Below are 57,671 nucleotides of genomic sequence, written 5' to 3'. Positions count from 1 at the left end.
CTGGTGTCGCCGGAGGAATCCTTGAAGCACACCACCGTCTCGACGTCGGCGAGCGTGGCGAGAATATCCGGCGTCACGTCGTTCTTGTAGATCGGCGGGTTGTTGTAGAGCATGACAGGCAGATCGGTCGCCGTTGCGACCGATCTGAAGTGCGCGGCGGTCTCGTGAGGCTTGGACGAATAGACCAGCGCCGGCATCACCATGATGCCGTCGATCCCGACCCGCGCGGCTTCCCTGGCGGTTTCCACCGCAAAGGCCGTCGTGAACTCGGCGATGCCGCACAACACAGGAACGCGGCCGGCCGCGACCGACTTAGCCGTCTCCATGATGGCGATCTTTTCCTTGCGCTCGAGCGAGGTGTTCTCGCCGACCGAACCGCAGATGATCAGTCCGGATACGCCGTCGCGGATCAAGCCGTCCATCACTTTGGCGGTGGCGTTGATGTCGAGCGACAGGTCGTCATGGAATTGCGTGGTAACGGCCGGGAAGACGCCTTCCCAGGAAATGCGTGGGCTCATTGTTTCGCTCCGATGGGATTTTTCCGGCGGATTCTTTGAATCCGCCGGGATTTGACTGGAAGAACGATGGAGAAGGTCAGAGCGTCGCGCCGACCTTGCGCAGCTCGGCGAGGACGGGGGCTTTGGGCAGCCAGATCTTGTCGAACTCGGCAATGACAGCCTCGGTATCCGCCGTCGCGACCTGCCGGATCGGGATCGGCGCGTTGCGGAAGTTTTCGATCAGCTTCGGCTCGTTGCCCGCGAGTTCGTCGATCTGCGCGTCGAGCGTCGACTTGACGGTCTTGGCGATCAGCTCCTTGTCGGCTGCCGGCAGCGACTGCCACACGCGGCCGGAGACGACGGCTGCCATCGGCATGAAGACGGCGTTCATCTGCAGGATGACCTTGGCGACCTTGTCAAAGCGCTGGTTCCAGGAGAATTCGAGGTCGGCCTCGAGCCCGTCGACCTGGCCGTTCGACATCGCGTCGAACACCTGCGGCGTCGGGATCGGCGTCGGCGCCGCGCCGAGCGACGAATAGAAGTCGCGATAGACCGGCGTCGGATTGATGCGCAGCTTCATGCCTTTGATATCGGCGAGACCAGTCAGGTCCTTGGCCGAGAAGATCGCGCGCATGCCGGTGATGCCCCAGCCCAGACCGATCGTTCCAGTTTCCTGCGGCAGCACGTCGAACAGTTTGACCGCCGCGGGATGGCGGACGAACTTGGCGACCGACGGCGTCGAACGCACGATGTAGGGCGCGTTGATCGCGGCGATGTGCGGCACGCGCGAGCCGAGTTCGGCGGCCTGGATGAAGCCCATGTCGAGCGCGCCGGATTGCAGCTGCTGCATCATGGCGGGCTCGTTGCCGAGCTGCCCGGAGTGAAACACGGTCATGGTCAGGCGGCCGCTGGTGGCGGCCTTCAGGTCCTCGCCGAGCTTGAGGGCGGCCTTGTTCCAGGAGTGCCCGTTGGGCGTGATGAGGCCGAGCCGAAACTCCTTGGCCTGGGCCAGCGCGAGCGAGGGCGCGAACAACGGCACGGCCGCGCCGGCGGCAAGAAATCGGCCAAGAAATCGACGACGTGAAATGGACATGGCAAGGCTCCTTTGAGTTGGGCGATTCACTTGATGAGGACGAGGGACAGGGAGGGATAGAGCGAGAGCAGCACCAGCAGGACGCAGGAGATCCCGAAAAAAGGCAGCGTCACGATGAACATCTTTCCCGGCTTGGCGCCGGTAACGGCGGCGGCGACGAAGAAGCAAAGGCCCACTGGAGGTGACAGCAGGCCGAGCACCAGATTGATCACCACCACCACGCCGAAATGCCGGGGATCGATGTGATAGATTTCGGTGGCGACCGGCAGCAGGATCGGCACCGTCATGATCAGGCCGGGAATTCCGTCAATCACCGTGCCGATCACCAGCAGGATGACGTTGCAAAGCAGCATGAAGCTGACCGGATCCTTGGCCACCGACTGGATCCACGCCGCGGTTTCCTGCGGCACCTTGCCGAAGATCAGCACCCAGGAGAACACGGCGGCGGCCGCCACCAGAAACAGCACGATGGCCGAATAGATGCCGGAGCGCAGCATCATCTGCGGCAGCTGCGAGAATTCGAACTCCCTGGTCCAGTATTTTCCGATCAGGGCCGCCGCGACCGCGCCGACGGCCGCCGACTCCGTCGCGTTGGCAAGCCCGCCAAGGATCGAGCCGACGATGACGATCGGAATCAGCAGTGTCGGACAGGTGCGCAGGATCGTCGCCACGCGCTGGCGCGGCGTCTGATATTCGGCGCGCGGGTAGTTGTAGACGTAGCCCATCAGCGCAATGACGAGACAGAACATCACCGTGAGGATCACGCCGGGCACGATGCCGGCGATCAGCATGTCGCTGACCGAGACCTGCGCCAGCACGCTGTAGACGACGAACATCACGGATGGCGGAATGATCGGCCCGAGCATGCCGCCATAGGCGGTCAGGCCCGCCGCAAAGGTCCTGTCGTAACCCTTCTTCTCCATTTCCGGGACCATGATCTGCGCCATGATCGCGACCTGCGCGGTCGCCGAACCGAGGATGGAGGAGATGAACATGTTGGCGAGGATGTTGACGTAGGCCAGCCCGCCCTTCAGCGAGCCGACAAACGCCATCGCCATGTCGACGATGCGCCGGGTAATGCCGCCGCCATTCATGATCTCGCCGATCAGGATGAACAGCGGTATCGCGATCAGTCCGTAACTGTCGACGCCGCCGAACAATTGCAGCGGATAGGATTGAAACAGCACCGGATTGCCCGACGCGATGATGTAAACAAAGCCGGCAAGGCAGAGACAAAGACCGATCGGCACGCCGACCAGCATGATCACCATGAAGGCGGCCGAGGTGATCATCAGTTGACCCCGTCGAGCTCGGAGAGCTGGAAGCCCTTCAAGGCCGTTCGTGGCATGAGATCGAGGTCCTCGAGCAGATTGGCGATGCCGTGGATCGTGATCGACACGGCAAAGATCGGCAGCGTCAGATACACCACCCAGGTCGGCCAATTGAGCGTCTGGGTGCGCTCGGTGTAGAGGAAGTTGAAGGTCTCGCCGGCAAATTTGCGGGCGTCGAAGCCGGCGCGGGCGAGGCCAACCGGGTCCATCCAGAGCCAGCAGGTGGCGATCAGCGACACGCCGAACACCACGACCATGCCGGTTGCGATCACCTTGGCAAGCTTCTGGGCTCGCGCCGAAAGCCGTTCGGTCAGCATGGTGACGGCGAAATCGAGTCTCAGCCGGGTCATCGCGGAGGCGCCGATAAACGTCAGCCAGACCACGCAATAGACGGCCGATTCATCGATCCAGTAGATCGGAAAATGCGAATAGCGGGTGACGACGTTCACCAGGATCAGGGCCGTCAGCAGATACATCAAGCCCATCAGGGCAAGGCGCTCGCATGCGAGCAGGGCGCCGGAGGCCCTGACCACGAAGCTGCGGGCGCTGAACGCCGGCGCATCGGAAGCCGTTTGTTCGATCATGGGGAGCCCCGCAGCCCGCGAAATTTGCCGTGCATTCGCAAAATGTATAATTTATACATTATTGCTGTCAATGGAGATTGCGGGGCCAATCGTGGGCCTCCCACCGGCTTTGTGCTGGGGCGGACCACTTCAACGTGCGAAACAAGACCGCCTCGACTGGAGGGGCCGGCGATGAAGACGGAAGATCAAATGAAAGTCCCGCTAAAGCACCGGACCTTATCGGCCGCGATCGTCGACCAGCTCAGGCAATCGATTCTCGACGGGACCTATCCGGCGGGATCCCAACTGCGGCAGGACGCGCTGGGCGATGCTTATGGCGTGAGCCGCATTCCGGTTCGTGAAGCGCTGTTTCAGCTCGAGGCCGAAGGCCTGGTACGGATCGTCCCGCAAAAGGGGGCGATCGTTTCGGAACTGTCGCTCGACGAAATCAACGACGTGTTTGATCTGCGCCGGATCCTGGAGCCGCGGCTGCTGGCGCAATCCGCACCTTGCTTTGCCGCCAGGGACCTCGACGGATTGGACGATATCCAGAAGCGCTTCGAGAAGGCGATCAAGGCGCGCAACGTCAGCGAATGGGGTCAGCTCAACGCCGAATTTCACATGGCGCTCTACGCGCAGGCACGCCAGCCCCGGACCAAGGCGATCGTCGTGGCGCTGCTGCAAACCAGCGACCGCTACACGCGCCTGCAACTATCCAACACCAAGGCGATGGGGATCGCTGAAAAGGAGCACGCCCATCTGATCGCGCTGTGCCGGGCACAGCAAATCGACGAGGCGTGCCGGTTTCTGGAGCAGCATATCGAATCCGTCAGAGCGGATCTGTTGCACGTCGTCGGTGGCGGCTCGATCGCAGTTCGTTCCAAGCGCGGAACGCGGGCAGGCGAGTAGTGCGAACGCATCAGGCGGCGACGTCGCTTGCAAGCTTCAGCAGATTGGCCGACGTCGCCGTCGCGGCACTGTAGTCTTTCCACGCGGTATCGCGCGCGATGTCGCGCCACTTGGCGACGGTTGCCGCATCGAGCGCGCTGACTTTGGCGCCGGCCTTCTCATAGACCTTGGCGACTTCGATATCGTCGTCCTGTGCACCCTTCTTGGCGAAGGCTTCGAGGTCGGCGCCGACCGCGCGAATGATGTCCTGCTGGTTCTTCGGCAGCTTGTCGAAGCTCGGCTTCGACATCAACAATGGCTCCAGCATGAACCAGTAGGATGCGCCCGCGCCCGAGGTCAGCGATTTTGCGACCTCCTCCAGACGGAACGAGATCAGGCTGGTGGAGGAGGTAATTCCGGCATCGCAGGCGCCGCTCTGCATCGCCGCATAGAGTTCGTTGGACGGTACCGAGAGCACCGCTGCGCCCGCGGTCAGCAGCACCATGTCCATCTCGCGCGAACCGCCGCGAACCTTGAGGCCCTTGGCGTCTTCCGGAGCGACGATCGGCCTGGAACGGCTGGCGACGCCGCCGGCCTGCCAGACCCAGCTCAGCAAGATGATGCCCTTGTCGGCCAGGAAATCGGTCAGCGCCTTGCCGACGGGGTGCGTTTTCCAGCGCAAGCCCTGATCGTAGGTCGAAACCAGTCCGGGCATCAGGCCGATATTGGTTTCCGGCAATTCGCCGCCGGCATAGGGAAGGGGATAGAGGCTTAGATCGAGCTCACCTTTGCGCATCGCCGAGAATTGCGCGTTGGTCTTGATCAGCGAGGAGTTCGGATAGACCTCGGCCGCGATCTCGCCGCCGCTGCGCTTGGCGACTTCCTGCGCGAACGTACGGCACAGGCGGTCGCGGAAATCGCCCTTGTCGATGGTGCCGCCCGGAAACTGATGCGAAATCTTCAGCCTCGTTGCGGCGTGTGCGGTGCCCGTGCCGAAGCGAAGGATAGCAGGCGCGGCGAGCGCGGATCCGAGAACATGGCGGCGTGTGAGCATGGTTCTCCCCTGAATTCCATTCCCGATTGGCGTGTCCAAGCCGGCGCTGAGCGCAGTTTAACCGGCTGCGTGCGAAGATTCTCTGTTCTGATCGTTCGAGCCAGCCTGTCGCTCAAGGCAGCAGTGGCTGATTCCAGAGCCAGACTTCAAGGTCTGCCGCAGTGCACACGTAGGGAGGGGAGGGTTTTAGCGGAAGACTCGTCAAACATGCGTCCGCCTCCGTTTCTCGGGGCGCGTGCGCTGGCCTGCTTCAATTATCCGCTATGGCCGGTAATGACGCGTATCCTTGTGACGTCGCGCTGCCGCCATCCAGGACAATAGGCGCAGGGACGACCCAGGAAGAACGACTCGCTGTTCAACACGTCCAGGAGTGCCACGAGGAAGGACAGGGCATGATGAAGACGGACGCCATGAAACGACGGCGGGATGGTGAAAGACGGCATGAACAATAGCCAAGCCGTCGTTTGTTTTTTCAATCGGGCTCGCCCGAGCGGAGTCTTGCGATTTCCGGCGCGGATGCCCGCGCCCGAACGAGCGCGTTACTTCTTCTTGCCTTTGCCGCCGCTCTTGCGGGCCGCGTAGCGTGCATCGCGCTTGGCCTTCGCTTCGGCCTCGAGGGCTGCCTGTCTGGCGGCCTCTTCTTCCTTTTCGCGGGCGAGCTGGGCGGCAGCCGCGGCCGCAGCTTCTTCCTCGCGCGCCTTGGCTTCGGCCTTGGCAGCTTCGCGGGCTTCCTTGGCCTTGGCGCGGGCGGCCGCCTGCGCTTCGCGCTCGACCTGACGCTGCTTCACCTCCGGATCGTCAGGGCCGGGCTGGGCCTTGAACTTGTTCAGGATGTTCTGTCTCGCTTGCTGGGCGGCCTTCTGGCGGTCGGCGAAGCTGGGTTCCTTGAATCCACTCATAAAAGGGGCCTTGTCGTTTTCTTGATTGGTTGTGAAACGCAGGGGATTGGCGGTTTGCGCTTCAGTAGGTGAACCGGCGACAAAATGCCAGCGCCGAAGGGGGCAAACAGGGAGATTTCCGTGAACTGCCCGGTTGGTCGTCCGATGCCGGTGAGCGCGCTGGCGGCGGCCCTGGCCGGATCGCCGATGGCGTGCGCCTCGACACAAGCAACAGCAAGCGCCGGCTGAAACCGGTTCCGAGCAGCCAGGCAGTGGCTGTTCTAATCGACCCTGAATTGGTCGCGGCGGCCGCCCGGGCCGAGAATTTTCGCAACTGTCACGGCCGTCATCGCCACGCGATCGGATGTCCGCTGGGCTTCCAGCCTGTCGCGGGCTCCCTCCTTGATCATGAGATCGATGAGTTCGAGCCGCTTGGCATCGTCGGTCGCTTCGGCCAGTAGTTTTCGATAGCGATCGTAGTCGTAGCCCGTTTCCTGCTTACTAATGGCACGCCCCCCGCACACGCACTTTCCCCGAACCAACAGTGTTGATCAACCTCCGCACGCGCGCAACGGATTTGCGGGACTTATGCCCCTGCCGCGCATCTTGGCGTGCGAGTGTTGCAGAATTGATCCGGCAGGTAGCGCACAGGTTGTGGCGCGGTCGGATGTCAGGAGAGGGAACCCGATACGATCGGTAGCGCCGCCCTGTTTGGGCACGGAACTGCAATCGGTCGCACCCTGAAAGCCGAAACACTGTGAATTCGATCACATAAGGACGGCCGGCGCGAGCCTATGTTGCGGCAGTTCCTGAAAGGAGCGACCGCCATGATCCCGAATTGGTGCACCCCTAAAAATGTCGTTCTCGCCGCAGCGATCGTTTTGTTCGCCTGCGTCGCGGGCGGCGTCGCGACCGGACTGGCGTATCCGGAGCCGGTGTCCAGCGCCGCGCTCGGGCCGGATTGGCAGTGCAGCCGGATGGCGTTTGTCTGGACCACCTGCAGGAGGCTGACGCACGCCAAATCTGCATCGATTCGTGTAGCGAGGGAACCGGTCTGCACGCGAATCCGAACGTAGGCGCGAGCCTACGCTAAGCTACCTTCGATGCCGGTCTAGACGATGGTCGTGAGCACAAACGCGTGCCACGCGCTCCAGTCGATTCCATCGAAACTGCGTGCATACATGGTTTCCGTGCCGGTGCCAGCGCCACCACGAAGCCAGACATCGTCGAGATCGGCGACGCTAACGTCGATTGCGATACCGGCGGCCCAGTGGGAATTCGCAGGCGTCCAGAAGTAACTGCTGCTGGCGCCTGCGCCACCATCCCAGAACTGGTAGGCGGTTGCGGTATGTCCGTCGGCGTCGGAATAGGACAGCAGTTGCCGATCTCACTCCATTCATTGATATGCAAGGATTGATTGCTGATCGTGGTCACCGGCGCATGGTTCGGCAGCGTGGTCAGGGTGAACGAGTCCCAATTGTCCCACGCGGTTCCATCGAAAGCCCGTATGTACATGGTGTCGGTACCGCCCGCCGTACCGCCTTATCACTACGGCGCTGGTAGCACCTATGTCGCCACGGGAAACATCTGATGACGAACCGCCGGCTGCGGGTGCGTCATATGCGCCTCTGAACGTGGTGTAACCGCGATATCGATCGTGGCGCCACAGGGTCTCGATCGGCTCGAACCAGCGTTGCGCTGACTTTGGATTACAACTCGCATCGGAAATAAGGTCGCGAACCGGAGGTGCTTCACGCGTCAATAGCCGCCGGAGACGCAATCGGTTTGCCACTCAAGTGGTATCAGCGAACATACTACGCACCGGCTAGGCCGCTGAGTCGCGAGCCTGTCGGGTGGGCCGCGGGGCGTGCATGGCGCTATTAAAGCGCGGCCCGAACGGATAGGCAAATCGTCCTGCAGCTTGGGCTGGGAACAGCAACGAGCCACCGCACATCGCGAGGCGCCTGAGTTCGCTGGAGCCGCAGCCTGTCTGGCGGGCTGAACTCTCTCCACGACGGCTGCAACGGTCGTTGGTTGTGGCGTATCGCATGCGCAACCTGACTCCATATTCTGCTGCAAATCAGGTATTGAAGACCGACCACCAAAGGGTTGATTTATCAATTACGGATCTGGAGGGCACAATGGTTTCCGAAGATAAGCACTACGAATTTCTCACCAAACAAATAGCGGATCGTAGTCAGAAAATATACGAATCATTCAATCAATTTATACGGCTCTTCTCGGCCGTTGTGGGAGGGACGATCTGGATCAGTCTTCAAGCGGATGCCAGCAAAAGAGGCGGCAATTCCCAGATCTACGAAACGTTCTCCAACTTTCTTGTCATCGCCATCGCCGTGATGAGTGCCCTAATCATCATCGAGAACGTAAGATCGTGGAAAGGCTACCGCCAAGCGCTGGTAAAGATGGGTGCAAACGACGTAGCGAGCCCCGTGTATATTCCGGCGCCGTTGCGATATCGATCGTCGATCATCGAGATCGGGATGATTTGCAGCATGTTCCTCGCCACGATCCTGTTCTGCATATTCAATCCACTCGCTCTGATCCCGTCAACTCCTTAACAATTTGCCGACCGCGGATAGCCACGCTTAGCCTTGACCCGGCAACCTTGACTGAACCGCTATCGTGCCGACCTGAACATCACCGTAATAGATGCGCCAGCAGTCGGAGCTTTCCGAGTGTGAGCGGCTGGTGAGGGCGCGCGTACCGCTATTGAGGCGCGCCCGTTCTGCGCGCTTCGGCAACCAGTGTCGTCCATCCTCCGGCGTCCTTTACTGAAGCATCATCGGCGACGCGCCCGGACAGTCTGAATTGAAATGATTGAAGTCCCGGTCTATGAGATGGCCATGGCCGAGCCTCGCAAGATCTCACCCAAATTGCTTGAATTGTTGGTATGTCCCCTGACCAAGGGGCCGCTGGAGTTTGACGAGGTAAAACAGGAACTGATCTCCCGTTCGGCACACCTCGCATACTCGATCCGGGACGGCATCCCGATCATGCTGCCGGCAGAAGCGCGAAAGCTGGATTGAAGTCTTTCGTCTACCAAAGAACCCGTCTCACACAGCGTCCGTTTGATTCATCAGCTCCATATTGCTAGACGAGCGGCCATGGAAAAGTCGCGTCTCAGATTGTCCCGCTTTGACCTGGTACTCGCCATGCTGGCGGTTGTGGTCATCCTCTACGTCCTGAGCCTTGGCGCTGCGGTACGGCTCTAATCGGACCTCCTGCAATCAATGACCGATCTCATCCGCTACCGCTACAATACGATGGCCGCTGAATCGCCCAACGGCGAGTGGACTTGGCGGGTGATTTTAGAGGAGCCGGATGGGTTCAAAGAGGTTCTGGTAAAGCGACTTGTGGTGAACGTGTCGTCGTTCAGCAAGGAAGATGAGATGCCAGTTGTAGGGCGAAAATATCATATGGCTTGCCGAGGTACGTTCCGCCTTGAAGACGATGGCACCGGGATTATCGATCCGTAGGTCATCTCAGTTGGCGGCCTCTTTCTTATGGTGCCACGCGAAGCCATCTTTGCGCTCGCCGGACCAGCGAATGTCGAGCCGCGACTGCTCGGTCCGTTACCGGGCGAGCGACAACCATGAAAGCCAAGAGTTCTCTTCAATACAGAATGCGACACGGCTTTTTCGAGAAAAAACCAGCTATCCGATTGAAAATATTGGCGATCCCAGCAGGATTCGAACCTGCAACCCACGGAGTAGAAATCCGTTACTCTATCCAGTTGAGCTATGGGACCGTCGGAGTCTTTCTAACACTGCCAATATGAAAAATCCGCTTCGGAGCCAAGTCCGTTCCGAACCGATTTCCTTCAGGCTGCGACAAAGCCAGACGGCGAACCATTGCCATCGGTCCGCCCGTCAATCAATGCTGCGCCGGCAACCCCTGTCGGTGCGGTCCGGGACCTTGGACTGTCAGAGCCATGCCGCATGCGACTTTTTCGCAAGCCTCTTCCATCGCCATCAGTCCGTCACCTTTTCGCGCACTTTTCGTCCGTTACGAGGCGGTCGTCCGCCCAAGGAGCTCCATCATGATCGGTTTGGTTCGCGCCACAGTCGTTTGCGCCACGCTGGCGCTTGGCCTGGTCGCAGCGCAGGCAGCAGACAAAGCCTTCAAACGCGACGATCTCGCCGATTCCGCGATCAAGCTGGAGGCCCAGATCAAGAGCGAGGCGGGGCCGGTCGCCAAATCCAGCGCGACGCTGCGGACCGATGCGGATAGCGCCTTCAAGCGTTCCGACTTCCGCACCGGCCTACAAATCCTCGGACAGATCGCGGGCACCACGCCCGAAGACAGTGCCAACTGGCTCAAACTCGCCAAGACCATCTTCCAGATCCGTTCCGCAAGCTCGAGCGAACAGACCTTCCTGCTCGAGCGCGCCTCGACCGCGGCCTACATCGCCTATCAGCGCGCCGGCAACGCCGCCGAGGAAGCCGATGCGCTGGCTGTGCTGGGCCGGGCGATGTCCGACCGCAAGCTCTGGCGCCCGGCGCTGGATGCGCTGCGGCTGTCGCTGGACATGCGCGAGGTCGCCGAGGTGCGCGGCCAATATGAGAAGATGCGCGACCAACACGGTTTTCGTCTTTTGGATTACACCGTGGACTCCGACGGCGCGTCACCGCGGGCGTGCTTCCAGTTCTCTGAAGATCTGGCAAAACGGGTCGATTTTGCGCCGTTTCTGGCGCTGGCCGGCACCGACAAGCCGGCGCTGTCGGCCGAAGGCAAGCAGCTTTGCGTCGACGGCCTGAAGCACGGCGAGCGCTACAACATCAATCTGCGTGCCGGCCTGCCGTCCACGGTCAAGGAAACCCTGCCGAAATCGGCCGAATTCAACATCTATGTCCGCGACCGCAAGCCGTTCGTGCGCTTTACCGGCCGCGCCTATGTGCTGCCGCGTACCGGCCAGCGCGGCATCCCGCTGGTCAGCGTCAATACGCCTGCGGTGAACGTCAACGTGTTCCGGATCGGCGACCGCAATTTGATCAACACGGTGATCGACAGCGACTTCCAGAAGACGCTGTCGACCTACCAGCTCGGCGATCTCGGCGACGAGAAGGGCGTCAAGGTCTGGACCGGCGAACTCGCCACCGCCACCACGCTCAACCAGGACGTCATTACCGCTTTCCCGGTTGACCAGGCGCTCGGCGACCTGCAGCCGGGGGTCTATGTGATGACGGCGTCAGCCAAAGGCCCCGGCAGCGATGATGACGGCCGGCTGGCGACGCAGTGGTTCATCGTCTCCGACATGGGCCTGTCGGCGTTTTCAGGCAATGACGGTATCCACGTCTTCGTCAATTCGCTGGCATCCACCGAGGCGGTCGGCAAGGCCGAGGTGCGGCTGATCGCGCGCAACAACGAGATCCTGGCGACCCGCAAGACCGACGATTCCGGCCACGTGCTGTTCGAGGCTGGATTGGCGCGCGGCGAGGGCGGGCTGTCGCCGGCCTTGTTGACGGTCATGAGCGAAAAGTCGGACTACGCTTTCCTCAGCCTCAAAACCAACGCGTTCGACCTCACCGACCGCGGCGTGTCCGGTCGGGTGGTGCCGGCGGGCGCCGATGCCTTCGTCTATGCCGAGCGCGGCGTCTACCGCTCCACCGAAACCGTCTACTTGACCGCGCTGCTGCGCGACGGGCAGGGCAACGCCATGGCCGGCGGGCCGCTCACCCTCGTCATCGAGCGTCCGGATGGCGTCGAATTCCGCCGTGCCGTGCTACCCGATCAGGGCGCGGGCGGCCGCAGCATGGTGGTGCCGCTCAATTCCGCGGTCCCGACCGGGACCTGGCGGGTACGCGCCTTCACGGACCCCAAGGGATCGGCGGTCGGCGAGACCACCTTCATGGTCGAGGACTACATCCCCGAGCGGATCGAATTCAACATCTCCAGCAAGGAGAAAATGATCAAAGCTGAAGTTCCAGTTGAACTTAAGGTCGATGGCCGTTTCCTTTACGGTGCGCCGGCTTCCGGCCTGCAGCTCGAAGGCGACATGCTGGTCACCTCGGCAGCCTCCGGGCGGCCGGGCTATCCCGGCTACCAGTTCGGCGTCGCCGACGAGGAAACCGCCAGCAACGAGCGCACCCCGATCGAGAACCTGCCGGAGGCCGATGCCAATGGCGTGGCGACGTTCCCGGTGTCGCTGGCCAAGGCGCCAACTTCGACCCGCCCGCAGGAGGCGCAAATCTTCGTCCGGATGGCGGAGGCCGGTGGCCGCGCCGTCGAGCGCAAGCTGGTACTCCCCGTGGCGCCTGCCACGCCCCTGATCGGCATCAAGCCGCTGTTTGGCGACAAGAGCGTCGCCGAGGGCGACAAGGCCGAATTCGACGTGGTGTTCGTCGCTCCCGATGGCAAGCAATTGCCGCGCGATGGCTTGCGTTACGAGCTCCTGAAGATGGAATCCCGCTACCAGTGGTACCGGCAGAATTCGTCCTGGGAATATGAGCCGGTCAAATCGACCTCGCGCGTCGCCGATGGCGACCTGACGCTCACGGCCGACAAGGCGGCGCGGGTGTCGCTGGCGCCGCAGCCTGGCCGCTATCGCCTCGACGTCAAATCGACCGAGGCGGACGGGCCGGTCACCTCGGTCCAGTTCGACGTCGGCTGGTATTCGGACGGCAGCGCCGACACCCCCGATCTCCTCGAAACCTCGATCGACAAGCCGGAATATGCGTCCGGCGATACCATGGTGGTGTCGGTCAACGCCCGCACGGCCGGCAAGCTGACCATCAACGTCCTGGGCGACCGCCTGCTCACCACCCAGACCGTGGACGTCAAGGAAGGCACCCAGCAGGTCAAGCTATCAGTCGGCAAGGATTGGGGTACCGGCGCCTATGTGCTGGCGACGTTGCGCCGTCCGCTCGACGCCGCGGCGCTGCGGATGCCCGGACGGGCAATCGGCCTGAAATGGTTCGGCATCGACAAGAAGGCCCGCACGCTGCAGGTGGCGCTCTCGCCGCCGCCGCTGGTCCGCCCCGGCACCGCGCTGAAGATTCCGGTCAAACTCGGCGGGCTCAACCCCGGCGAAGACGCCAAGATCGTGGTCGCCGCGGTGGATGTCGGCATTCTGAACCTGACCAATTACAAGCCGCCGGCGCCGGATGATTTCTATCTCGGCCAACGCCGCCTCACGTCCGAGATCCGCGACCTCTATGGGCAATTGATCGACGGCATGCAGGGTACCCGCGGCCAGCTCAAGACCGGCGGTGACGGTGCCGGCGCCGAGCTGCAGGGCAGCCCGCCCACCCAGAAACCGCTCGCGCTTTATTCCGGCATCGTCACGGTCGGCCCTGACGGGTCCGCCGAGATCAGCTTCGACATTCCGGAGTTCGCCGGCACCGCGCGTGTCATGGCGGTGGCCTGGAGTGCGACAAGGCTTGGCCGCGCCACCATCGACGTCACCGTGCGCGATCCCGTGGTGCTGACGGCAACATTGCCGCGCTTCCTGCTCAATGGCGACCGCGGCACCATGAGCTTTGATCTCGACAACGTTGAAGGTGCACCCGGCGACTATACGATTAACGTCAAAACGACGGGGCCCGTAAAGGTAACCGGCAATGCCGCGACGACTGTGAAACTCGCCGCCAAGCAGCGGACCTCGATGTCGTTGGCGATCGACGCCGGCGGCGCCGGCACCGCCAATCTCGACGTCGATATCAAGGGGCCGAACGGCCTGGCGCTGGCGCGGCACTATGCGCTCGACGTCAAGGCGGCGACGCAGGTCCTGGCGCGCCGCTCGATCCGCACCCTGGCCAAGGGCGAGAGCCTGACGCTGACCTCGGACATGTTTACCGACCTGGTGTCGGGAACGGGCAGCGTGTCGCTCTCCGTCAGCCTGTCCACCGCACTCGATGCGGCGACCATCCTGAAGGCGCTGGATCGCTATCCGCACGGCTGTTCCGAACAGATCACCAGCCGCGCGATGCCGCTGCTCTACGTCAACGACCTTGCGGCAGGCGCCCATCTGGCGATGGACACCGCGGTCGATCAGCGCATCAAGGACGCGATCGAGCGGCTGCTGGCACGTCAGGGCTCGAACGGCTCGTTCGGCCTTTGGTCGGCGGGCGGCGACGATGCCTGGCTCGACGCCTATGTGACTGACTTCCTGACCCGCGCCCGTGAAAAGGGCTTTGCGGTGCCGGATGTGCTGTTCAAGAGCGCGCTCGACCGCATCCGCAACTCGGTGGTCAACGCCAACGAGCCCGAAAAGGACGGCGGCCGCGATCTGGCCTACGGCCTCTACGTGCTGGCACGCAATGGCGCCGCCCCGATCGGCGACCTGCGCTACCTCGCCGACACCAAGCTGAGCAATCTGGCGACGCCGATTGCGAAGTCGCAATTGGCGGCGGCGCTGGCGTTGGTCGGCGACAAGGCGAGGGCGGAACGCGTCTACGGCGCTGCGCTCGATGCACTGGCGCCGAAGCCCGTGATCGAGTTCGGCCGGGTCGACTATGGCAGCGCTTTACGCGATGCCGCAGCTTTGGTGTCGCTCGCCAGCGAAGGCAATGCCCCGCGGGCGACGCTGACGCAGGCGGTGCAGCGGGTCGAAGTGGCGCGGGGACTGACGCCCTACACCTCGACGCAGGAAAACGCCTGGCTGGTGTTGGCCTCGCGCGCGCTGTCGAAGGAGACGATGGCGCTCGATATCGATGGTTCGCCGATCAAGACGGCGGCTTATCGCAGCTACAAGGCGGAGCAGATGGCAGGCAGGCCGGTCAAGATCACCAACACCGGCGATGCACCGGTGCAGGCGGTGGTGTCGGTCTCGGGTTCGCCGGTCACGCCGGAGCCGGCCGCCTCGAACGGCTTCAAGATCGAGCGCAATTACTTCACGCTCGACGGCAAGCCCGCCGATATCAGCAAGGCCAAGCAGAACGATCGTTTCGCCGTGGTGCTGAAGATCACCGAGGCCAAGCCGGAATACGGGCACATCATGGTATCCGACTATCTCCCGGCCGGCCTTGAGATCGACAACCCGCGGCTGGTGTCTTCCGGCGACAAAAACACACTGGACTGGATCGAGGACGGCGAGGAGCCGGAGAATACCGAGTTCCGCGATGACCGCTTCACCGCGGCCATCGATCGCGCGAGCGACGATACGGCGGTGTTCACCGTCGCCTATGTCGTGCGCGCGGTTTCCCCCGGCAAATACGTGCTGCCGCAGGCCTATGTCGAGGACATGTACAATCCCTCGCGCTATGGCCGCACCGGCACCGGCACCGTGGAGGTGCGTCCGGCCAAATGAGTGCGCCCGCGAACCAGCAGAAGTCGTCATGCCCGGGCAAAGGCGCGAAGCGCGTCTTCGCGCAGATGTCCCGGGCATCCACGACTTTTGTTGATACAAAGCAAGACGTGGATGGCCGGGACCATGACGGTGCTGGAAAGCGACGCATCGTTCGCTTCGCGGCAGCAATGGCTGTCGTACTTCTCGCCATCTCCGGCGCGTTCGCCGGCTGGGTTGCCTCGCTCGGCCCGCTGCCGCTGGAGCAGGCGCGCAAGGTCTCGACCTCGATCGTCGACCGCAACGGCAAATTGCTGCGGGCCTATGCGATGGCCGACGGCCGCTGGCGGCTGCCGGTCGATGCCAAAACCGGCGTCGATCCTGGCTACCTCAAGCTGCTGCTGGCGTACGAAGATCGCCGCTTCCACTCGCATCGCGGCGTCGATCCGCTGGCGCTCGGCCGTGCCGCACTTCAGCTGATGACGCGCGGCCACATCGTCTCCGGTGGTTCGACGATTACGATGCAATTGGCGCGGCTGATGGAGCCGCGGCGGGAGCGCTCGGTCTACGCCAAGCTGCGCCAGATGGTGCGCGCGATCCAGATCGAGCGGCAATTGAACAAGGATCAGATCCTCGATCTCTATCTGGCGCTGGCGCCGTTCGGCGGCAATCTGGAGGGCGTGCGCGCCGCTTCGATCGCCTATTTCGGCAAGGAGCCGAAGCGGCTCTCGCTGGCGGAAGCGGCGCTCTTGGTGGCGCTGCCGCAATCGCCGGAGACCCGCCGCCTCGACCGCCATCCCGAGGTCGCCCGCGCCGCGCGCGATCGCGTGCTCGAACGCATGGTGAATGAGCAGCGCGTAACCGAAGAGGATTCGGTTCAGGCCAAGGCCGTCTCCGTGCCGCGGCTGCGCAAGCCGATGCCGATATTGGCGCCGCATTCCTCCGACCAGTCGATGGCGACGGTGAAGGATACGCCGGTCATCAAGCTGACGCTGGATGCAGGCCTGCAGAAGACCCTTGAAGCGCTGGCGCGCGACCGCGCGATTGCGCAGGGGCCGAACATTTCGGTAGCGATGATCGCGGTCGACAATGAAAGCGGCGACGTGCTGGCGCGGGTCGGCTCGTCGGATTATTTCGACGAGCGGCGCGCCGGGCAGGTCGACATGACCCGCGCGGTGCGCTCGCCAGGATCGACGCTAAAGCCCTTCATCTACGGTCTCGCCTTCGAAGACGGCTTTGTGCATCCGGAGAGCCTGATCGACGATCGTCCGATCCGGTTCGGCTCCTACGCGCCTGAAAACTTCGACATGACGTTTCAGGGCACGGTGCCCGTGCGCAAGGCGCTGCAACTGTCCCTGAACGTGCCGGCGATCGCGCTGCTCGACCGCGTCGGCTCAAGCCGGCTGTCGTCGCGGCTGAAGCAGGCCGGCGGCAATCTGGTGCTGCCGAAAGACGAAGCGCCGGGCCTTGCCATGGGCCTCGGCGGCGTCGGCGTTACCCTGCAGGATCTGGCGCAACTCTATGCGGGGCTGGCGCGGCTCGGCACCACAAAGCCCTTGCGCGAAATAATGATCGCCAAGGACGAGCGCGACCCGATGCGGCTGATGGATCAGGCCGCGGCCTGGCAGGTCGGCAACGTCCTGATCGGCACGCCGCCGCCGGAAAACGGCGTGCACAACCGGATCGCCTTCAAGACCGGCACCAGCTACGGCTATCGCGATGCCTGGTCGGTCGGTTTCGACGGCCGCATCACTATCGGCGTATGGGTCGGGCGTCCCGACGGCGCGCCGGTGGCCGGGCTGGTCGGCCGTACCGCCGCCGCGCCGATCCTGTTCGACGCCTTCGCGCGCACCGGAAAAACCTTTGCGCCATTGCCGAAACCGCCCAAGGGCGCGCTGATCGCTGGTAACGCCAAGCTTCCGGTGCCGCTGCGGCGCTTCCGCCCCATTGGCGAACTGGTCCGCACCGGCAGCGATCAGGCGCCGCGCATCCAGTTTCCGCTGAACGGTTCACGGATCGACGTCGACCGTTCCAACGACGGGCAATTCTCGGCGATGCCGGTCAAGGTCGCTGGCGGCGTGCTGCCGCTGACCATGCTGGTGAACGGTATCGCGGTCGGCGAGATCGGCAGCCGGCGTCAACGTCTGGTCGAGCCGCCCGGACCGGGCTTTGCACGCCTCACGGTCATCGACGCGACCGGCGCCGCCGACACCGTGGTGATCCGGGTGCAATAAACAGGTACAATTTGACCGATCAGGGGGCCGGGAACACCGCCGGATAGCGGGAACTGCGGTGTTGTTTGCAGTGCGGTTTCATCGTATGCGAACAAGATGGTTGAAACCGTGCAACCCCGGCGATTTGGAGCAGGCCAACAGTCTGTGAAACCTGCGAATTCCAGCCGCAGGCTGCTCGCCGCGTTTGACTTCGCCACAGCCAGCCATTTCCGCGCGATCATCTTCCTGACGCTGTGCGCCATCGTGCTTTTCGTGCCCGGTTTCTTCTCGATTCCGGCCATCGACCGCGACGAGGCGCGGTTTGCGCAGGCGACCAAGCAGATGGTCGAAAGCGACGAATACGTTGACATCCGCTTTCAGGATGACGTCCGCTACAAGAAGCCCGTCGGCATTTACTGGATGCAGGCCGCCGTGGTCGAAACCGCCTCGAAGCTCGGCCTGCCGCGGGCGGAATTGCGCATCTGGCTCTATCGCCTTCCCTCGCTTATTGGCGCGATCGGCGCGGTCCTGCTGACCTATTGGACGGCGCTCGCCTTCGTGACCCGGAGCGGCGCCGCGCTGGCGGCGTTGATGATGTGCAGCTGTGTCTTGCTTGGCGCCGAAGCGCGGCTCGCCAAGACCGATGCGATGCTGCTGCTGTCAGTCACCGCCGCGATGGGGGCGATGGCGCGGGTCTACCTGTCCTGGCAGCGCGGCGAGGATCCGGCGCGGCCGCCGTGGAGTTCGCCCGCGATTTTCTGGACCGCGCTGGCCGGCGGCATCCTGCTCAAGGGCCCGCTGATCCTGATGTTCGTGGGATTGACCATCGCGGCGCTGGCGATCCTCGACCGCTCGGCGGTCTGGCTGTGGCGCATGCGCCCGGTCTGGGGCCTGATGTGGACGCTGGTGCTGGTGCTGCCGTGGTTCGTCGCGATTTTCTGGCGCGCGGGCGATGCGTTCTTCACCAATTCGCTCGGCGGCGACATGCTGAGCAAGCTCGCCGCACAGGAGTCCCATGGCGCGCCGCCCGGCCTGTATCTGCTGCTGTTCTGGGTCACGTTCTGGCCCGGAGCGCCGCTGGCGGGGATGGCGGCTCCGGCGGTATGGCGGGCCCGGCGCGAGCCCGGCGCGCAGTATCTGCTGGCCTGGCTGGTGCCGTCGTGGATCGTGTTCGAGCTGGTGATGACCAAGCTTCCGCACTACGTGCTGCCGCTCTATCCGGCCATCGCCATCCTGACCGTCGGCGCTCTCGAGCGCCGAGTGCTGTCGCGCTCCTGGCTGAGGCGCGGCGCGGCCTGGTGGTTTGCGATCCCCGCGATTACGGCCGTGATCGCGATCGTCGCGGCGATCAAGCTGACGCATCAGCCGGTGTTTCCGGCCTGGCCGGTGCTGGCGGCGGCGATGATCTTCGGCCTGATCGCCTGGTGGCTGTTCGAGGAAAGCCGCGCCGAGCGCTCGCTGTTGCATGCCGTGATTGCAGCGATGTGCCTGGCAATCGCCGTCTATGGCATCGTGTTACCGTCGCTGACGACGCTGTTTCCAAGCGCAGGCATCGCGCGCGCGCTGCGCAACGTCGTCTGCGTCGGGCCGAAGGCCGCGGCTGCCGGCTTCCATGAGCCCAGTCTCGTCTTCATGACCGGAACCAGTACGCTGTTGACCGACGGATCAGGCGCTGCCGATTTCCTGGGGCAGGGCACCTGCCGCTTTGCGTTGGTGGAATCGCGCTCGGAGCGCGGTTTTGTCCAGCGCGCCGAAGCAATCGGGCTGCGCTATAACGTGGCGACGCGTGTCGAGGGTTATAACATCTCGCAGGGCAAGGCGGTTTCAATCGCAATCTTCCGCTCCGAAGGCACAGAATAAGATGCCAGCGCCGACCGTCATCGCCGAATCCCAAAACTATCTTTCGCGCTTTGTGGTGCTGGGGTGGCGCTCGCTGACCCAGCTCGCGCGGACGCCGTCGCACTCGCGGCGGGCCGAGGCGGGCCGCCGGGCGGCGCGTCACGCGTTGCTGCTGTCGGCCGGCCTTGGCGCCGCCATCATCGCGTTGATGTTCGTGCTCGATGCCTGGGAGATCGGCCAGATGCCGAAGCGGGGTACGCCCTCGCTGTGGTGGATGCGCATTGTCACCGATTTCGGCAAGGATGAATATGTGCTGGCGGCGCTGGGCGCGCTGTTGATCTTGGTTGCGATAGCAGCACCCGCGTTCAGTGGTATTCAGCGCTCCCTGTTGCTCGGTCTCGGCACGCGTTTACAGTTTTTGTTCTGCGCGGTGATGGTGTCCGCGCTGATTACCGAAGTAATAAAATGGAGCGTCGGACGCGGCCGGCCGTTTGTCGGCGGCGAAGGCAATGTGTTCCATTTCTCGCACTTTGCGGGAACGGGGGCCTATTCGAGCTTCCCCTCGGGCCATGCGACCTGCGCTTTCGCGCTGGCCTTTGCCGTGTCGGCGTTGTGGCCGCAGGCGCGGACCACGATGCTCGTCTATGCCCTCGTCATCTGTGCAACCCGTCTGGTGTTGCTGGCCCATCATCCCAGCGACGTGGTCGCAGGCGCGCTGGTTGGCACGATCGGCGCGATGTTCGTGCGCTACTGGTTCGCAGCGCGGCGGCTCGGCTTTGCGATCCACCGCGACGGCACAATTCTGCCGCTGGTAGGGCCTTCCTCGGGACGCCTCAAAAGGGTTGCCCGGGGCGCATTCGCCCCATAAAAGCGGACGCCGCGCAGGCCTGACGGAACCGGTTCCGGTCCGTGCAAGCCGATCCAACCCCAGCCCAACCGATGAGTGCCGATTTGCCTTCTTCCGACCAAGCCGCGGTCGCCGTTTCCATCGTTGTGCCCGTGCGCAACGAGGCCGACAACGTCGCGCCGCTGATTACGGAAATCACGGCCGCGCTGGATGGCCGCCGCTGGGCCTATGAGATCATCTATGTCAATGACGGCTCGACCGACTCCACCGCCGAGCGGCTCAAAGCGCTGATGAAGGTGCACGGCAATCTCCGGCAGCTCCGGCATGAAAAATCCTCCGGACAATCGGCGGCGGTGCGCAGCGGCGTTCGTGCGGCGCGCGGCGCCATTGTGGCGACGCTGGACGGCGACGGACAGAACAATCCGGCGTTTCTGCCGGATCTGATTTCGGCGGTCGAGAGCGGCGGCGGCCGCATCGGCCTTGCCGCGGGCCAGCGGGTCGGACGCAAGGACACCGGTTTCAAGAAAATGCAATCGCGGATCGCTAATGCCGTGCGCAACGGGATTTTGCGCGACGGCACCCGCGACACCGGGTGTGGGCTGAAGGCCTTTCCGCGCGAGGTATTCCTGTCGATGCCTTATTTCGACGGGCTGCATCGTTTCCTGCCGGCGCTGGTGCGCCGTGAAGGTTTTGGCATTGCTTACGTCGATGTGATCGACCGCCCGCGCCATTCCGGCGTATCAAATTACGGCTTCTTTGACCGGCTATGGATCGGGATCATGGATCTGGCCGGCGTCTGGTGGTTGATCCGCCGCAAGAAGTCGACGCCCATTGCGACCGAGGTGATCTGATGCTGATTCAATACGGGCAGGCGCTCGGCGATTACCTTTACGACGTCTTCGTCGCCAAGTTCGATTTCTGGCTGGCGTTCGGCCTGGTCGCGCAATTGTTCTTCACCGCGCGCTTCCTGGTGCAGTGGATCTCGAGCGAGCGCGTCGGGCAAAGCGTGGTGCCGATGGCGTTCTGGTTCTTCTCGATGGGCGGCGGGATGATGACGCTGGTCTACGGCATCGCCAAGCGCGAACCCGTCATCATCCTCGGCCAGTCATTGGCCACCATCATCTACATCCGGAACATCATGCTGATCGTGAAGAACCGCGCCAGCGCGTCGAGGACGCTGGATCGCTAACCGCTGCGTCCCGCGGCCGGTGCGGGCAGCGCCGCCATATCGCTTTCGGAAGAACGATAGGCCGCCAGTTCGCCGGCGGCGTCGAGCACGGGGTAGGCGACCGAGCAGATATGGGAGTGGATCCGCCGGAGATCGCGCAGCACGTCGAGATGAAGCGAGGTGGTCTCGATGGTCTCGGGCCGGCCCTCGCGCAGCCGGTCGAGATGCCGCTCGGTGGCGGCAAGCTCGGCGTTGCGCAGCGCGGCCTTCTCCGCCAGCAACTTGCGGGCTTCATTGACGTCGCCGGACATGAAGACGCCGAACGCGATCCGCAGCGAATCCATCGTGCGCTTGTGGAAGGCCGAGAGCTCTTCGGCGCCCTCGGCTGAGAACTGGAACCGGCGCTTGATCTTCTTGGTCGCAAGCTCGCTCAAATTCTTGTCGATAATGTCGCCGATATGTTCGAGGTTGATGGCGAAGGAGACGATCTCCATCGCCCGCTGTCCCTCGCGTTCGTCGAGGCTGCCGCGGGTGAGCTTGGTGACATAGAGCTTGATCGCCTCGTCGAGGCTGTCGACGCTGTTGTCCATCTGCGAGACTTGGTCGACCAGCGCCCGGTCGTTGGTCATCATCGCCGCCATCACCTTGCGCAGCATGACCTCGACATGGTCGCCCATATGCAGCGTTTCACGCGCGGCGTCCGCCAGCGCCAAAGAAGGGGTCTCCAGCGCGCTCTCGTCGAGATAGCGCGGCCGCAGCGGATCGGTCTCCCGGACGCGCGTCGGCAGCAGTTTTTTCAGCAGCCGCGCGATGCCGTCGAGCAGGCCGATAAAAAGCAGCGCCATCACGACGTTGAACGCGATGTGGAATTGCGCCGTGGCCTTGGCGGGGTCCGGCTGCCACGATTGCAGCAGATCCGCGATCGGGTTCAGGAACGGCGCCACCAGTGCGATGCCGATCACCCGGTTGGCGAGATTCCCCAGCGGCAGGCGGTAGCTGGCGGGGTTGTCGCGGCGGGCGCCTTCGACAATCGGATTGATCGCGCTGCCGAGGTTGGCACCGAGCACCAGCGCCAATGCCGCCACCGGCGTAATGAAATGCGCAAATGCCAGCGACATCACCAGCAGCACGCTGGCGACGCTGGAATGCACCACCCAGGTCACGACCGCACCGACGACGATGCAGAGCACGGGGTCGCCGGTGATGGCGTTCATGAACACGCGCATGCCCGGCGCGTTTTCGGCCGGCGCTAGCGTGTCGAGCAGGATGTGCAGCGCCAGCAGCATCAGTCCAAGCCCGATCGAGACGCGGCCGATATCCTTGATGCGCGAGCGCGGTCCGGTGCGGAACGCCACCAGACCGATGATGAACAGGACGGGGGCGACGGCGGCGATTTTGAACGACAGGATCTGCACGATCAGCGTGGTGCCGACATTGGCGCCGAGCATGATGGCAAGCGCCGGCACCAGGCTGACCAGGCCTTCCGACGTGAACGAGCTTGTGATCAGCGCCGTCGCGGTGCTGCTCTGGAGCAGCGCCGTCAGGCCGAGGCCGGCCGCGAAGGCGGTGAAGCGATTGTTGAGCCCCTTCGCCAGCAATTGACGCAGGTCAGGGCCGAACGCGCGAAGGATTCCGCTGTGGACCATATGCAGGCCCCACAGCAGCAGCGCAACGCCACCCATCAGGTCGAGAAGAACGACGGTTCCCATGCGAATAGCTTCCGGCAGCGCGAGTCGAAAGTTCAGGCTATCGCCAAAAGGGCGCGGATCAACCCTTTAATTTGCCGAAAATTGCGTGGGTGGCTGCAGGAGAGCATGTGCCGGCAGGAGCCAAAGGCAGCTATCGATGGCGCGATCGGCGTGGCTTGCCGAACCCGCGGGGCGTGTCTGCACAAGCGCAGGGTAAGCAGAGCTGGAAAACAACCGCTACACTTCGATTACATTGCGATCGGTTCCGCTAGGCCAATTCCAACAATTCTTCTGTAAACGAGAGACACCAATTTTCTCGATCAGGGCCAGGGGCAAAGATGTTAGCGAATCGCCGCAGAAGCGAACGTCGTGTGTGCAGAAACTTTGCGAAGATACAGTTTGGGACCGGCGGGTTGCCGCGCGACTGCATGATCACGGACGTGTCGGACGGCGGAGTGAAGATTATCGCCGAATATCCGGAGATTCCCCCCGAGTTCACCGTGATTTTCTCGACCGGTCAGCGGCCGCGCCAGTGCAAGCTCGCATGGCGGATCGGCTGCGAACTCGGCGCTCAATTCGTCGACTAGTACAGGAATGCGGCGAGGCCGGGATCAGAGCCCGGTCCGCAGCCGCGTGGCCGATGCTAAACAGGCCATTGCGGCCGCCCATTACCGTAAAGACGGCCTGCTTAACCCGAATTTAGGGTTAAGCTGTGAGCATTCTGGACAGTCGCCGACGCGGGTCCAGTAAATGTTCCAGAAATTGTTCCAACCATCTGAATTCGCGCGACTTCTTGCGTGTACATCATCCGCGGCGATTCTCGCACTGGGGCTTAGCGGCTGCCAGACGGCCGTGACGTCGTCGGATGTCACGGGCTCGCTCGGTGAGAAAGCCGAAACCAGCCGCGCCGCCGACCCGCGCCGCGACGTAGAGGTTTTCGAGGCGCGCTATCGCGCCAACCCGAAGGATGCCGACGCGGCCCTGCAATACGGCAAAGCGTTGCGCGCCACCGGACAGAAGTCGCAGGCGGTCGCGGTGCTGGAGCAGGCGACCATCGCCCATTCCAGCAACAAGGCGCTGCTTGCCGGCTACGGCCGCGCGCTCGCCGACAATGGCAATTTCCAGCAGGCCTTCGACGTGCTCGGCCGCGCCCACACCCCCGACAATCCGGATTGGCGGATACTCTCCGCGCAAGGTGCGGTGCTCGACCAACTCGGCCGGTTCGAGGAAGCGCGGCAGTATTATTCGAGCGCGCTGAAGATCACGCCCGACCAACCGTCGGTGCTTTCCAATCTCGGCCTGTCTTACGTGCTTTCAAAGGACCTGCCGAAGGCGGAGGAGACGTTGCGTCGCGCCCATAGCCGTGCGGCCAACGACGCGCGCGTGCGGGCCAATCTGGCGCTGGTGGTCGGCCTGCGGGGCAACACGGCCGAGGCTGAGAAGATCGCGAAGGCCGACCTTCCGCCCGAGGAAGCGGCCGCCAACGTCGCGCAGTTGAAGCTCATGCTGTCGCGCAAGGAGAATGCGCGCGCCGAGATGGGCGGCAAGATGCCGGGCGCTGCGTCCGGGCGCTCGAATTGACCGCGGGCGAACGGGAGGAGGCGTGAGCCCGCCCCGTTGCCCGCCGCGCCTTAGCGGCTGCCGCCGGCGCGCAGCTTGTTGATGATCGGCATGATCGGCGCCAGCAGCGAACCGCGTGATCGCTTGGTCACGGCGTGACCTGTCAGGCGTTGCGCCATCTGCAGGAACATCGTGGTGGTGCGATGACCGGCGGAGATTTGCTGGATCATCTGGCCGTTATTGGCTGCCGTGCCGAACATCTTTGAATCGAACGGGATGGTCGCGATGGGCTGGCCCTCGATCGCCTTGGCGAATTCGCGCGGCGTGATTTCCGGGCGCTTGTGCATCCCGACCTGGTTGAGACAATAGAGCGGCGGCCGGTCGTTGGGCCGGGCTGCCTTGAGCACGTTCAGCATGTTCTTGGCGTTGCGCATGTTGGCGAGATCAGGCTCGGCAACGATCAGAATATCGTCCGCGCCGACCAGCGCGCGCTTGGTCCACGCCGACCATTGATGCGGGACATCGAGCACGATGCAGGGGGTGGTCATGCGCAGCGTATCGAAGATCGCATCGAAGGCGTCCGCACCGAAATCGTAGACCTGTTCGAGCGTCGCAGGGGCTGCCAGCAGACTGAGACGCTCGGAGCATTTCGCGAGCAGGCGCTCCATCAGCGCGCTGTCGGGCCGATCCTGCTGGAACAGCGCGTTGGCGATGCCCTGTATCGGGTCCTGGTTGTAGTCGAGGCCGGCGGTGCCGAACGCCAGATCGAGGTCGATCACGACGGAATCCAGCGCCAGGTCGCGTGCGATGGCCCAGGCCACATTGTGCGCCACCGTGGATGAACCGACGCCGCCCTTGGCGCCGACGACAGCAACCATCCGGCCGACCGCGACGGCTTCGGACGCGGAAAACAGGCTGCAGATCGCGCGCACCACATCGAGGGTTTCGACCGGCCCGACCACGTAGTCGCTGACGCCGCGACGCACCAGTTCGCGATAGGGCGTGACATCACTGGCGCTGCCGATCACGACGACCCTTGTGCCGGCGTCGCAGACGGTGGCGAGTTCATCGAGACCGTCGAGCATGTCGCTGGAGCCTTCGGTTTCCAGCATGATCACGTTCGGCGTCGGGGCCTTGTGATAGGCATCGATGGCGGCGGCGATGCCGCCCATATGAACGGACAGGTGAACCTTGCCAAGGCGGCGGTCTTCGCTGGCCGACCGCACCGTTGTGGCGGTCGCGGCCGATGCGCAAAAGGCCTGCACCGATACGCGCGGCGCCGGCGAAATGTATTCATCGGCGGGCCGCGTAAGGTCGTGCTCTTGTTCGGAGTCTTTTCGGGACCGGCTGATCATTTACCTGTATCGCTCAGTTTGGCTTTGTCGGATTCGGGATAGGTGGTGGTGGTCGACACACCCTTGCGGTATTTTTCGAAGGCCGCGTTGCGCCGCATCGTGTAGGCGGGGGTTTCGGGCCGCGGCTGCTCGAGGTCCGCCGGGTTGTCGATCATGGCGGCGAGGTTGCGTTGGGTGGCGCAACCAAAATTGTGGTACGGCCGGTTTTCATTGTAACCGGTGTCGTAGATGTTGGGCCCGAGGTCCTCCGGCCACAGGCCGCAGGGACCGGCCACCGCGGAGATCTTGGGATAGATCAGCTTGATGGTCGGAAGCGTTTGTGGGTTATCCGGCTGATAATGACGCAGCCTGATCGCGCTTGACGGCACGCCGCCTGCGGTCAGCATCGAGCGGATTTCCTGGTACGTTGCCTCGGCCGCGCGGGCATTGGCAGTGTTGACCGGCACGTCGGCGATGATCGCGCCGGTGCCTTCGCGGGCCCAGGTCTGGGCCAGTCCCATGACGTCGTTGCGCTGCGGGGCCGAGAGGCCGCCGCGGGCGTGCCCGACGAAAATGACGATCGAGCGGTTACCTTCCTGAACGGCGATCGGATGCCGCTGACGGTAATCGGTGGGAACGGTCGCGGTCACGATCTCGCCGGTCTGCTGGCAGGCCCCCAGCGCAGCGGACAGGCCGAGCAGCGCGCCGAGCAGTCGCCAGCTGTGACGGTGATCGACCTTCGTTTGGGTTGTCATGGTTCTGTCCTCATCCCCGTCCGTGGAGCCGTGTCGTCTCAGTCAATGATGAAGCCGAAATTGCCCTCATAGGCGCCGACCGGCCCGACGCGGGCGGCAAGGCCATAGATCCGGTTGATGCGGGCCAGCAGCGTCGATTGGGAATCGGACGCCGGTGCAAACCCGTCGTCGGGGCGCGACAATTCCTTCTGGGCAACCGCGCGGACCACATAGGGCGTGACGAGAACCATCAGTTCGGTCTCGTTGTTGACGAAGTCCTGGCTGCGGAAGAGGGCGCCCAGGATCGGGAGCTGGTTGACGCCTGGCAATCCGTTGACCGCCTGCTTGGTCTGCTGCTGGATCAGGCCGGCCATCGCCATCGAACCGCCTGAGGGGATTTCCAGCGTGGTCTCGGCGCGACGGGTCCTGATCGAGGGAATCGTCAGCGCAGCGCCGTTCTGGTTCAGGGTGATGGCATTTTCGGTCGACAGTTCCGAGACTTCGGTCATCACCCGCAGGCTGATCCGTCCTTCGCTCAGAACGACAGGCGTGAAGTTCAGCGAGATGCCGAATTTCTTGTACAGGATCTGCGTCGTACAGATGTGCGTGACCGGATCACAGGAATAACCGGCGGGGATCGGAAATTCGCCGCCGGCGATGAAGGTCGCGGACTCGCCGGATATCGCCGTCAGGTTCGGCTCTGCCAGCGTGCGGACCACGCCGGCGGATTCCATCGCGCGCATGGTCGCGGTGACCGTCGGCAGGCCCTTGAGGATGCTCGAGGCGGCGAGGCCATTGTCAGACACCAGCGGACGGCCGTAGGCGGTGAAGGGATTGTTGTTGTTGAAGTTCACGACCGCGGTGCCGTAATTCATGCTCGCACTGAGATCGACGCCCATCTGCTTGATAATGTCGCGTCGCACTTCGGAAACGTTGACCTTCAGCATCACCTGGTCGCGGCCGCGGACGGCGATGGAATTGACGACCTTGTCCGCGCTGCCGACCAGCCGCGCGGCGAGGTCGCCGGCCTGCTGGGCCTCGATCGGGCTCGATACCGAGCCGGTCAGGATGACGCCTTCACCGACGCCTTCGATATTGATCCCCGGCAGCGTTTGCCGGAGCGCCGCCCGCACACCGTTGAGGTCGCGCTTGACCGCGATGTCGTAGGAGCCGACCTGCTGGCCGTCGGCATCGAAGAACACCACGTTGGTCTGACCGACCGCAGCGCCGATGATGTAGGCGCGCTGAGCCGAACGAATGACGGCGTTGGCGATCTTGGGATCGGCGACAAGTACGTCCTTCACGTCGCGCGGCAGGTCCACCACCACGGACTTGCCGACGCCGAGGGAGAGGAAGCGTTCCTTGACCGGGCCGATGGCAGAAGTCGTCACCGGATCCTTGAGGGAATCCTTGGACAGCTCCCTGGCCAGCTCCTTGTCGAGCTCGGCCGCCACAACAGATGCCAACGGGCTGAGCGCCAGCGTGGCGATGGCCGAAAACAACAAGGCCCCGACCGCAGCCGTTCGCATCGCTGACTGATTACCCCCGAACTTCATTCCCCGCGTCCTTTCGGTCACTTCTGTGCCGTCGATTGGCTCGCAATGCCGTAGCGAACCACGTTGATGCTTGAGCCCCGCTTCGGGGCCTGGTCGTCGGATCCACCCACGACCAAGTTGACGTCGGTGATGCTGCGCAGCGACTGCGTGCCGGCCTTGCCGACCAGCGCGTTCATGCCCTCTTTGTCCTTGGGGGCATGGTCGATCGCCAGCATGCGGATGTTGGTCGGGATGATTTCCGAATTGATGATTTCGGGACCGCCGCGGTCCGGGCCTTTCTCGCGCCGGGAAAGGATCACTTTGACCCGGCCGTTCGGCAGGCTTTTGCCGACCAGAATCTCAGTGGTCGGCAGCGGCGCGACCGGCTCGGCAGCGGCGGAGTTCTCGCCCGATCCGCGCGCGAGATAGGTCGCAACGCCGCCCGCACTGAGCGCGTTGGCTAGAACTACGATACGAGCAGCATTCATACGCTTTACTGTCTACTCTTACGCTGGGCGCCATCATCCGCATGGCGTCGATGGCCGTCCCACCCGGCATGACTAACGGGGCAATGGTATAAGGGAACTTGAGGGGTGAATGATTTGCGGGCGAGAACGGCGGGATTCGCCGTCATGGTGAACGCGCGGTTAGTTTCCGCGCCTGCAAGAATACGGGTTTCTACGGATAAGACCGTCGCGGCACGCGCCGCATCCGCCGCTGTGCAGCAGCGGATCGCGGAGATTGTTTGCAGAAATCGCGGCGCTGGTTGGCGGCCTTCAACGCCGTGAAGCGCCGGTCAAGATCGGCCTTGAGGTCATCGACGTTCTCGAGCCCGATGTGAAGCCGCAGCGTCAGGGCGCCCGGCGCCCGGCGCCGGGCGATAGCTGTCGCAGGGAATGACGAGGCTCGCACAGCCCACCCGGGCTTTGGCGTCGCGGCCTCAGGCGCCAGTCTGGTTTCGGATTTTGCGGTCTGGACGGTCGGGCGTTCGAAAAACTCAGGCGTTCGCGCCATCAAAGACGTTTTGCCGCAGCCACGACAGATGGCCAAAACACCGCCGGCCGGCGGGGGCGGGGCCGGTTTAGTTACTCACAGAATACAGAAGTCGGCCGTCAACCCCTTGACCCGGCTCGCCAGTCGGATTGTGATACGGCACAACTACCAGTCGCCGCACGTTGAGGGGCCTGCCGCGACCTTCGATCCCTGTCCGACCGTATTGCGTGTCAAACTGTCGGGTCAGATTGGCGCTTTTTTGGGCGAGGGATCATCGGGTTGGCCCAACAGCGTTCGAGGACGACAAGCCAACGTTCCCGCACGACCCCTGAAAGGCCTTGCCCATGAAACGCGTATCCCTGGTTCTCACCCTTGCCGTTGCCGCCGGCCTTTCGGTCCAGGCCGCCTCGGCGCAAACCCTCAAAACGGTCAAGGACCGTGGCATGCTTTCCTGCGGCGTCAGCCAGGGATTGCCGGGGTTCTCGTCTCCGGACGACAAGGGCAACTGGACCGGGCTGGATGTTGATATTTGCCGAGCGATCGCAGCTGCGGTCTTCAACGATCCGAGCAAGATCAAGTTCGTGCCGCTGTCGGCCAAGGATCGCTTCACCGCGCTGCAGTCCGGCGAAATCGATGTGCTGTCGCGCAACACCACCTGGACGCTGTCGCGCGATACTTCGCTCGGCGCCAATTTCACCGGCGTGACCTATTATGACGGCCAGGGCTTCATGGTGAAGAAGGCGCTGAAGGTGAATTCCGCGCTGGAATTGAACAGCGCGTCGGTCTGCGTGCAGCAAGGCACCACCACCGAGCAAAATCTGGCCGACTACTTCAAGGGCAACAACATGAAGTACGAGGTGATCGCATTCGGCACCAACGACGAGGCCGTCAAGGCCTATGAGTCCGGACGCTGTGACGTCTTCACGACAGACGTGTCCGGCCTTTATGCCGATCGTTTGAAACTCGCGAACCCGGCCGATCATGTCGTGCTGCCGGAAGTGATTTCGAAAGAGCCGCTCGGCCCGATGGTGCGCCATGGCGACGACCAGTGGTTCGACATCGTGAAATGGACGCTTTACGCGATGATCACGGCGGAAGAGCTGGGCATTACCCAGAAGAACGCCGATGAGATGGCGAAATCGGACAAGCCGGAGATGAAGCGGGTATTCGGCACCGACGGCAATCTTGGCGAACAGCTCGGCCTGACCAAGGATTGGGTCTCGCGGATCGTGAAGGCGGTCGGCAATTACGGCGAGTCCTTCGAGCGCAACGTCGGCGCCGGCTCCAAGCTTGGAATCGCCCGCGGCATCAACGCGCTTTGGAGCAAGGGGGGTATCCAGTACGCGCCGCCGATTCGCTGATCGTCAGCGGAGGGCTGCGGCGATGGCCATCGAACCCCGAAAACCACCGTCGCAGTTGCTCCCAAAACTGCAGAGGGCGCTGGGTGGCAGCGCGGGCTGGAGCGGTTTTGTCATCCAGCTCGTGTTCGTCGCCGCACTGGCCTGGATCGCCTACGAGATCGTCGCCAATGCCCGCGCCAATCTGCAGGCGCAGCGGATTACCGCGGGCTTCGGCTTCATGGTCAACACGGCAGGTTTTGACGTCAGCCAGAACCTGATTGCGTATTCAGGGTCCGACAATTACATCCGCGTTTTCCTGGTCGGCCTGCTCAATACGCTGCTGGTCTCGGTGATCGGAATCTTCTTCGCCACCGTGATTGGTTTCCTGGTGGCGCTCGGCCGCCTGTCGCCGAACTGGCTGCTGTCGCGCATCGCCGGCGGCTATGTCGAGCTGATCCGCAATCTGCCGCTGCTGTTCCAGATCCTGTTCTGGTATCTGGCGGTGCTGGCTGCGCTGCCCAATCCCAGGCAGAGCATCTCGGTGCTCGACACCTTCTTTCTCAGCAATCGCGGCTTGGTAATCCCCAAGCCGATCGGCGAGCCGGGTTTCGAACCGTTCGTCATCGCGTTGCTGATCGCGATCGTCGCTGCGATCGCGTTGTGGCGCTATTCCCGGCGTCTGCTGTTCCAGAGCGGCAAGGTGATCAAGGTCTGGCCTTATGCGCTGGGCCTGGTGATCGTTCTTCCGCTCCTTGCGACGCAAATCTTCGGCGCGCCCGTAAAGTTTGAAATACCGGCCCTGAAGGGCTTCAACTTTTCCGGTGGCTCACGGGTCATTCCGGAATTCGTCGCCCTGACATTGGCGTTGTCGACCTACACCGCCTCCTTCATCGCCGAAATCGTGCGCGCCGGTATCTTGTCCGTTCACAAGGGGCAGATGGAAGCCGGCTCCTCGCTTGGGCTGCAGCGTGGCTCGGTGCTGCGGCTGATCGTGATCCCGCAGGCCTTGCGCGTGATCCTGCCGCCGCTCACCAACCAGTATCTGAATTTGACCAAGAACTCCACGCTGGCGGTGGCGATCGGCTATCCTGATCTGGTCTCGGTGTTTGCCGGCACCACGCTGAGCCAGACCGGGCAGGCGATCGAAATCATCGGCATCACCATGGGCGTCTACCTCGTGATCTCGCTGGTCACGAGCGCGATCATGAGTTTCTACGGATGGCGTATCGGCCGGAGTATGGGGTGATGAGCGAGACCACACCATCCGTTTTCGTGCGCGGGGAACTCGTCGGCGAGCGTCCAGCACCGATCAAGACCACCGGCTTTGTCGGCTTCCTGCGCACGCGGCTGTTCAATTCGCCGACCAACGTCCTGATCACGATCGTCAGCGCGTTGCTGCTCTGGTTCGTCGCCGTGCCCGCGCTGAGATTCGTGCTGATCGATGCGGTCTGGACCGGCAACGACCGCACCGCGTGTCTCGCCAAAAACGCCGGAGACGTGGTTGGCGCCTGCTGGCCGTTCATTCAGGCGAAAATCGGTCAGTTCATTTACGGCTTCTATCCGGAGCCGGAGCGCTGGCGGGTCAATCTGGTCTTCCTCATGGCCGCGATCCTGCTGCTGCCGCTGCTGATTCCCCGGGCGCCGGCCAAGGGCCTCAACGCCGGACTGTTCTTCATCGCATTGCCCGTCATCGCGTTCTTCCTGCTGCATGGCGGCGGATTGCGCGGCCTCGGTGTCAGCTGGACCGCCGGGCTTTTGTCGGGGTTCAACGACAGCATCGGCGACAGCGGGCGCAAGCTGGCCGCCGCGGGTGAGGCGACGGCGGTGATCGGACCGCTGCTTTGGCTGCTCGGTCAACTGATCGTGCTGCTCTCGACGATGGTTTCCTGGCTGCTGTTGCCGCTGACCTGGCTGCGCGACCAGGTCCAGGCTTTTGGCAGTCCGCTGTGGGCCGATTTCGCATTGACCACCATCATCGCCTGCGCCCTGGTGTTCTGGTTCGCTGGCGGCTTGCGCGCCGGCTCACGTCCTCTGATCACCTGCCTTGCGATCTTCGCTGGCATTGGCATCGTCATCGCGGTCATGGGACTGGACCGGGGTGGCTTGCCCGTTGTCGATACGCGGCTATGGGGCGGGTTGCTGGTCACACTGGTGGTAGCGGTCACCGGCATCGTCGCATCGATGCCGATCGGCGTTGCGCTCGCGCTCGGCCGGCGCTCGTCGATTCCGCTGATCCGGATTTTCTCGATCGCCTTCATCGAGTTCTGGCGCGGCGTTCCGCTGATCACGGTGCTGTTCTTCGCAACCTATATGTTGCCGCTGTTCGTTCCGGCGGGGTTCACCATCGACGGATTGGTGCGCGCCCTGATCGGGATCGCGCTGTTCACCGGCGCCTACCAGGCGGAAAACATCCGCGGCGGCCTGGCGGCGATCCCGCGCGGGCAGGGCGAGGCGGCAAGCGCGCTCGGCCTGTCCTGGGCCAAAACGACCGGGCTCATCGTGATGCCGCAGGCGTTGCGCCACGTCATCCCCAGCCTCGTCAACAGTTTCATCGGCCTGTTCAAGGACACCTCGCTGGTCTCGATCGTCGCGCTGTTCGATCTCCTGGGATCGTTGCGCGCGTCGTTTTCCGATCCAAACTGGTCGACGCCGACCACGTTGTTCACCGGCTTTGCGTTCACCGGGATCATCTACTTCATCTTCTGCTTTGGCATGTCGCGCTATTCGCTGTTCGTCGAGAACAGGCTGAACGCGCATCGCCGCAATTGAGTGAATGAGCATGAGCACAGATCAGATCGTTGGCATCAAGGCTCTCAACAAATGGTACGGGGACTTTCACGTCCTGCGTGACATCAACCTCGGTGTCGCCAAGGGAGAGCGCATCGTCATTTGCGGTCCCTCAGGCTCGGGCAAGTCGACGCTGATCCGCTGCATCAATGCGCTGGAGGAATTCCAGGAAGGCGAGATCGTCGTCGAGGGCATCGAACTTGGGCCCAATTTGCGGCGCGTCGACGAAGTCCGGCGCGAAGTCGGCATGGTGTTCCAGAGCTTCAACCTGTTTCCGCATTTGACCGTGCTGGAGAACTGCACGCTGGCGCCGATCTGGGTGCGCAATATCCCCAAGAAGGACGCCGAGGCGACCGCGATGAAATATCTGGAGCGGGTCAAGATCCCGCACCAGGCCAGCAAATATCCGGGGCAGATGTCTGGCGGTCAGCAGCAGCGCGTGGCGATCGCCCGCGCGCTGACCATGAACCCCAAGGTCATGCTGTTCGACGAGCCGACCTCGGCGCTCGATCCGGAAATGGTCAAGGAAGTGCTCGACACCATGGTCGATCTCGCCAATGAAGGCATGACCATGCTGGTCGTCACGCACGAAATGGGGTTCGCGCGCGAAGTCGCCAATCGCGTCGTGTTCATGGACGCAGGCCAGGTGATCGAATCCAACACGCCGGAAAACTTCTTCGCCAATCCGCAGCACGCGCGGACCAAGTTGTTCCTCAGCCAGATATTGCGGCATTAGCTTCGTCGGGTGGGCAAAGCGAAGCGTGCCCACCATCAAGGTACGATATCTGGATAGATGGTGGGCACGGCGCCAATGCGCTTTTGCCCACCCTGCGATTTCGCGTCCGCCTCACACCTTCTCGAACGGCAGGTCGACCTTCGGGCGCTTCTCCAGCCATTCCGGCACCGGCAGATTCTTAGCTCGCATGAAAGCCGGATTGAACAGCTTTGACTGATAGCGGCCGCCGGAATCGGCAAGGATGGTCACGATGGTCTTGCCGGGCCCAAGCTGCTTGGCGAGCTGGATCGCGCCCGCGATGTTGACGCCGGTGGAGCCGCCGAGACAAAGGCCCTCGTGCTCGGTTAGGTCGTAGATCACCTTTACGGCTTCCTCGTCCGAGATCAGAAAGGCGTCGTCGACCTTCGCGGTCTCGATGACCGGCGTGACGCGCCCGAGCCCGATGCCCTCGGTGATCGAGTCTCCCGGTGTCGATTTGGCCGTGCCGTTCTTGAACAGCTCGTACATCGCAAAGCCATGGGGATCGGCGCAGGCGTTGACGATGCCCGGATGCTTTTCCTTCAGATAGCGGCTGGTGCCGGCCAGCGTGCCGCCGGTGCCGACCGAGCAGATGAAGCCGTCGATCTTGCCGCCGGTCTGCTGCCAGATCTCGGGGCCGGTCGATTCGTAGTGCGCCTTGGCGTTATCGAGGTTGTTCCACTGATCGGCGAACAGCACGCCGTTCGGCTCGCTCTTGCGCAGCTGCGCGGCGAGCCGTCGTCCGACGTGCTGGTAGTTGTTCGGATTGGAGTACGGCAGCTGCGGCACTTCGATCAGTTCCGCGCCGCATAGCCGCAGCATGTCCTTTTTTTCCTGGCTCTGGGTTTCCGGGATCAGGATCATCGTCCGGTACCCACGCGCGCTCGCTACGACGGCAAGACCGATGCCGGTATTGCCCGCGGTCGCTTCCAGAACCAGGCCGCCGGGCTTGAGGTCGCCGCGCTTCTCGGCTTCCAGGATCATCCATTTGCCGGCGCGGTCCTTCACCGACTGGCCGGGATTCATGAATTCGGCCTTGCCGAGAATGGTGCAGCCGGTCGCTTCGGAAGCGTGCTTGAGCTTGATGAGCGGCGTGTTGCCGATCGCTTCGATGACGTCTTTGTTGAAGGTCATTTGGAATTGCCGGTTTGCTTTGCCTGATCGTTGGGCGAACCCTAAAGGACGGCTGCCGGGCATACAAGCCAGCGCTTAAGTCGCAGCCGGTCATCCGGATTTGCGAACACCACCTGACGCGCCGCGATATTTCCCTGACGGCATCAGGTTCGGCCAGGGCGCGCGGAAATTGCTTCGCCAGATCGCGAGCGCCTTGGCATAATCTTGCCCGGAAATGCGCTTGCGGATGACGGGAAAAGCGAGCCGTTCGCCGAGCGAGGCGACGGTTGCTGAGGAAGGCGACAAAGTTCACGGAGCCGATGATGGTGACGTTGTCCGCCAGGCCGGAGTTCGCGATCAATGACTGGATAATGCTTCGACAGGATCGAGGCCGCAGCATTGCCGGCGATTCCCTTTCCGACACCAGGCGACCCGCATTTGTCCCCTTCGTGGAAGCTGCGCAGGGAGTTCCCGGAGTATCGAATCGGCCGCAGGCGCGTTTTCATGCGCGAAGATGGATTTGGGCAGTGGGAATAGCGGAAAAAACCCGTGAAATCTTCGTAAGGTTTGGACGATCCGACATCATCCCGATCGCGTTCCAAGGCCGATAAAATAAGGCTAACTTGCACTTTTGATCGTCGATTGGCGCGCTGGCGCCAGCGATCGTCGGGATGGTTCCAGGACTGTCCGCGCCCTGATCGCAAGGGTAGTATGACGGCTCGGTTCCAACGGAAGCATCACCCCCGTGAACGGGTCGCAGACCACTCAAACAAGCGTTCATCGCGGGCCACGCCGGAATTTGCCCGGTGGAGAACGGGTGTGACCCAGCGAATACCGGGGGCTGTGGTTGAAGGCTGGCGAATGCGGTTTCCAGGTGTAAGCCGGTTGGCGCGGTCGTTCGCGGTCGTAGGGCTGGTCGCCAGTTCGGCGGGCTGCATCCTGACCAAGGATCTGCCCGATCCCGCGCTCGACGTCCCCGACGGCTACAAGGCCGCCCGCCTGACCAAGCCGCAGGACGCGCCGCCGACGCTCGACTGGTGGCGCGGTTTCCGCTCGCGGGAACTGACGACGCTGATGGAAGAGGCCCAGACCGTCAATCTGGACATTGCCGCCGCCACCGCACGCTTCGTGCAGGCCGATGCGCAGGCCCGGATTGCCGGCGCGGCGTTGCTGCCGAATCTGAGCGGCACCGGTTCGGAAAGCTATTCCCGCACCTCCGGCTCGAGCGCGAGCGGCCTTACCAATGGCGGCCGCGAGGTCGTCAACTATCAGTCCTCGCTCAGCGCCAGCTATGAGCTCGATTTCTGGGGCAAGAATCGCGACGCCGCCCAGGCGGCAGAAGAGACCGCCGTTGCCAACCGCTTCGACCGCGACGTCATCGCATTGACCACGCTGACCACGGTTGCCAACGCCTATTTCCAGGTGCTCGCGGCGCAGGACCGGATTCGCACCGCAGAGCGCAACATCGCCAGCGCGATCCGGATCCTCGAAGCGATCAAGCAGCGGCTGCAGGCCGGCACCGGAAACGATCTCGACGTCGCCCAGCAGGAAACCGTCGTGGCCAACCAGCGCGCGCTGGTGCCGCCGCTGCGGCAAACGCTCGACCAGAACATCAACGCGCTGGCGACGCTGGTATCGCGGCCGCCGGAATCGGTGCGCGTCATCGGCGGCACGCTGAACCAGGTTGCCTCGCCCCGCGTCACGCCCGGACTGCCGTCGGAGCTCCTGACGCAACGCCCCGACATCAGGCGCCAGGAAGCCCAGCTGGCATCCGCCACCGCCAATGTCGGCAACGCCCGTGCGCAGTTTTTCCCGAGCATTCAACTGACCGGGCAGGGTGGCTATCAGAGCTCCGCACTGACGTCGCTGTTTCAGCCGCACGCCGCGTTCTTCAGCATGGTCGGCAGCCTGACCCAGCCGATCTTCGACGGCGGCAGGATCCTCGGCAATTTCGAATACACCAAGGCCCGGCAGGATGAACTGCTGCAGACCTATCGCAAGACGGTGGTGCAGGCCTTTGCCGATGTCGACAATGCGTTGATGTCGATCCGCCAGACCACGGAGCGGCTGCGGCTGCAGCGCGAGGTGGTGGCGTCCTCGCGGCGGGCGTTTCAACTGTCCGAGCAGCAATTGCGGGCCGGAACTGCCGACATCGTAACTGTGCTAAATACGCAATTGACGTTATTCCAGGCGGAAGATTCGCTGTCGCAGGCCCAATTGGCCCGGCTGCTCGCGATCGTCAGCCTGTATCAGGCGCTGGGGGGCGGCTGGGAGCCTAGGATGGAAAGGCCGGTCGATGCTCTTTAAGCCGGAGTCAGAGGAAGACACCAAACCCCCGGAAGTGCGCAAGCCGGGTTTCTGGTCGCGCGTGCTCAAGCGCATGGTCTCGTTGGCCGTGACGCTCGTGATCCTGGGCGGGCTCGGCTACATCGGCTGGTACGCGTTTCAGCCTAAGCCTAATGCCGGCGGCGGTGGTCGCGGCGGTGCGCGCCTCGACCTGCCGGTGCCGGTGCTGGCGGCGACGCCGCGCACCCAGGACGTGCCGGTCTATCTCGATGGCGTCGGCTCTGTCCGCGCGCTGAATAACGTTCTCGTGCGCGCCCAGGTCGATGGCAAGTTGATCTCGGTGAACTTCACCGAAGGCCAGGACGTCAAGAAGGGCGACGTGCTGGGCGAAATCGATCCGGTGATCTACCAGGCGCAATATGATCAGGCGGTTGCCAAGAAGGCGCAGGACGAAGCCCAGCTCGCCAACCAGAAACTCGATCTCGCGCGTTACCAGCAGCTCGCGGCGTCCAACGCCGGATCGAAGCAGCAGGCCGATACGCAGCGCGCTTTGGTGGCCCAGCAGGAAGCGCTCGTGAAGGCCGACCAGGCCGCGATCGACAATGCGCAAGCCACCCTCGGTTACACCAAGATCATCGCACCCCTGTCGGGACGCGCCGGCCTGCGCCAGGTCGACCAGGGCAATATCGTGAAGGCGTCGGATGCGACCGGTCTCGTCATCATCACCCAGCTGCAGCCGATCGCGGTACAGTTCAGCCTGCCGCAGCAACAGATCGTGCGGGTCAATGCCGCCGCCGCCAAGGGCGCACTCGCGGTCGACGTCTTCGGCAATGACGGCGTCACCGTGGTCGACACCGGCACGCTGAAAGGCATCGACAACCAGGTCGACCCGACCACGGGAACGCTGAAACTCAAGGCGGAATTTCCCAACGCCAAATTCCAGCTCTGGCCGGGTCAATTCGTCAATGTGCGGCTGAAGGTCGAAACGCTCGACAAGGCGATCGTGGTACCGACCTCGGCGGTCCAGCGCGGTCCCGCCGGGACGTTCAGCTACGTGATCGGCCCCGGCGATATCGCAACCGCCAAGCCTGTCGTGGTGACGCAGCAGAACGAGCACGATGCCGTGATCGCGAGCGGGCTTTCGACCTCCGACCGTGTGGTGACCACGGGCTTTGCCAATCTGTCCGACGGCGCCAAGGTTCTGATCGGCACCGATGACCGGGCGCCGACCGCCGACCTCGCGCCGCGCAAGCGCAGCCGCAGCCCCGACGGCAAGGGCGGTCAGGGTGGCCAGGCCAAGGAAGGACAAGCCAAAGACGGCGAACACCGCGGCAGGCGCGAACGCGGCGAGGGCGATCAAAAAGGACAGACCGGGCCGGCACCGGCAGGCCAACAATCGGGCGGGCCTGCGAAATCGCAGCCATGAGGACGCAACCATGAGCGTCTCCGAACCATTCATCCGCCGGCCGATCGCGACCTCGTTGCTCGGGATCGCGCTGTTGATCGGCGGTGCGCTCGGCTATTGGGCGTTGCCGGTGTCGGCGCTGCCGCAGGTTGATTTCCCGACCGTGCAGGTCACGACGCAACTGCCGGGCGCCAGCCCGGACGTGGTGGCGTCGCTGATCACGGCGCCGCTGGAGCGTCAGCTCGGCCAGATCCCGTCGCTGTCGTCGATGCAATCGACCAGTTCGTTCGGCGTCAGCCAGATATCGTTGCAGTTCGATCTCAACCGTGACATCGACGGCGCCACCCAGGACGTGCAGGCCGCGATCAATGCGGCGGCCGGCATCCTGCCGAAAAACCTGCCGTACCCACCGACCTATGCCAAGGTCAACCCGGCCGATGCGCCGGTCTTGACGCTGGCGCTGACGTCGGAGACGATTTCGCTGCGCGCGATGAGCGATATCGCCGACACGATTTTGGGCCAGCGGCTCAGCCAGATTTCCGGCGTCGGCCGTGTCGCGGTGCTCGGCGGGCTGAAGCCTGCGGTGCGGGTGCAGGCCGACCTTGCGCGGCTCGCCGCCTACGGCATTTCGATGGAGGATCTACGCGCCGCCATTGCCGGGGCCAACGTCTCGGGCCCGAAGGGATCGCTCGACGGCGCGCAGCAATCCTACACCATCGCTGCCAACGACCAGATCGCGGCCGCGGAGGCCTACAAGCCGATCATCATCGCCTATCGCAATGGCGCACCGGTCACGATCGGCGACGTCGCCATCATCATCGACGGGCTGGAGAACGACCGTACCGGCGGCTGGTATCAGGGCACGCCGGCCGTCATCATCGACATCCAGCGGCAGCCCGGCGCCAATGTGATCGAGGTGGTGCGCCAGATCCGCGAGGAAATTCCGAAGGTGCAGCGCGCGATCCCGGCGGGCGTCAAGCTGACCATCGTCAGCGACCGCACCGTCACCATCCGCGCCTCCGTCCATGACGTGCAGTTTACGCTGATCCTTTCAGTGGTGCTGGTGACGCTGGTCGTGCTGCTGTTCCTGCGCTCGCTGCGTGCCACGCTGATTGCGGGAGTGGCGCTGCCGTTGTCGCTGATCACGAGCTTCGGGATCATGTATTTCGCGGGCTTCAGCCTCGACAATCTGTCGCTGATGGCGCTCACGATCGGCACCGGCTTCGTGGTCGACGACGCCATCGTGATGATCGAGAACATCGTCCGCCACATGGAAGACGGCGAGTCGGTCATGGAGGCCTCGCTGAAGGGCGCCAGCGAGATCGGCTTCACCGTGATTTCGCTGACGGTGTCGCTGATTGCGGTGTTCATCCCGCTATTGTTCATGTCCGGCCTGGTCGGCCGCATGTTCCGCGAATTCGCGCTGACGCTGACGATCGCGGTGGTGACGTCGGCGGTCGTCTCATTGACGCTGACGCCGATGATGTGCTCGCGGCTGCTCAAGAACGTCCATGAGGAGTACGCCGTTCCGGGGCTCGCCGCCGTCAGCCGCTTCATCGACCGCACGGTCGAGCTCTATCACCGCACGCTATTGTGGGTGCTGCAGCGCCAGCGCGCCACGCTCGCCGTGACGTTCCTCACCATCGTCGCTACCCTGGTCATGTACGTGGTCGCGCCGAAGGGGTTTCTGCCGCTGCAGGACACCGCTTCGATCACGGCGGTGACCGAGGCCGGGCCCGACGTTTCCTTTGCCGAGATGCAAAGCCGGCAGATGGCGGCGGCCGCCGCGATCCAGGCCGATCCGGACGTGGTCGGCGTGGTCTCCGTGATCGGCGCAGGCTCGGTCAATCCGACCACCAATGTCGGGCGGCTGGTGATGACGTTGCGCCCGCGCGGCGAGCGGCACGACGACATCATGGTCGTGGTCAACCGGCTGAAGCAGCGCACGGCCTCGATCCCCGGCATGACCATCTATTTCCAGCCGGTGCAGGATGTGCAGATCTCGACCCAGTCGAGCCGCTCGCAATACCAGTACACGCTGACCGGCACCGATTCCGCCGAAGTGACCAAATGGGCCAACAGGCTCGTCGCCGAAATGCGGCGGGATCCGTTGTTCCGCGATGTCTCGTCGGAAGCGCAGGAGGGCGGCTTGCGCGCTGCGCTCGATATCGACCGCCAGCGCGCCGGCCAGCTCGGCGTCAGCCTGCAAGTCGTGACCGATACGCTGAACGACGCCTTTGCGCAGCGGCAGATATCGACCATCTACGGCCAGGCCAACCAGTACCGCGTGGTGCTGGAAGCCATGCCGATGTATCAGCGCGATCCTTCGATCCTCTCGAAACTCTACGTGCCGGGTGTGGCGGCAACGCCGGGAAGCCCGGCCGGTCAGGTGCCGATCTCGGCGATCGCGACGCTGACGCGGACCACCGCGCCGCTGGCGATTTCGCATCACGCGCAGTTCCCCGCCATCTCGCTCAGTTTCAACCTGGCGCCGGGCGAAGCGCTCGGCGACGCCGTCGAGGCGGTCAAGTCGATCGAAACCCGCATCGGCATGCCCGGCAGCATCGTCGGCGTCTATGCCGGCGACGCGGCCGAGTTCGCCAAATCGCTGGCCGGGCAGCCATGGCTGATCCTGGCTGCGCTGGTCACCATCTACATCGTGCTCGGCGTGCTCTATGAGAGCTACATCCACCCGATCACCATTCTCTCGACGCTGCCCTCGGCCGGCATCGGCGCCATTCTGGCGCTGATGCTGTGCGGCCAGGACCTGTCGGTGATCGGACTGATCGGCATCATTCTCCTGATGGGCATCGTCAAGAAGAACGCGATCATGATGATCGACTTTGCCCTTGAGGCGGAGCGTCACAAGGGCATGTCTGCGAACGAAGCGATCGTGCAGGCCTGCCTGTTGCGCTTCCGCCCGATCATGATGACGACGCTGGCTGCCCTGTTCGGCGCGCTGCCGCTGGCGCTCGAAAGCGGCACCGGCGCGGAATTGCGTTTCCCGCTCGGCGTCTCGATCATCGGCGGCCTGCTGCTGAGCCAGCTGCTGACGCTCTACACCACGCCCGTGATCTATCTGGCGCTCGACCGGCTCAACCGCAAAATCGACAAGGCGGTGCCGGAGCCGGGGCCTGCCGGGCCGCCGGTCGCCGGCGCCACCGAGGGGATGCAGTAATGGCATCGATCTCGATCTCGGAGCCCTTCATCCGCAGGCCGGTAGGCACCACGCTGCTGGCGATCGGGCTCTTTCTGGTCGGGGTCGTCGCCTATGTGTTTCTGCCGGTGTCGGCGGTCCCCAACGTCGATTTTCCGTCGATCCGGGTTTCCGCCACGCGGCCGGGCGCCGACCCCTCGATCATGGCGTCGACGGTTGCGGCCCCATTGGAGCGGCGGCTCGGGCAAATCTCGGGCATCGACCAGATCACCTCGACCAGTTCGCTCGGCACCACCAGCATCCAGTTGCAGTTCGCGATCGGCCGCAACATCGACCGCGCCGCGCGCGACGTGCAGGCGGCGATCAACGCCTCGCTGGCGGATCTGCCGAGCGACCTGCCGTCACTGCCGCGGTTCCGCAAGGCCAACCCGTCGGCGGCGCCCGTGTTCGTGCTGGCGCTGACCTCGAAGACGCTGACGACGAGCGCGATGTACGACGTCGCCGATACCGTGATCGCGCAGCGCATCTCGCAGGTGCCGGGAGTGGGCGAAGTCACCGTCAGCGGCGCGGATCAGCCCGCGGTACGGATCGCGCTCAACCCGGTCGCGCTGTCCAATGCGGGCATCGCCACCGACGACGTGCGGCTGGCGATCGTCAATTCCAACCCACTCGGCCCGGTCGGGATCTTCAACGGCGGCCGCCAGAGCGAGACGATCTCGACCAACAAGCAGATGCGCACGGCGGCCGAATTCCGCGACATCATCATCAAGAGCTCGGGGGGCAATTTCGTCCGCCTCTCCGACGTGGCCGAGGTGGAAGACTCCGTCCGCAACAGCCGCTCGATCGCCTGGTTCAACAAGCAGCCGGCGGTGCTGATCCAGATCACCAAGCAGGGCGACGCCAACGTCATCGATACCGTCGACCGGGTGAGGGCGCTGCTGCCGGAATTGCAGCAATGGCTGCCCGGCGGTGTGGAGATTTCGACGCTGGTCGACCGCACCGGCACCATCCGCGCCAGCGTGCTCGACATGCAGTTTACGCTGCTGGCGACTGCGTTCCTGGTCATGGTGGTGGTGTTCGCCTTCCTGCGGCGGCTGACGCCGACGATTGCCGCCGGCGTCTCGGTGCCGCTGGCGCTGGCCGGCACCTGCGCCGGGATGTGGCTTGCCGGTTTCTCGATCGACAATCTGTCGCTGATGGCGCTCGCGATTTCGGTCGGCTTCGTGGTCGACGACGCCATCGTGATGATCGAGAACATGTACCGCAATCTCGAGCAGGGCATGGCGCCGCTCGCCGCGGCACTGGAAGGCGCCAAGCAGATCGGCTTTACCGTGCTGTCGATCAGCCTGTCGCTGATCGCGGCCTTTACGCCGCTGATCTTCATGGACGGGATCGTCGGGCGGCTGCTGCGCGAATTCTCGTTGACGCTGACCTTTGCCATCGTGGTGTCGACCGTGGTCTCGCTCACGGTCACCCCGATGATCTGCGCGCATTTCATCAAGGAGGCGACTTCCGATCGTGCCACCTGGTTCGACCGGCTGGTCGAGGGCACGCTGTCGCGCACCGTGTCGTTCTACACCTGGACGCTGCGGCGGGTGCTGGAGTTTCCGTATCTTACCCTGGTCGTGTTCTTTGCCACCATCGCATTGACGGTGACGCTCTACATCAAGACGCCGAAGGGCTATTTCCCGACCGATGACAGCGGCTTCATCATCGGATCGACCCGTGCTTCCCCCGACATCTCGTTTCAGGCGATGCTCGGCCTGCAACAGCAATTGGCCGATATCGTCATGGCCGACCCTGCGGTCGCCGGTATCGGCTCCTCGCTTGGCAGCGGCGGCGGTCCCGGTGGCGGCGGCTCCAACCGCGGCACCATGTTCATCAGCCTGAAGCCACCGGAGGAGCGGGCGGGGCAGTCGACTTCCGATGTGATCGATCGCCTGCGCCGGGCGCTCTACCGCGTCGCGGGCATCCGCCTGTTCATGTTTGCCGCCCAGGATATAAGGACCGGCGGACGGCAGAGCGATTCCGACTATCAGTACACGCTGTCGAGCACCGACCTCGATCTGCTGCAGAAATGGGCCCCCATCGTCGGCAAGCGCATGGAGACCGTCGAGGGCATTACCGACGTGTCCTCTGACCGCGATCCCGGCGGGTTGCAATTGTCATTGGTGATCGACCGCAAGACGGCGTCGAGCTTGGGTGTTCGCGTCCAGGACATCGACAACGCCTTGAACAACGCGTTCGCGCAACGGCAGATTTCGATCATCTACACCCAGCGCAACCAGTACATGGTGGTGCTGGAGATCGACCCGAAGTTCCAGGCCGATCCGTCGAACCTCGAACGCATCTTCGTCGCCGGCGCCAACGACGCGCAGGTGCCGCTATCGGCCGTCGTGCGCTATCAGCGCGGCCTGTCGCCGCTGGCGGTCTATCACTCGCAGTCGTTCCCCTCGACGACGGTGTCGTTCAACCTGCTGCCCAACGTGCCGCTCGAGGTCGCGACCACCAACATCCAGCGCGCGGTCGACGAGCTGCATATGCCGGAGGGCATCCGCGGCAGTTTCGACGGCAATGCCGGCGACTTCAACAAGACCAGCGGCCGGCAGCCGCTGCTGATCCTCGGCGCGCTGGTGGCGATGTATATCGTGCTCGGCGTGCTCTATGAGAGCCTGGCGCATCCCCTGACCATCATCTCGACGCTGCCTTCGGCGGGGCTCGGCGCGCTGCTCGCACTGCAGGTGACCAACACGCCGCTGACCGTGATCGCCTTTGTCGGCATCATTCTGCTGATCGGGATCGTCAAGAAGAACGGCATCATGATGGTGGATTTCGCGCTCGACGCCGAGCGTCACCGTGGCCTGTCGTCGGCGGACGCGATCTTCGAGGCCTGCACCGCCCGGTTCCGGCCGATCCTGATGACGACGCTGGCGGCGCTGTTCGCGGGCATTCCCCTTGTCATCGCGACCGGCCCGGGCACCGAGCTGCGCCGGCCGCTCGGAATTACCATCATCGGGGGATTGTTCGTGTCCCAGATCCTCACTTTGTACACGACACCCGTGATCTACCTTCTGATCGACAGGTTGCGGCGGCGGTGGTCCGAACCGGCCGCAATCCAGGCGCCGGCGGAATAATCGCCGGATCGGCCCTGAATTGTTGATGGGGTGGGCGGCGCAGCGTATAGCGGGCGGATGTCAAAACAATCCGAAGCCAAAGCCACACCTGACGCAGAAGAAGTGCCGGAGTGCGCCGATTGCGGCAAACCGCTGCCGTTGTGCATCTGTGACAGCATCACGCCGATCGAGAACAAGGTTTCGCTCCTGATCCTGCAGCATCCGCAGGAGCAGGACCGGACGCTGGGTACGGCGCGCCTGACGGCGCTCCATTTTGGCGACGCCGTGCTCAAGATCGGATTGTCCTGGCCGAGCCTCTCCAAGGCGCTGGGGCGGCCGGTGGACGATCCCTCGCGCTGGGCGGTGCTGTATCTTGGTTCCGCCAAGGTCAGCGAGCTCGAGACCGAGAACGAAATCGTCGCGATCAACCGCAAGGGCGAGATCGAACCGCATCAGCGCGCTATCCTCAGCGATATCGAGGGCATCGTGCTGCTCGACGGCACCTGGAGCCAGGCCAAGGCGCTGTGGTGGCGCAATGCGTGGATGCTGAAATGCCAACGGGTGATTCTTGGGCCCAAGCGCGCCTCGCGCTATGGAAAGCTCCGCAAGGAGCCGCGTGCCGACGGGCTCTCCACGATCGAGGCCGCGGCGATGCTGCTGGCGGGGTTGGAGAAGCGGCCCGATATCGCCGAAACGCTCAACGGCAGTTTCGAGCGGCTGTTGACGCGTTATCGCGAGGTTCAGACCACCATGCCGGAACTCGCACCCAAGCCGAAGAAGCGCGATTATCGCCGCCGCAAGGGGGTTAAAGCCCGCGCCAAATAATGCTAGCGAAGGTTGCGAGCGACGGGTTGTCTGTCGTCAAAGCCGAAAACATCAGCAGAAAGTACCGATGCAATCGCTTGAGTCGCAACATGACGAGGTTGTCGTCGGGCCAAGCGACCGCAATTTCGGGTTGACGATGGCCGCGTTTTTTTCGCTGATCGGCGGTTACGGTCTCTACCAGGGTTCGTCTCATGCGCCGTTCTGGCTGGGCGCCGCCGCGGTGCTCGCAGGCCTGACCCTGTGGCGCCCGCAGACCCTGAACCCCGCCAACCGGGCATGGCTGAAGCTCGGGCTTCTGATGTATCGCGTGGTCAACCCCGTCATCATGGCCTTGCTTTTCTTTGGCACGATCCTGCCGATTGGGCTGGCCATGCGCCTGTTCGGCAAGGATTTCCTCAATCTCGCCAGGGATCGTTCATCGTCGACCTATTGGCTGCCGCGCTCCGATCCGAGACCACCATCGCAATCCATGCGGCAGCAGTTCTAAGGTCCGCCTGATGTCGTGCCTGCACGAGCCATTTGCCTCTCCGGGATCGCTTTTTGGTTCGCGTGATGCCCGTATGGAAGGATTGCCGGCCGTGAACAACGGCTCAGCGCTGACGTCGTTCGTCTGTACCCTGTTTTGAGTGGCGACGTGCGGATCCTCGGCATCTCCGCATTCTACCACGACAGCGCCGCAGCCTTGCTGGTGGACGGCAAGATCGCCGCCGCCGCGCAGGAAGAGCGTTTCACGCGCAGGAAGCACGATCCGAATTTTCCGGCCGCCGCGATCCGTTATTGCCTGTCGGCGGCGGGCATCAGCGCAAGCGAACTCGATCACGTCGTGTTCTACGAAAAACCGTTCCTCAAATTCGAACGCCTGCTCGAGACCTACCTTGCATTCGCACCGCGCGGCTTTCAGTCGTTCCGGAAGGCCATACCGGTCTGGCTAAAGGAGAAGCTGTTCCAGAAACGCCTGCTCCGCGACCATCTCCTGGAGATCGACGGCAGCGTCGATTGGGAAGTGAAACTGCTGTTCGCCGATCATCACCAGAGCCACGCGGCCTCGGCGTTCTTTGCCTCGCCGTTTGCTGAGTCCGCGATCCTGACGCTGGACGGCGTCGGCGAATGGACGACGACGTCGGCCGGCTACGGCCGGGACAATGCGCTTGACCTGACGCGCGAGATCAATTTCCCGCACTCGGTGGGGCTGCTTTATTCGGCCTTCACCTATTACACCGGCTTTCGGGTCAATTCCGGCGAGTACAAGGTGATGGGCCTCGCGCCCTACGGCGAGCCGAAATATACAAAACTGATCCTCGACCACCTCGTCGACCTCAAGGACGACGGCAGCTTCCGGCTCGATCTGCAATATTTTGATTATTGCACCGGCCTGACCATGACCAACGGTCGGTTCGACAAGCTGTTCGGCGGCAAACCGCGCAAGCCGTCCGAGCGCCTGGACCAGCGCCACATGGATCTGGCCGCTTCGGTGCAGCAGGTGACGGAAGAGATCGTGCTGCGGCTGACCCGCAGTCTGGCCCGCGAGGGGCAATCGGAGAATCTGTGTCTGGCCGGCGGCGTGGCGCTGAACTGCGTCGCCAACGGAAAAATCCTGCGTGAGCGCACCTTCAAGAACATATGGGTGCAGCCTGCCGCGGGCGACGCCGGAGGCGCGGTCGGCGCGGCGTTGGCGGCGTATTATCAGTTTGCCGGCAAGGCGCGGGCGGCGCCCGCCGGCGATGCCATGGCGGGCGGCTATCTCGGGCCGTCATTTGCGCAAGCCGAGATCGAGCAGCGCCTGGCGCAGGCGGGGGCGGTGTTCACTGCGCTCACCGATGACGCGCTGATCGAAAGCACCGTCAAAGCGCTGGTTGCGGAGAAAGCAGTCGGCTGGTTCCAGGGACGGATGGAATTCGGCCCGCGCGCGCTTGGGGCGCGGTCGATCCTCGGCGATCCCCGCTCACCGAGGATGCAAAGCTCGCTCAACCTGCGGGTCAAGTTCCGCGAAAGTTTTCGTCCCTTCGCACCGGCCGTGCTGCGCGAGGATGTCGCCGAATGGTTCGAACTCGACGGCGACAGTCCGTACATGCAGATCGTCGCCGATGTGCTGAAGAAGCACCGTCGGCCCGCCAATCCCGGTGATGAAAAGCTGTTCGGTATCGAACGGCTCAATATCCCACGCTCGGACATCCCGGCCGTGACCCATGTGGATTATTCGGCGCGGATACAGACCGTGCATGCCGACACCAATGCGCGCTTTCATGCGCTGCTGACGGCCTTCAAGGCCGAAACCGGGTGCCCGGTGCTGGTCAACACCAGCTTCAATGTCCGCGGCGAGCCGATCGTGTGCACGCCGGAAGACGCCTTCCGCTGCTTCATGGGCAGCGATATCGAAGTGCTGGTGGTCGGCAATTGCTTTCTGCTCAAGGAAGACCAGCCGACGTCGCTGAAGCTCGACTACAAGAACGCGTTCGAGCTCGACTGATCGCACGGCGGGGCGGATCGCGGGTTTCAGAAATCCACGGATTTGGAGTTTCAGAACTTTGTCGATGGGGAAACGAGGAAGGTTGCCTAACCCATTGGCGGGCTGTATTGATCCGCCCCGATGGGGCCACGTGGCGGAGTGGTTACGCAACGGTCTGCAAAACCGTGTACACCAGTTCAATTCTGGTCGTGGCCTCCATCCAACCATTTGATTTTTCAGCGCAATTTTATTGATCCCTTGTCCCTCCGATCCGACCTGCTACCGGATTGCTACATTCGTTTCGGCACGGTTCCTGAGGGCCGTTTTTAGCGCGGCGTCGACAGTCGCAACCGCATCTTCCTGCATCCCCGGAATAACGTGGCTATCGAGGGTCCAGGGTGATCCCGACCTTGGAGTGCCCCAAGCGCTCGCTGGCTACTTTGGGGTGGACGCCATTGGCGAGCAGGTGAGTCGCATGGGCGTGTCGGAGGTCGTGGAACCGGAGCCGCGCCAGCGATGTCTTGGCGATCAGCCGCGCCCATTGCTGCGAAACATAAATCGGCTGGACGATCGAGCCGTCCGCATGGGCAATTACAAGATCGTCGTCGGATAGGCCTATGCCGGCAACGTTCAGGCCGCCAGCGCCGGCATCTGAAAGACTTCCCGCCTGGGTGCCCAACGTGCGCAGGCGGGTCTAAGCCAACGGCGCTCGCCGCATCAGCAAGACTCTTACCCGCCATGCGATTAGGGCAATAATTGACATGATCAGCACGATCGCGCTCAGCGAAACAATGAGATGTAACCCCGACGAGCCGTCGTTCAGAAGCGAAGCTCGGCCGGTCGCGCCTAGAAAGGAATATAAGAACACTTGCGGCGCGGTGAAAATGAAAGTTGATATTGAGTACGTCACGACGTCAATTTTTGTCAGGCCAAACAGGTAGTTTTGGATAGCTCCAGGAAGGGGCATTCCCATGCGCATCAGGGCGATTATGCGCCAGCCTTCCTCGTCTACGGCGCGTGCAACAAGGTCGAAAGTCGGCTTCCGCTCAAGCTTTTTGCGAATCCAATTTGACGCGACGTAGCGGGAGGTCAAGAAAGCAAGGATGCTGCCGATTGTTCCGCTAACTAAGATGATCACAGCGACCTTCCAGCCAAAAGCTGCGCCGGCAGCGCAAATGAGCGGCGTGCGCGGAAACACGACAAAGGCCATCAATACAAATACGAGGCAAACGGCCATCACCGAGCCCGGTGTGAGACTGCCAAGGCCCTGAAACCAGCTGATTATGTCTGAAGGCAATGCGAAAAGATTCGGTTTTGAAAGATGATGCAGCCGATCGTCGCGGCTGCTACCATTTTGCTACCCAACTAGGTGGAGAGCAAGGTCTAGGCGGTACGACGGAAGCAGAACTGTAAAACCGTGTACACCAGTTCAATTCTGGTCGTGGCCTCCATCCATATAATCAATAACTTAGCTCGATTATATGAGGGGCCGGACGAACTTCAGGCCGTCGTCAGGCTCAGGCGCTTAGCAGGAGGCGTACCAGCCTTCAGGAAACGGAACCAGCGGCCAAGGGGCGCGGTTGTCGTTGGCGGGGCGCGGCGTTCGACGAAAGGGCAGGGTCTGGGCCACGAAATCATCCTCCGGTACGGGCGCAATGGCCGTTTTAACGGCGTTCAGCAATAGGTCGAACTCAACTTCGCTCATCGCGCTCTCCGGGGTTCCAGAGCGCACGTTCTCAAAACCGGTTTGTTTCCAGATTGAACGGATCGATCCAATTTTATCGATCGGCCAATCGCGGCAAACGTAGTTACTAAATGGTTGATTCCCCGAGGGGCACGGTAGACCCGAACGCCCAGCATAAAGTGTGAGAAAAATCACATTCCACGAAAATTATTCCGCGTATTCGGTCGGATGACGTCCGTGCTGTCAAGCCGGGCCGACCAGGGAGATGCGGACATGAAGACGCACGTGGCGCGAGTTGGAGCGGTACGCAGCCGGATCCGCCGCGCTTCGATGGTCGGTCTGCTCCTCGCGCTGTTCGCAGCGGGGTCGGCTAACGCCCAACAGGGCACGCCTGAGCAACGCCGGGCCTGCACGCCCGACGTCTACCGCCTGTGCGCCGGCGAAATCCCCAACGCGCGCGCCATCACCACCTGCCTGCGCCGGCAGAAGGCAAGCCTGAGCCCGGCCTGTGCGGCGGTGTTCGAGCAGTAGCCAGCTGCTGCACCGGACTCCAGGGCGCGACGTTCGTTCCCTTTACGAAGCGGGATCATTTCCTTAGATGCGATGAAAACTTCGCATTCAGGGAGCGATGCCGTCCATGAAAGCCACTGGATTGAAGGGCCCGCTTGCGGGCAAGGTCGCGCTGGTCGCAGGCGCCACCCGCGGCGCCGGCCGCGGCATTGCCGTTCAATTGGGAGCGGCGGGAGCAACGGTCTATGTGACCGGGCGCACGACGCGACAGCAGCAATCGGAAATGAACCGGCCGGAGACGATCGAGGAAACCGCCGATCTGGTGAATGCGGCCGGTGGCCACGGCATCGCGGTTCAGGTCGATCATCTCGAACCCACGCAGGTACAGGGCCTGCTCGATCGCATCGCATTCGAGCAGGGCGCCCTGCATATCCTGGTGAACGACATCTGGGGCGCCACCCGGATGGAGTGGAACAAGCCGGTCTGGGAATCCTCTCTCGACTATGGCCTGCGTACACTCCGCCTCGCCATCGATACCCACGCCATCACCAGCCATTTCGCCGCGCCCTTGCTGATCAAGACGCGCGGCGGATTGGTGGTCGAGATGACCGACGGTACCGACGCCTACAACGCCACGAATTACCGGGTCTCGTTCTTCTACGATCTGGCCAAGGCCGCGGTGAACCGCATGGCCTTCGCTTTAGCCCATGAACTGGCGCCGCACGGCGGAACGGCGGTATCGCTGACGCCGGGCTGGTTGCGGTCGGAAGCCATGCTCGATGCTTACCGCGTCACTGAGGCGAACTGGCGCGATGCCACCAAGGTCCAGCCGCACTTTGCGATATCGGAGAGCCCGGCCTTCGTGGGCCGCGCCGTCGTCGCACTTGCCGGCGATCCCGACGTTGCGCGCTGGAACGGAAAATCGCTGTCGAGCGGCGAACTGGCAACAATCTACGGATTTACCGATCTCGACGGCAGTAGGCCCGATGCGTGGCGATACGTCGTCGAGGTCCAGGACGCCGGCCGGCCTGCCGACGTGACCGGCTATCGCTGACTTGCTATTGCTGACTTTCTATTGCCGACTTGGGCGCGATCGGCACTCATATCTCCAGCGCCGCCAGATTCTTCGGCAGCATCCGCTTGAACAGCGTCAGCATGCGCGTGGCTTGCTTCGGCTCCAGCGCGATCGCGTGGCGCACGGTGGCTGCGATCAGCGTCATGACCAGCTGCGAGAACGACGCCAGCGCAGGAGAGGGCGCGTCCGGCGCGATCCGCCGCAGCGCCTCGTCGAGTAGACCGGCGAGATAAGCGCCGTCTTCCTCGTCGAGTTTTTGCAGCGCCCGGTCGGCCTGGGTGGCTTGCCAGATGTCGCGCATGACAGGTTCGTCGACGAACATCTGGTAGTAGCTGTCGACAATACGGCAGAGCGCCGGATGCAGGTCCCGGGCGCTCTTTACCGACGCCAGATCGCGGCGGACGCAATCTCGACCAACGGCATTGTAGCGCTCCGCCAGCGTGCCGATGATCGCGGTCTTGTCTGGAAAATATTGATAGAGCGAGCCGAAGGCCACGCCGGTCCGCTCGACGATGTCGCTCATCCGGAACGCTTCGCTGCCTTTCTCGGCCATGATTTCCGCCGCACTTTCAAGGATGCGCTCGAACCGCTCCCGGCTGCGTTGCTGCGTCGGAACCAGCCGCGCCAGGCCTTGCGCGCCGGTATCTGCCTGGTCCGGTCCGGTTTTCTTCTTCGCCGCCATCCGCCACCCCGTTCAAAAAAAGCCCTTGACCAATTTAATACGAGAGTTTATCGCATTTGACAAATCCGAGATATCCTCGTGTTTAATGAAAGGGAATTCCGATGTCGCAACTCCCGATCCTGATCATTGGCGGTACGGGCAAGACCGGCGCGCGCGTTGGGGCGCTGCTGCAGGCGCAAGGCGTCACCCGCCCGGTTTCACGCTCCACTTCAGTGCCGTTCGACTGGAATGATCCGCAGACCTGGCCTGCCGCGCTGGACGGCGTATCCAGCGCCTATGTCACCTATCAGCCGGATCTGGCGGTGGAGGGATCGACCGAGGCGATCACCGAACTCAGCCGGCTGGCGCGCGAAAACGGGCTGCAGCGCCTTGTGCTGCTGTCGGGCCGCGGCGAGCCCGGCGCGCAACGCGCCGAAGCGGCGTTGCAGGCCTCTGGCGTGCCATGGACCATCGTCCGCGCCAGCTGGTTCAACCAGAATTTCTCGGAAGGCTATCTGCTCGACGGCGTCAAAGCGGGCGAGGTCGCGTTGCCGGCGGGCGCGGTGCTTGAACCCTTCATCGACGCCGACGATATCGCCGATGTCGTGGTGGCGGCGCTCAACGACGAGCGTCACGCCGGCAAGCTCTATGAAGTGACGGGCCCGCGCGCGCTCTCTTTTGCACAAGCCGTGGCCGAGATATCAACCGCCGCCGGCCGGCCGATCGGCTACCGGCAGATCTCACCGGAAGCGTTTGCCGCCGGCATGCGGCCGTTCGTCCCTGAAGAGATCATCGCTCTCATGGACGAACTCTTCACCGTCGTGCTCGACGGGCGCAACAGCCGCATTGCCGATGGCGTCGAGCAGGCGCTTGGCCGTCCGGCCCGCGATTTTGCCGATTATGCCCGCAGGACCGCGGCGACCGGCGTCTGGAGGGGATGACCATGCTTCAATCTGTTATCACCGGACTGCTGTGGTTTTCCGCGATCGGCTGCGGTTTGATCGCGGGACTCTACTTCGCCTTCTCGACCTTCATCATGACCGCGCTCGGTCGCATCGGTCAGGTGTCAGGCATCACGGCCATGAACGCGATCAACGCCGTGATCGTGCAGTCGCTGTTTATGCCGCTCTTTCTTGGGACCACGCTTGCGAGTCTGCTTTTGGCTGTTGCAGGCCTGCTTCGCTGGGGTGAGCCGGGCGCCGCCGCGATGCTGGCCGGCGGCGTGCTCTATGCGATCGGCATGTTCGTATGCACAGCCGTCTTCAACGTGCCCCTGAACAACGCGCTGGCCGCCGTCGAACCCGCAAGTACCGAGGCCGCACCGCTATGGGCGCGCTATCTGACCGACTGGACGCTGTGGAACCACGTCCGGACGATTTCATCCACGCTGGCGTGTGCGCTGTTCATCTGGACGATCGCGGTGAGATAGGGCAACACGCGTCATCAGTGCTTTGCGGCGTTCATTCGACCTTTGGACGGCCGTCACCCCTAGAGCTTCGGCGTGGTTAAAGGCATAGTGTTGCAACCGCCATTAACGGCGGAAATGACAAGGGGGCGTCGCATGAGGATTTTCCCGATACTCGCGATTGGTTTGGCTCTGGCACTAGGCGCATGCGGGAGGGATCCTGGGCCCAAGGGCGATGCAGGTCCGCAGGGTCCGGCCGGCCCTCAAGGGGCGCAAGGCGTGCAGGGTATCGCGGGTGCGCAGGGCCAGCCCGGCGCACAAGGGCCTCAGGGCCCTCAGGGCGCGCCGGGTCCCAAGGGTGAGCCGGGCCCCAAAGGTGACAAGGGTGACGCGGGTCCCAAGGGCGACGCGGGCGTCGCCACCGTTCGAGCCGTTCAGGCCGACGGTGCGGTAAGCTGCGAATCGACGGAAATTTTGGTGTCGGTGTTCTGCCCGGGTGGCGGTGCCGCTGACGGCGCCAAATGCGGGGCGGCACCGACCGTTGGTTTGTGCCTGCGAAAGCCATAAGGCAAACCGGACTCTTGATTTCCGAACCCGCCGGTGCACGCCGGCGGCTTCGATTTGGCTGATCTCGGTGAGGCCATCTCAGCGAGAATGAACGATCGCCCGGCAAATATGAGATTGGATGCTGGCGCCCCGGGCAGGGTTCGCCAGCGAAGTGGGCAATCTTTGCGTAGGTGACTTCAGCGTCACAATTTCATTTGCGAGCACCGAGCAGTTCGCTGCTGCGCCCTGTGACGAAGCGCCTGATCCTCTCGTGTTGCAAGAAAAGCGAATCCCTCGTTGGACCGTTTGGCAATTCCCGGAGGAGCCCGCGGAGTGGCAAATACGAGCTGTGCTGCTCTCAATCGCTATTTCGAGGTACCTCTTTCGCCGCTTGTGTCCGTAGTCTTACGGTCGTTCAATTTAGTTCAATCAATCCATGTCGCCTTCATGTAGACGGTAATGAGAATTTGCGACGAGTTAGGGGCGGCCTCGCGAACAGCAGCACGAATGAATGACGTCTGCGACTTTGTCTCTGACCAAATCAAGAGACGCGACAAAAAAATTTCGAACATGTGCGTCCTTAGGGACTCGACATGAATAGGGCAGGGATTATGGCGTTCGGAGTAAATTCACAATAGTTCCAGATTCTGTCTAGTGTCAGCGCGTTTGCGTTGATCGCGCGCCGAAAATCGGCGGTGTCTTGTGAGTTGCTTTTCGAGTGCGATTGCTCCTGCTCTGCGTTAGCAGAGGAGTGAGCCGTGGGTCGCCTTGCGTTCACTAAAAAGACAGAGCCAGTCGACTGGTTCGAGATCGAATCGCGTGGCCGCGTATTTTTTTCACCGAAGTCGGAGCCGGCATTCGACTGGTCCGAAATTGAATCCCGCCTCCAGGAAATTTCCACACCGGCCGGACCGCCCGATGTTCTGGTCGAGCGGTGGGTGTCGTCGTCAAACGATCAGGCGGAGATTACCGATCGACCGGTGACCAATCCCAGTCATCCCCTCGGTTTTCTGTTCTCGCCGAGCGAAGGCGTCGCTTCGCCGTCGTCTCATCAAAACATCATTACAGAAATTGCAGGCCGCAATCGCGGCTTGATCCATCGATTGGGCTAACGGCGCGGTAGTCCACGCGCGAATTGTACAAATAGAATTGTGGAGTATTTATAATGGCAACCGGCGCAAGCGGCGAAACAATCCTCAACGGCACCACTGGCAGCGACAATTTGGTCGGCGGGAGTGGAAATGATTGTATTTACGGTAGTGATGGCGCCGACAAGCTGAACGGCGGATCGGGCGACGATACACTCAACGGCGGCAGTGGCTTTGACGATGTTAAAGGCGGTTCGGGCACCGATCTTTTAATCTTTAACGTCTGGGAGAATCAGTGGCGCGGTTCGACCGGCGTTCAGGAGTGGACATCGAGTCTCATTATCGCCTCGAACACACTCAACATTGCGGACAACACAACTGGTTATAATACAGTAAGCCCAAGCAATTTTACGGGACTAGATACTTATGATGGTGGCACCGGCTCCGTTGCACTTGGAAAGGGTGCGACCAGTCCGGATATTGATACGCTCCGAATTGTTCTCGGCGAGGCGCAGCTCCTAGATGCTGGCTTCATGGCCAAGTTCGCAGCAGATATCGCTGCGCTGAAGATCTTTATCATAAATAATACAAGCACCAAAACTCTACAGACCGGCACCGCTGAATTTTTATTCACAAGTATCAATCTGAAGATTTCGCAGATCGAGACGTTCGATATTCGCGATTGGAAGGGGAATGATTTCGGCCAGTCTTTGCCTGCGAACGTTACTTTTGGGGTTACGGTCGCCTCAGAGGCGTCCGGCAATGATGCATCGACGCAGTCGGCGACGATCAGCGAGGAGAACACCGCCGACGATACCGGTACGTTCACGATCGCCAAGGGAGGCGATGTTCTCACCGGGCCGAATACCGCCTCGGTAACGGTGACCATGAGCGGCACGGCGTCCGATGCCGACTTTAATGCTGCAGTAATTCAGTCAATCGCAAATGGGGCGACCGCCGCCGGGCTGACCGTCAGCGGTCAGACCGCTACCACTGTGACGTTGACCTGGGGTGCTGGTGATCCAAACAACTTCAACGTCAATCTGACTGCATTCAACGATCAACTGGTCGAAAGTGGTCAGACACTGTCGCTGACCCTGAGCGGGCAGAGTGTTTCCTATGGGACGGCAGTGGTGCCAGCCGGCCAGAGCGCGGCCAGCCTGACGATTACCGAGATCGACCAGGCGGTCAGCTTCAGCATGGCGGCCGACCAGACCGCGATCAGCGAGGAGGCCGGCGCTTCGGTCACCTTCACGATCTCGCTCACCGGCTTCCCGCTCAATCCGGGCAACAGCGCCACGGTTGACGTTGCGGCCTCGGGCTCCGCCAGCGGCGGCACCGACTACTCGCCGGCGCTGCTGGCGGCGCTGCAGACCGTGGCGGATGCAACCGCGGGCGTGTCGCTCAGCGGCTCGACGCTGACCTTTGACTCGAGCTTTGTCGGCTCGACGCTGGCGTTCACGGTTTCGGCGGTCAACGATGACTTGATCGAGGGCACCGAGACGATCGTGGCGACGCTGAGCAATCAGACGATCGTCGAGGGCACCGCAGCGATCACCACGGCCTCCGACAGCGTCGACCTTACCGAGATCGACCAGGCGGTCAGCTTCAGCATGGCGGCCGACCAGACCGCGATCAGCGAGGAGGCCGGCGCTTCGGTCACCTTCACGATCTCGCTCACCGGCTTCCCGCTCAATCCGGGCAACAGCGCCACGGTTGACGTTGCGGCCTCGGGCTCCGCCAGCGGCGGCACCGACTACTCGCCGGCGCTGCTGGCGGCGCTGCAGACCGTGGCGGATGCAACCGCGGGCGTGTCGCTCAGCGGCTCGACGCTGACCTTTGACTCGAGCTTTGTCGGCTCGACGCTGGCGTTCACGGTTTCGGCGGTCAACGATGACTTGATCGAGGGCACCGAGACGATCGTGGCGACGCTGAGCAATCAGACGATCGTCGAGGGCACCGCAGCGATCACCACGGCCTCCGACAGCGTCGACCTTACCGAGATCGACCAGGCGGT

At 63.0% G+C, this 57,671-nt stretch carries 46 protein-coding genes, 2 tRNA genes and 2 pseudogenes (1 of these 50 running past the window's edge); 31 read left to right on the top strand and 19 right to left on the bottom strand.

The window, feature by feature from the left end:
- From JQ600_RS19930 to JQ600_RS19915, 4 genes are all read right to left on the bottom strand, one after another.
- Positions 1-518, bottom strand: the 5' portion of a protein-coding gene (locus tag JQ600_RS19930; RefSeq protein WP_212389317.1) for a dihydrodipicolinate synthase family protein. It extends 409 nt beyond the left edge of the window; only the first 518 of its 927 coding nucleotides appear in the window; its start codon is at positions 516-518; its stop codon lies off the left edge, out of view.
- A 76-nt stretch (positions 519-594) separates the two neighbouring features.
- On the bottom strand, positions 595-1,590 hold the full coding sequence (locus tag JQ600_RS19925) for a TRAP transporter substrate-binding protein (protein WP_212389316.1): 996 nt from the start codon (positions 1,588-1,590) through the stop codon (positions 595-597).
- A gap of 26 nt (positions 1,591-1,616) precedes the next feature.
- Positions 1,617-2,882: a TRAP transporter large permease gene (locus JQ600_RS19920; protein ID WP_212261605.1), complete on the bottom strand. Its 1,266-nt coding sequence runs from the start codon at positions 2,880-2,882 to the stop codon at positions 1,617-1,619.
- A complete protein-coding gene (locus JQ600_RS19915) occupies positions 2,882-3,505 on the bottom strand; it encodes a TRAP transporter small permease (RefSeq protein ID WP_212261602.1) in 624 nt (207 codons plus the stop codon). The genes JQ600_RS19920 and JQ600_RS19915 overlap by 1 nt, the downstream gene beginning before the upstream one ends.
- A 189-nt stretch (positions 3,506-3,694) precedes the next feature.
- On the opposite strand from JQ600_RS19915, the gene JQ600_RS19910 reads away from it, so the two are divergent.
- The gene (locus JQ600_RS19910) at positions 3,695-4,393 is read left to right on the top strand and encodes a GntR family transcriptional regulator (RefSeq protein ID WP_212389315.1); all 699 of its coding nucleotides are present in this window, start codon (positions 3,695-3,697) and stop codon (positions 4,391-4,393) included.
- A gap of 10 nt (positions 4,394-4,403) precedes the next feature.
- Here the strand turns inward: JQ600_RS19910 and dctP are convergent, their stop codons facing one another.
- Together dctP and JQ600_RS19900 are read right to left on the bottom strand one after the other, a co-directional pair.
- Positions 4,404-5,426 carry a TRAP transporter substrate-binding protein DctP gene (gene dctP, locus JQ600_RS19905; protein WP_212389314.1) on the bottom strand — a complete coding sequence of 341 codons (1,023 nt, stop codon included), beginning with the start codon at positions 5,424-5,426 and terminating at the stop codon, positions 4,404-4,406.
- A 539-nt stretch (positions 5,427-5,965) separates the two neighbouring features.
- A complete protein-coding gene (locus JQ600_RS19900; protein WP_212261593.1) occupies positions 5,966-6,325 on the bottom strand; it encodes a DUF6481 family protein in 360 nt (119 codons plus the stop codon).
- A 68-nt stretch (positions 6,326-6,393) separates the two neighbouring features.
- Between JQ600_RS19900 and JQ600_RS37595 the strand changes: the two genes are divergently transcribed.
- From JQ600_RS37595 to JQ600_RS19880, 4 genes are all read left to right on the top strand, one after another.
- On the top strand, positions 6,394-6,765 hold the full coding sequence (locus tag JQ600_RS37595) for a hypothetical protein (RefSeq protein WP_212389313.1): 372 nt from the start codon (positions 6,394-6,396) through the stop codon (positions 6,763-6,765).
- A 1,587-nt stretch (positions 6,766-8,352) separates the two neighbouring features.
- The gene (locus JQ600_RS19890) at positions 8,353-8,883 is read left to right on the top strand and encodes a hypothetical protein (protein WP_212389312.1); all 531 of its coding nucleotides are present in this window, start codon (positions 8,353-8,355) and stop codon (positions 8,881-8,883) included.
- A gap of 285 nt (positions 8,884-9,168) precedes the next feature.
- The gene (locus JQ600_RS19885; RefSeq protein WP_312011001.1) at positions 9,169-9,351 is read left to right on the top strand and encodes a Trm112 family protein; all 183 of its coding nucleotides are present in this window, start codon (positions 9,169-9,171) and stop codon (positions 9,349-9,351) included.
- Between the two features lie 204 nt (positions 9,352-9,555).
- A complete protein-coding gene (locus JQ600_RS19880; protein ID WP_212261584.1) occupies positions 9,556-9,801 on the top strand; it encodes a hypothetical protein in 246 nt (81 codons plus the stop codon).
- Between the two features lie 195 nt (positions 9,802-9,996).
- On the opposite strand, the gene JQ600_RS19875 is transcribed toward JQ600_RS19880, so the two are convergent.
- Positions 9,997-10,073 (bottom strand) — tRNA-Arg (locus tag JQ600_RS19875).
- Positions 10,074-10,364: 291 nt separating this feature from the next.
- Here JQ600_RS19875 and JQ600_RS19870 point away from each other — a divergent pair.
- The 6 genes from JQ600_RS19870 (at position 10,365) to JQ600_RS19845 (ending at position 21,636) form a co-directional block, all read left to right on the top strand.
- Entirely contained in the window at positions 10,365-15,572 is a 5,208-nt protein-coding gene (locus JQ600_RS19870) for an alpha-2-macroglobulin (protein ID WP_212389311.1), read from the top strand.
- A gap of 167 nt (positions 15,573-15,739) precedes the next feature.
- Positions 15,740-17,782, top strand: coding sequence for a penicillin-binding protein 1C (gene pbpC / locus JQ600_RS19865; protein ID WP_409363304.1), 2,043 nt, complete (start codon positions 15,740-15,742; stop codon positions 17,780-17,782).
- A 96-nt stretch (positions 17,783-17,878) separates the two neighbouring features.
- On the top strand, positions 17,879-19,621 hold the full coding sequence (locus tag JQ600_RS19860) for a glycosyltransferase family 39 protein (RefSeq protein ID WP_212261578.1): 1,743 nt from the start codon (positions 17,879-17,881) through the stop codon (positions 19,619-19,621).
- Position 19,622: 1 nt separating this feature from the next.
- The gene (locus JQ600_RS19855; RefSeq protein ID WP_212389310.1) at positions 19,623-20,468 is read left to right on the top strand and encodes a phosphatase PAP2 family protein; all 846 of its coding nucleotides are present in this window, start codon (positions 19,623-19,625) and stop codon (positions 20,466-20,468) included.
- Between the two features lie 71 nt (positions 20,469-20,539).
- The gene (locus JQ600_RS19850; RefSeq protein WP_212389309.1) at positions 20,540-21,298 is read left to right on the top strand and encodes a glycosyltransferase family 2 protein; all 759 of its coding nucleotides are present in this window, start codon (positions 20,540-20,542) and stop codon (positions 21,296-21,298) included.
- Positions 21,298-21,636: a lipid-A-disaccharide synthase N-terminal domain-containing protein gene (locus JQ600_RS19845; RefSeq protein WP_212389308.1), complete on the top strand. Its 339-nt coding sequence runs from the start codon at positions 21,298-21,300 to the stop codon at positions 21,634-21,636. The genes JQ600_RS19850 and JQ600_RS19845 overlap by 1 nt, the downstream gene beginning before the upstream one ends.
- On the opposite strand, the gene JQ600_RS19840 is transcribed toward JQ600_RS19845, so the two are convergent.
- Complete coding sequence (locus tag JQ600_RS19840; protein ID WP_212261521.1) at positions 21,633-23,324, bottom strand: Na/Pi cotransporter family protein; 1,692 nt, start codon at positions 23,322-23,324, stop codon at positions 21,633-21,635. The two genes, JQ600_RS19845 and JQ600_RS19840, sit on opposite strands and share 4 nt — an antisense overlap.
- Before the next feature lie 317 nt (positions 23,325-23,641).
- On the opposite strand from JQ600_RS19840, the gene JQ600_RS37410 reads away from it, so the two are divergent.
- The gene (locus tag JQ600_RS37410) at positions 23,642-23,890 is read left to right on the top strand and encodes a PilZ domain-containing protein (protein WP_192735824.1); all 249 of its coding nucleotides are present in this window, start codon (positions 23,642-23,644) and stop codon (positions 23,888-23,890) included.
- Positions 23,891-24,053: 163 nt separating this feature from the next.
- Complete coding sequence (locus JQ600_RS19830; RefSeq protein ID WP_212261519.1) at positions 24,054-24,884, top strand: tetratricopeptide repeat protein; 831 nt, start codon at positions 24,054-24,056, stop codon at positions 24,882-24,884.
- A 50-nt stretch (positions 24,885-24,934) separates the two neighbouring features.
- Here the strand turns inward: JQ600_RS19830 and JQ600_RS19825 are convergent, their stop codons facing one another.
- The 5 genes and pseudogenes from JQ600_RS19825 to JQ600_RS37590 all read right to left on the bottom strand — a co-directional run.
- Positions 24,935-26,218: an AAA family ATPase gene (locus tag JQ600_RS19825; protein WP_212261517.1), complete on the bottom strand. Its 1,284-nt coding sequence runs from the start codon at positions 26,216-26,218 to the stop codon at positions 24,935-24,937.
- Positions 26,215-26,952: a CpaD family pilus assembly protein gene (locus JQ600_RS19820; protein ID WP_212036658.1), complete on the bottom strand. Its 738-nt coding sequence runs from the start codon at positions 26,950-26,952 to the stop codon at positions 26,215-26,217. Before JQ600_RS19820 ends, JQ600_RS19825 begins: the two co-directional genes overlap by 4 nt.
- Before the next feature lie 38 nt (positions 26,953-26,990).
- On the bottom strand, positions 26,991-28,487 hold the full coding sequence (locus JQ600_RS19815; RefSeq protein ID WP_212261515.1) for a type II and III secretion system protein family protein: 1,497 nt from the start codon (positions 28,485-28,487) through the stop codon (positions 26,991-26,993).
- Positions 28,488-28,504: 17 nt separating this feature from the next.
- The gene (locus tag JQ600_RS19810) at positions 28,505-28,954 is read right to left on the bottom strand and encodes a hypothetical protein (protein WP_212389307.1); all 450 of its coding nucleotides are present in this window, start codon (positions 28,952-28,954) and stop codon (positions 28,505-28,507) included.
- A gap of 280 nt (positions 28,955-29,234) precedes the next feature.
- Positions 29,235-29,382, bottom strand: a pseudogene (locus JQ600_RS37590) (cystathionine beta-lyase); the annotation flags it as partial.
- 421 nt (positions 29,383-29,803) lie between these two features.
- On the opposite strand from JQ600_RS37590, the gene JQ600_RS19800 reads away from it, so the two are divergent.
- Genes JQ600_RS19800 through JQ600_RS19785 form a run of 4 tightly spaced genes read left to right on the top strand, consistent with a single transcriptional unit; the run spans position 29,804 to position 34,322 of the window.
- Complete coding sequence (locus tag JQ600_RS19800; protein ID WP_212261510.1) at positions 29,804-30,820, top strand: amino acid ABC transporter substrate-binding protein; 1,017 nt, start codon at positions 29,804-29,806, stop codon at positions 30,818-30,820.
- 22 nt (positions 30,821-30,842) lie between these two features.
- A complete protein-coding gene (locus tag JQ600_RS19795) occupies positions 30,843-32,045 on the top strand; it encodes an amino acid ABC transporter permease (RefSeq protein ID WP_212261507.1) in 1,203 nt (400 codons plus the stop codon).
- Positions 32,045-33,568: an amino acid ABC transporter permease gene (locus tag JQ600_RS19790; protein WP_212261504.1), complete on the top strand. Its 1,524-nt coding sequence runs from the start codon at positions 32,045-32,047 to the stop codon at positions 33,566-33,568. The genes JQ600_RS19795 and JQ600_RS19790 overlap by 1 nt, the downstream gene beginning before the upstream one ends.
- Positions 33,569-33,578: 10 nt before the next feature.
- Complete coding sequence (locus JQ600_RS19785) at positions 33,579-34,322, top strand: amino acid ABC transporter ATP-binding protein (RefSeq protein ID WP_249133123.1); 744 nt, start codon at positions 33,579-33,581, stop codon at positions 34,320-34,322.
- Positions 34,323-34,433: 111 nt separating this feature from the next.
- Here the strand turns inward: JQ600_RS19785 and JQ600_RS19780 are convergent, their stop codons facing one another.
- Both JQ600_RS19780 and JQ600_RS19775 read right to left on the bottom strand, forming a co-directional pair.
- Positions 34,434-35,474, bottom strand: a complete 1,041-nt coding sequence (locus tag JQ600_RS19780; protein ID WP_212389305.1) for a cysteine synthase A — start codon at positions 35,472-35,474, stop codon at positions 34,434-34,436.
- Between the two features lie 132 nt (positions 35,475-35,606).
- Positions 35,607-35,735 (bottom strand): annotated as a pseudogene (locus tag JQ600_RS19775) (SAM-dependent methyltransferase); the annotation flags it as partial.
- Positions 35,736-36,314: 579 nt separating this feature from the next.
- Here JQ600_RS19775 and JQ600_RS19770 point away from each other — a divergent pair.
- From JQ600_RS19770 to JQ600_RS19735, 8 genes are all read left to right on the top strand, one after another.
- On the top strand, positions 36,315-37,760 hold the full coding sequence (locus JQ600_RS19770) for an efflux transporter outer membrane subunit (protein ID WP_212389359.1): 1,446 nt from the start codon (positions 36,315-36,317) through the stop codon (positions 37,758-37,760).
- Entirely contained in the window at positions 37,750-39,165 is a 1,416-nt protein-coding gene (locus tag JQ600_RS19765) for an efflux RND transporter periplasmic adaptor subunit (protein WP_212389304.1), read from the top strand. Before JQ600_RS19770 ends, JQ600_RS19765 begins: the two co-directional genes overlap by 11 nt.
- Before the next feature lie 10 nt (positions 39,166-39,175).
- Positions 39,176-42,322 carry an efflux RND transporter permease subunit gene (locus tag JQ600_RS19760; protein ID WP_212389303.1) on the top strand — a complete coding sequence of 1,049 codons (3,147 nt, stop codon included), beginning with the start codon at positions 39,176-39,178 and terminating at the stop codon, positions 42,320-42,322.
- Positions 42,322-45,435, top strand: a complete 3,114-nt coding sequence (locus tag JQ600_RS19755; protein ID WP_211995177.1) for an efflux RND transporter permease subunit — start codon at positions 42,322-42,324, stop codon at positions 45,433-45,435. Before JQ600_RS19760 ends, JQ600_RS19755 begins: the two co-directional genes overlap by 1 nt.
- 57 nt (positions 45,436-45,492) lie before the next feature.
- Positions 45,493-46,239 carry a tRNA-uridine aminocarboxypropyltransferase gene (locus JQ600_RS19750; RefSeq protein ID WP_212261479.1) on the top strand — a complete coding sequence of 249 codons (747 nt, stop codon included), beginning with the start codon at positions 45,493-45,495 and terminating at the stop codon, positions 46,237-46,239.
- A gap of 67 nt (positions 46,240-46,306) precedes the next feature.
- A complete protein-coding gene (locus JQ600_RS19745; protein ID WP_212465626.1) occupies positions 46,307-46,726 on the top strand; it encodes an SxtJ family membrane protein in 420 nt (139 codons plus the stop codon).
- Positions 46,727-46,873: 147 nt separating this feature from the next.
- Positions 46,874-48,706, top strand: a complete 1,833-nt coding sequence (locus tag JQ600_RS19740) for a carbamoyltransferase (protein WP_212490048.1) — start codon at positions 46,874-46,876, stop codon at positions 48,704-48,706.
- 124 nt (positions 48,707-48,830) lie between these two features.
- A tRNA-Cys gene (locus JQ600_RS19735) sits at positions 48,831-48,904 on the top strand.
- Positions 48,905-49,067: 163 nt separating this feature from the next.
- On the opposite strand, the gene JQ600_RS19730 is transcribed toward JQ600_RS19735, so the two are convergent.
- The 3 genes from JQ600_RS19730 to JQ600_RS19720 all read right to left on the bottom strand — a co-directional run bounded on the left by JQ600_RS19730 (position 49,068) and on the right by JQ600_RS19720 (position 50,390).
- Positions 49,068-49,364, bottom strand: coding sequence for a tyrosine-type recombinase/integrase (locus tag JQ600_RS19730; protein WP_249135988.1), 297 nt, complete (start codon positions 49,362-49,364; stop codon positions 49,068-49,070).
- A gap of 15 nt (positions 49,365-49,379) precedes the next feature.
- A complete protein-coding gene (locus tag JQ600_RS19725) occupies positions 49,380-49,922 on the bottom strand; it encodes a TVP38/TMEM64 family protein (protein WP_212490047.1) in 543 nt (180 codons plus the stop codon).
- A 288-nt stretch (positions 49,923-50,210) separates the two neighbouring features.
- Positions 50,211-50,390 carry a hypothetical protein gene (locus JQ600_RS19720; protein ID WP_212490046.1) on the bottom strand — a complete coding sequence of 60 codons (180 nt, stop codon included), beginning with the start codon at positions 50,388-50,390 and terminating at the stop codon, positions 50,211-50,213.
- A 252-nt stretch (positions 50,391-50,642) separates the two neighbouring features.
- Between JQ600_RS19720 and JQ600_RS19715 the strand changes: the two genes are divergently transcribed.
- Positions 50,643-50,900 carry a hypothetical protein gene (locus JQ600_RS19715; protein WP_212465623.1) on the top strand — a complete coding sequence of 86 codons (258 nt, stop codon included), beginning with the start codon at positions 50,643-50,645 and terminating at the stop codon, positions 50,898-50,900.
- 106 nt (positions 50,901-51,006) lie between these two features.
- Positions 51,007-51,933 carry an SDR family oxidoreductase gene (locus JQ600_RS19710; protein WP_212490045.1) on the top strand — a complete coding sequence of 309 codons (927 nt, stop codon included), beginning with the start codon at positions 51,007-51,009 and terminating at the stop codon, positions 51,931-51,933.
- A 46-nt stretch (positions 51,934-51,979) separates the two neighbouring features.
- Here JQ600_RS19710 and JQ600_RS19705 read toward each other — a convergent pair whose 3' ends face one another.
- A complete protein-coding gene (locus tag JQ600_RS19705) occupies positions 51,980-52,636 on the bottom strand; it encodes a TetR family transcriptional regulator (RefSeq protein WP_212490044.1) in 657 nt (218 codons plus the stop codon).
- Positions 52,637-52,737: 101 nt separating this feature from the next.
- On the opposite strand from JQ600_RS19705, the gene JQ600_RS19700 reads away from it, so the two are divergent.
- From JQ600_RS19700 to JQ600_RS19680, 4 genes are all read left to right on the top strand, one after another.
- Complete coding sequence (locus JQ600_RS19700) at positions 52,738-53,556, top strand: NAD(P)H-binding protein (protein WP_212490043.1); 819 nt, start codon at positions 52,738-52,740, stop codon at positions 53,554-53,556.
- A 2-nt stretch (positions 53,557-53,558) separates the two neighbouring features.
- Entirely contained in the window at positions 53,559-54,044 is a 486-nt protein-coding gene (locus JQ600_RS19695) for a DUF1772 domain-containing protein (protein WP_212389295.1), read from the top strand.
- A 1,280-nt stretch (positions 54,045-55,324) separates the two neighbouring features.
- Positions 55,325-55,678 (top strand): hypothetical protein, encoded by a 354-nt coding sequence (locus tag JQ600_RS19685; protein WP_212490041.1) that lies wholly within the window; start codon positions 55,325-55,327, stop codon positions 55,676-55,678.
- Positions 55,679-55,731: 53 nt separating this feature from the next.
- Positions 55,732-57,671 (top strand): Calx-beta domain-containing protein (locus JQ600_RS19680; RefSeq protein ID WP_283815732.1); only part of this gene is annotated, 1,940 nt, incomplete at its 3' end.

Source organism: Bradyrhizobium sp. AUGA SZCCT0176 (genome assembly GCF_018130145.1).
Classification (GTDB): Bacteria; Pseudomonadota; Alphaproteobacteria; order Rhizobiales; family Xanthobacteraceae; genus Bradyrhizobium.
This window is presented reverse-complemented; position numbering and strand designations above follow the sequence as displayed.

Excerpts from the sequence above, each read along its gene's own strand:
- JQ600_RS19925 (WP_212389316.1), bottom strand. The coding sequence starts at position 1,590 with ATGTCCATTTCACGTCGTCGATTTCTTGGCCGATTTCTTGCCGCCGGC.
- JQ600_RS19920 (WP_212261605.1), bottom strand. The coding sequence starts at position 2,882 with ATGATCACCTCGGCCGCCTTCATGGTGATCATGCTGGTCGGCGTGCCG.
- JQ600_RS19915 (WP_212261602.1), bottom strand. The coding sequence starts at position 3,505 with ATGATCGAACAAACGGCTTCCGATGCGCCGGCGTTCAGCGCCCGCAGC.
- JQ600_RS19910 (WP_212389315.1), top strand. The coding sequence starts at position 3,695 with ATGAAAGTCCCGCTAAAGCACCGGACCTTATCGGCCGCGATCGTCGAC.
- dctP (WP_212389314.1), bottom strand. The coding sequence starts at position 5,426 with ATGCTCACACGCCGCCATGTTCTCGGATCCGCGCTCGCCGCGCCTGCT.
- JQ600_RS19900 (WP_212261593.1), bottom strand. The coding sequence starts at position 6,325 with ATGAGTGGATTCAAGGAACCCAGCTTCGCCGACCGCCAGAAGGCCGCC.
- JQ600_RS19890 (WP_212389312.1), top strand. The coding sequence starts at position 8,353 with ATGCGCAACCTGACTCCATATTCTGCTGCAAATCAGGTATTGAAGACC.
- JQ600_RS19885 (WP_312011001.1), top strand. The coding sequence starts at position 9,169 with ATGGCCGAGCCTCGCAAGATCTCACCCAAATTGCTTGAATTGTTGGTA.
- JQ600_RS19880 (WP_212261584.1), top strand. The coding sequence starts at position 9,556 with ATGACCGATCTCATCCGCTACCGCTACAATACGATGGCCGCTGAATCG.
- JQ600_RS19870 (WP_212389311.1), top strand. The coding sequence starts at position 10,365 with ATGATCGGTTTGGTTCGCGCCACAGTCGTTTGCGCCACGCTGGCGCTT.
- pbpC (WP_409363304.1), top strand. The coding sequence starts at position 15,740 with ATGGCTGTCGTACTTCTCGCCATCTCCGGCGCGTTCGCCGGCTGGGTT.
- JQ600_RS19860 (WP_212261578.1), top strand. The coding sequence starts at position 17,879 with ATGGTTGAAACCGTGCAACCCCGGCGATTTGGAGCAGGCCAACAGTCT.
- JQ600_RS19855 (WP_212389310.1), top strand. The coding sequence starts at position 19,623 with ATGCCAGCGCCGACCGTCATCGCCGAATCCCAAAACTATCTTTCGCGC.
- JQ600_RS19850 (WP_212389309.1), top strand. The coding sequence starts at position 20,540 with ATGAGTGCCGATTTGCCTTCTTCCGACCAAGCCGCGGTCGCCGTTTCC.
- JQ600_RS19845 (WP_212389308.1), top strand. The coding sequence starts at position 21,298 with ATGCTGATTCAATACGGGCAGGCGCTCGGCGATTACCTTTACGACGTC.
- JQ600_RS19840 (WP_212261521.1), bottom strand. The coding sequence starts at position 23,324 with ATGGGAACCGTCGTTCTTCTCGACCTGATGGGTGGCGTTGCGCTGCTG.
- JQ600_RS37410 (WP_192735824.1), top strand. The coding sequence starts at position 23,642 with ATGTTAGCGAATCGCCGCAGAAGCGAACGTCGTGTGTGCAGAAACTTT.
- JQ600_RS19830 (WP_212261519.1), top strand. The coding sequence starts at position 24,054 with ATGTTCCAGAAATTGTTCCAACCATCTGAATTCGCGCGACTTCTTGCG.
- JQ600_RS19825 (WP_212261517.1), bottom strand. The coding sequence starts at position 26,218 with ATGATCAGCCGGTCCCGAAAAGACTCCGAACAAGAGCACGACCTTACG.
- JQ600_RS19820 (WP_212036658.1), bottom strand. The coding sequence starts at position 26,952 with ATGACAACCCAAACGAAGGTCGATCACCGTCACAGCTGGCGACTGCTC.
- JQ600_RS19815 (WP_212261515.1), bottom strand. The coding sequence starts at position 28,487 with ATGAAGTTCGGGGGTAATCAGTCAGCGATGCGAACGGCTGCGGTCGGG.
- JQ600_RS19810 (WP_212389307.1), bottom strand. The coding sequence starts at position 28,954 with ATGAATGCTGCTCGTATCGTAGTTCTAGCCAACGCGCTCAGTGCGGGC.
- JQ600_RS19800 (WP_212261510.1), top strand. The coding sequence starts at position 29,804 with ATGAAACGCGTATCCCTGGTTCTCACCCTTGCCGTTGCCGCCGGCCTT.
- JQ600_RS19795 (WP_212261507.1), top strand. The coding sequence starts at position 30,843 with ATGGCCATCGAACCCCGAAAACCACCGTCGCAGTTGCTCCCAAAACTG.
- JQ600_RS19790 (WP_212261504.1), top strand. The coding sequence starts at position 32,045 with ATGAGCGAGACCACACCATCCGTTTTCGTGCGCGGGGAACTCGTCGGC.
- JQ600_RS19785 (WP_249133123.1), top strand. The coding sequence starts at position 33,579 with ATGAGCACAGATCAGATCGTTGGCATCAAGGCTCTCAACAAATGGTAC.
- JQ600_RS19780 (WP_212389305.1), bottom strand. The coding sequence starts at position 35,474 with ATGACCTTCAACAAAGACGTCATCGAAGCGATCGGCAACACGCCGCTC.
- JQ600_RS19770 (WP_212389359.1), top strand. The coding sequence starts at position 36,315 with ATGCGGTTTCCAGGTGTAAGCCGGTTGGCGCGGTCGTTCGCGGTCGTA.
- JQ600_RS19765 (WP_212389304.1), top strand. The coding sequence starts at position 37,750 with ATGCTCTTTAAGCCGGAGTCAGAGGAAGACACCAAACCCCCGGAAGTG.
- JQ600_RS19760 (WP_212389303.1), top strand. The coding sequence starts at position 39,176 with ATGAGCGTCTCCGAACCATTCATCCGCCGGCCGATCGCGACCTCGTTG.
- JQ600_RS19755 (WP_211995177.1), top strand. The coding sequence starts at position 42,322 with ATGGCATCGATCTCGATCTCGGAGCCCTTCATCCGCAGGCCGGTAGGC.
- JQ600_RS19750 (WP_212261479.1), top strand. The coding sequence starts at position 45,493 with ATGTCAAAACAATCCGAAGCCAAAGCCACACCTGACGCAGAAGAAGTG.
- JQ600_RS19745 (WP_212465626.1), top strand. The coding sequence starts at position 46,307 with ATGCAATCGCTTGAGTCGCAACATGACGAGGTTGTCGTCGGGCCAAGC.
- JQ600_RS19725 (WP_212490047.1), bottom strand. The coding sequence starts at position 49,922 with ATGGCCGTTTGCCTCGTATTTGTATTGATGGCCTTTGTCGTGTTTCCG.
- JQ600_RS19720 (WP_212490046.1), bottom strand. The coding sequence starts at position 50,390 with ATGAGCGAAGTTGAGTTCGACCTATTGCTGAACGCCGTTAAAACGGCC.
- JQ600_RS19715 (WP_212465623.1), top strand. The coding sequence starts at position 50,643 with ATGAAGACGCACGTGGCGCGAGTTGGAGCGGTACGCAGCCGGATCCGC.
- JQ600_RS19710 (WP_212490045.1), top strand. The coding sequence starts at position 51,007 with ATGAAAGCCACTGGATTGAAGGGCCCGCTTGCGGGCAAGGTCGCGCTG.
- JQ600_RS19705 (WP_212490044.1), bottom strand. The coding sequence starts at position 52,636 with ATGGCGGCGAAGAAGAAAACCGGACCGGACCAGGCAGATACCGGCGCG.
- JQ600_RS19700 (WP_212490043.1), top strand. The coding sequence starts at position 52,738 with ATGTCGCAACTCCCGATCCTGATCATTGGCGGTACGGGCAAGACCGGC.
- JQ600_RS19695 (WP_212389295.1), top strand. The coding sequence starts at position 53,559 with ATGCTTCAATCTGTTATCACCGGACTGCTGTGGTTTTCCGCGATCGGC.